Origin of the sequence: Actinomycetospora rhizophila (genome assembly GCF_042657905.1) — a bacterium.
Taxonomy (GTDB): Bacteria; Actinomycetota; Actinomycetes; order Mycobacteriales; family Pseudonocardiaceae; genus Actinomycetospora; species Actinomycetospora rhizophila.
The window spans coordinates 57672-114490 of sequence record NZ_JBHSKG010000020.1; the positions used below are offsets into that span (position 1 = coordinate 57672).

At 73.5% G+C, this 56819-nt stretch carries 54 protein-coding genes, 2 tRNA genes and 1 pseudogene (2 of these 57 cut by a window edge); 24 read left to right on the top strand and 33 right to left on the bottom strand.

Annotation, left to right across the window (positions count from 1 at the left end; translation table 11 throughout):
- The 4 genes and pseudogenes from mobF to ACFPK1_RS27660 all read left to right on the top strand — a co-directional run.
- On the top strand, positions 1-702 hold the end of the coding sequence (gene mobF, locus ACFPK1_RS27645; protein WP_378024169.1) for a MobF family relaxase. 3753 nt of this gene lie to the left of the window's left edge; only the last 702 of its 4455 coding nucleotides appear in the window; its start codon lies off the left edge, out of view; its stop codon occupies positions 700-702.
- 1048 nt (positions 703-1750) lie between these two features.
- Positions 1751-2047, top strand: a pseudogene (locus ACFPK1_RS33070) (transposase family protein); the annotation flags it as partial.
- On the top strand, positions 2035-2955 hold the full coding sequence (locus tag ACFPK1_RS27655; protein WP_378024170.1) for an ISL3 family transposase: 921 nt from the start codon (positions 2035-2037) through the stop codon (positions 2953-2955). The pseudogene ACFPK1_RS33070 and the gene ACFPK1_RS27655, both read left to right, overlap by 13 nt.
- A 592-nt stretch (positions 2956-3547) precedes the next feature.
- Positions 3548-3817 (top strand): hypothetical protein, encoded by a 270-nt coding sequence (locus ACFPK1_RS27660; protein WP_378024171.1) that lies wholly within the window; start codon positions 3548-3550, stop codon positions 3815-3817.
- Positions 3818-4532: 715 nt separating this feature from the next.
- On the opposite strand, the gene ACFPK1_RS27665 is transcribed toward ACFPK1_RS27660, so the two are convergent.
- Both ACFPK1_RS27665 and ACFPK1_RS27670 read right to left on the bottom strand, forming a co-directional pair.
- Positions 4533-5639, bottom strand: coding sequence for a hypothetical protein (locus ACFPK1_RS27665; RefSeq protein WP_378024172.1), 1107 nt, complete (start codon positions 5637-5639; stop codon positions 4533-4535).
- Positions 5636-6181, bottom strand: a complete 546-nt coding sequence (locus ACFPK1_RS27670; protein WP_378024173.1) for a hypothetical protein — start codon at positions 6179-6181, stop codon at positions 5636-5638. The genes ACFPK1_RS27665 and ACFPK1_RS27670 overlap by 4 nt, the downstream gene beginning before the upstream one ends.
- A gap of 665 nt (positions 6182-6846) precedes the next feature.
- Here ACFPK1_RS27670 and ACFPK1_RS27675 point away from each other — a divergent pair.
- On the top strand, positions 6847-9153 hold the full coding sequence (locus ACFPK1_RS27675) for an nSTAND3 domain-containing NTPase (RefSeq protein WP_378024174.1): 2307 nt from the start codon (positions 6847-6849) through the stop codon (positions 9151-9153).
- Between the two features lie 598 nt (positions 9154-9751).
- On the opposite strand, the gene ACFPK1_RS27680 is transcribed toward ACFPK1_RS27675, so the two are convergent.
- Positions 9752-10093: a histone-like nucleoid-structuring protein Lsr2 gene (locus tag ACFPK1_RS27680; RefSeq protein WP_378024175.1), complete on the bottom strand. Its 342-nt coding sequence runs from the start codon at positions 10091-10093 to the stop codon at positions 9752-9754.
- Between the two features lie 638 nt (positions 10094-10731).
- On the opposite strand from ACFPK1_RS27680, the gene xth reads away from it, so the two are divergent.
- Entirely contained in the window at positions 10732-11448 is a 717-nt protein-coding gene (gene xth, locus ACFPK1_RS27685) for an exodeoxyribonuclease III (protein WP_378024176.1), read from the top strand.
- Between the two features lie 378 nt (positions 11449-11826).
- Here xth and ACFPK1_RS27690 read toward each other — a convergent pair whose 3' ends face one another.
- The 5 genes from ACFPK1_RS27690 to ACFPK1_RS27710 all read right to left on the bottom strand — a co-directional run bounded on the left by ACFPK1_RS27690 (position 11827) and on the right by ACFPK1_RS27710 (position 14672).
- Complete coding sequence (locus tag ACFPK1_RS27690; protein WP_378024177.1) at positions 11827-13053, bottom strand: tyrosine-type recombinase/integrase; 1227 nt, start codon at positions 13051-13053, stop codon at positions 11827-11829.
- A 91-nt stretch (positions 13054-13144) separates the two neighbouring features.
- A tRNA-Lys gene (locus ACFPK1_RS27695) sits at positions 13145-13217 on the bottom strand.
- A 62-nt stretch (positions 13218-13279) separates the two neighbouring features.
- Positions 13280-13352, bottom strand: a tRNA-His gene (locus ACFPK1_RS27700).
- A gap of 43 nt (positions 13353-13395) precedes the next feature.
- Complete coding sequence (locus ACFPK1_RS27705) at positions 13396-14526, bottom strand: AI-2E family transporter (protein ID WP_378024178.1); 1131 nt, start codon at positions 14524-14526, stop codon at positions 13396-13398.
- Positions 14523-14672: a hypothetical protein gene (locus tag ACFPK1_RS27710; protein ID WP_378024179.1), complete on the bottom strand. Its 150-nt coding sequence runs from the start codon at positions 14670-14672 to the stop codon at positions 14523-14525. Before ACFPK1_RS27710 ends, ACFPK1_RS27705 begins: the two co-directional genes overlap by 4 nt.
- Before the next feature lie 184 nt (positions 14673-14856).
- On the opposite strand from ACFPK1_RS27710, the gene ACFPK1_RS27715 reads away from it, so the two are divergent.
- The gene (locus tag ACFPK1_RS27715; RefSeq protein WP_378024180.1) at positions 14857-15102 is read left to right on the top strand and encodes a LapA family protein; all 246 of its coding nucleotides are present in this window, start codon (positions 14857-14859) and stop codon (positions 15100-15102) included.
- Positions 15103-15109: 7 nt separating this feature from the next.
- On the opposite strand, the gene ACFPK1_RS27720 is transcribed toward ACFPK1_RS27715, so the two are convergent.
- The 7 genes from ACFPK1_RS27720 to ACFPK1_RS27750 all read right to left on the bottom strand — a co-directional run bounded on the left by ACFPK1_RS27720 (position 15110) and on the right by ACFPK1_RS27750 (position 22156).
- Positions 15110-15496 carry a cupin domain-containing protein gene (locus ACFPK1_RS27720; protein ID WP_378024181.1) on the bottom strand — a complete coding sequence of 129 codons (387 nt, stop codon included), beginning with the start codon at positions 15494-15496 and terminating at the stop codon, positions 15110-15112.
- A gap of 97 nt (positions 15497-15593) precedes the next feature.
- On the bottom strand, positions 15594-16268 hold the full coding sequence (gene orn, locus ACFPK1_RS27725) for an oligoribonuclease (RefSeq protein ID WP_378024182.1): 675 nt from the start codon (positions 16266-16268) through the stop codon (positions 15594-15596).
- 11 nt (positions 16269-16279) lie between these two features.
- A complete protein-coding gene (locus tag ACFPK1_RS27730; RefSeq protein WP_378024183.1) occupies positions 16280-17755 on the bottom strand; it encodes a PH domain-containing protein in 1476 nt (491 codons plus the stop codon).
- Positions 17752-18258: a PH domain-containing protein gene (locus ACFPK1_RS27735; protein WP_378024184.1), complete on the bottom strand. Its 507-nt coding sequence runs from the start codon at positions 18256-18258 to the stop codon at positions 17752-17754. Before ACFPK1_RS27735 ends, ACFPK1_RS27730 begins: the two co-directional genes overlap by 4 nt.
- A gap of 19 nt (positions 18259-18277) precedes the next feature.
- The gene (locus ACFPK1_RS27740) at positions 18278-19903 is read right to left on the bottom strand and encodes an AMP-binding protein (RefSeq protein WP_378024185.1); all 1626 of its coding nucleotides are present in this window, start codon (positions 19901-19903) and stop codon (positions 18278-18280) included.
- Complete coding sequence (locus ACFPK1_RS27745) at positions 19900-21921, bottom strand: SDR family oxidoreductase (protein ID WP_378024186.1); 2022 nt, start codon at positions 21919-21921, stop codon at positions 19900-19902. Before ACFPK1_RS27745 ends, ACFPK1_RS27740 begins: the two co-directional genes overlap by 4 nt.
- A gap of 46 nt (positions 21922-21967) precedes the next feature.
- Positions 21968-22156: a hypothetical protein gene (locus ACFPK1_RS27750; RefSeq protein WP_378024187.1), complete on the bottom strand. Its 189-nt coding sequence runs from the start codon at positions 22154-22156 to the stop codon at positions 21968-21970.
- A 31-nt stretch (positions 22157-22187) separates the two neighbouring features.
- Here ACFPK1_RS27750 and ligD point away from each other — a divergent pair, with 31 nt between their 5' ends.
- Entirely contained in the window at positions 22188-23180 is a 993-nt protein-coding gene (ligD, locus tag ACFPK1_RS27755) for a non-homologous end-joining DNA ligase (protein WP_378024188.1), read from the top strand.
- Positions 23177-23803, top strand: coding sequence for a CDP-alcohol phosphatidyltransferase family protein (locus ACFPK1_RS27760; RefSeq protein WP_378024189.1), 627 nt, complete (start codon positions 23177-23179; stop codon positions 23801-23803). Before ligD ends, ACFPK1_RS27760 begins: the two co-directional genes overlap by 4 nt.
- 45 nt (positions 23804-23848) lie before the next feature.
- Here the strand turns inward: ACFPK1_RS27760 and ACFPK1_RS27765 are convergent, their stop codons facing one another.
- The 9 genes from ACFPK1_RS27765 to ACFPK1_RS27805 all read right to left on the bottom strand — a co-directional run bounded on the left by ACFPK1_RS27765 (position 23849) and on the right by ACFPK1_RS27805 (position 32520).
- Entirely contained in the window at positions 23849-25339 is a 1491-nt protein-coding gene (locus ACFPK1_RS27765; RefSeq protein WP_378024190.1) for a phytoene desaturase family protein, read from the bottom strand.
- Positions 25336-26427, bottom strand: coding sequence for a glycosyltransferase family 2 protein (locus tag ACFPK1_RS27770; RefSeq protein ID WP_378024191.1), 1092 nt, complete (start codon positions 26425-26427; stop codon positions 25336-25338). The genes ACFPK1_RS27765 and ACFPK1_RS27770 overlap by 4 nt, the downstream gene beginning before the upstream one ends.
- A complete protein-coding gene (locus ACFPK1_RS27775; protein ID WP_378024192.1) occupies positions 26424-27263 on the bottom strand; it encodes a carotenoid biosynthesis protein in 840 nt (279 codons plus the stop codon). Before ACFPK1_RS27775 ends, ACFPK1_RS27770 begins: the two co-directional genes overlap by 4 nt.
- A complete protein-coding gene (locus tag ACFPK1_RS27780; protein ID WP_378024193.1) occupies positions 27260-28150 on the bottom strand; it encodes a YhjD/YihY/BrkB family envelope integrity protein in 891 nt (296 codons plus the stop codon). The genes ACFPK1_RS27775 and ACFPK1_RS27780 overlap by 4 nt, the downstream gene beginning before the upstream one ends.
- A gap of 126 nt (positions 28151-28276) precedes the next feature.
- Entirely contained in the window at positions 28277-29137 is an 861-nt protein-coding gene (locus tag ACFPK1_RS27785; protein WP_378024194.1) for a DUF1206 domain-containing protein, read from the bottom strand.
- A gap of 52 nt (positions 29138-29189) precedes the next feature.
- Positions 29190-29999 (bottom strand): DUF2127 domain-containing protein, encoded by an 810-nt coding sequence (locus ACFPK1_RS27790; RefSeq protein ID WP_378024195.1) that lies wholly within the window; start codon positions 29997-29999, stop codon positions 29190-29192.
- Between the two features lie 11 nt (positions 30000-30010).
- Positions 30011-30952, bottom strand: a complete 942-nt coding sequence (locus ACFPK1_RS27795; RefSeq protein WP_378024196.1) for a glycosyltransferase family 9 protein — start codon at positions 30950-30952, stop codon at positions 30011-30013.
- Between the two features lie 19 nt (positions 30953-30971).
- Complete coding sequence (locus ACFPK1_RS27800; RefSeq protein ID WP_208114441.1) at positions 30972-31709, bottom strand: SigB/SigF/SigG family RNA polymerase sigma factor; 738 nt, start codon at positions 31707-31709, stop codon at positions 30972-30974.
- 274 nt (positions 31710-31983) lie between these two features.
- Positions 31984-32520 (bottom strand): ATP-binding protein, encoded by a 537-nt coding sequence (locus ACFPK1_RS27805; protein WP_378024197.1) that lies wholly within the window; start codon positions 32518-32520, stop codon positions 31984-31986.
- 171 nt (positions 32521-32691) lie between these two features.
- Between ACFPK1_RS27805 and ACFPK1_RS27810 the strand changes: the two genes are divergently transcribed.
- The 7 genes from ACFPK1_RS27810 (at position 32692) to ACFPK1_RS27840 (ending at position 39460) form a co-directional block, all read left to right on the top strand.
- Complete coding sequence (locus ACFPK1_RS27810) at positions 32692-33225, top strand: D-glycero-alpha-D-manno-heptose-1,7-bisphosphate 7-phosphatase (protein ID WP_378024198.1); 534 nt, start codon at positions 32692-32694, stop codon at positions 33223-33225.
- 35 nt (positions 33226-33260) lie between these two features.
- Entirely contained in the window at positions 33261-34289 is a 1029-nt protein-coding gene (locus ACFPK1_RS27815; protein ID WP_378024199.1) for a glycosyltransferase family 9 protein, read from the top strand.
- A 60-nt stretch (positions 34290-34349) separates the two neighbouring features.
- Positions 34350-35378 (top strand): glycosyltransferase, encoded by a 1029-nt coding sequence (locus tag ACFPK1_RS27820; protein WP_378024233.1) that lies wholly within the window; start codon positions 34350-34352, stop codon positions 35376-35378.
- 134 nt (positions 35379-35512) lie between these two features.
- Positions 35513-36754, top strand: coding sequence for a glycosyltransferase (locus tag ACFPK1_RS27825; protein WP_378024200.1), 1242 nt, complete (start codon positions 35513-35515; stop codon positions 36752-36754).
- The gene (locus ACFPK1_RS27830; RefSeq protein ID WP_378024201.1) at positions 36751-37374 is read left to right on the top strand and encodes a D-sedoheptulose-7-phosphate isomerase; all 624 of its coding nucleotides are present in this window, start codon (positions 36751-36753) and stop codon (positions 37372-37374) included. The genes ACFPK1_RS27825 and ACFPK1_RS27830 overlap by 4 nt, the downstream gene beginning before the upstream one ends.
- The gene (locus ACFPK1_RS27835) at positions 37371-38777 is read left to right on the top strand and encodes a PfkB family carbohydrate kinase (protein WP_378024202.1); all 1407 of its coding nucleotides are present in this window, start codon (positions 37371-37373) and stop codon (positions 38775-38777) included. The genes ACFPK1_RS27830 and ACFPK1_RS27835 overlap by 4 nt, the downstream gene beginning before the upstream one ends.
- Complete coding sequence (locus ACFPK1_RS27840) at positions 38774-39460, top strand: SDR family oxidoreductase (protein ID WP_378024203.1); 687 nt, start codon at positions 38774-38776, stop codon at positions 39458-39460. Before ACFPK1_RS27835 ends, ACFPK1_RS27840 begins: the two co-directional genes overlap by 4 nt.
- A gap of 8 nt (positions 39461-39468) precedes the next feature.
- Here the strand turns inward: ACFPK1_RS27840 and ACFPK1_RS27845 are convergent, their stop codons facing one another.
- The gene (locus ACFPK1_RS27845) at positions 39469-39837 is read right to left on the bottom strand and encodes an STAS domain-containing protein (RefSeq protein WP_378024204.1); all 369 of its coding nucleotides are present in this window, start codon (positions 39835-39837) and stop codon (positions 39469-39471) included.
- A gap of 146 nt (positions 39838-39983) precedes the next feature.
- On the opposite strand from ACFPK1_RS27845, the gene rfaE2 reads away from it, so the two are divergent.
- The 3 genes from rfaE2 to ACFPK1_RS27860 all read left to right on the top strand — a co-directional run bounded on the left by rfaE2 (position 39984) and on the right by ACFPK1_RS27860 (position 43381).
- On the top strand, positions 39984-41507 hold the full coding sequence (gene rfaE2, locus ACFPK1_RS27850) for a D-glycero-beta-D-manno-heptose 1-phosphate adenylyltransferase (protein WP_378024205.1): 1524 nt from the start codon (positions 39984-39986) through the stop codon (positions 41505-41507).
- Positions 41500-42330: a glycosyltransferase family 2 protein gene (locus ACFPK1_RS27855; protein WP_378024206.1), complete on the top strand. Its 831-nt coding sequence runs from the start codon at positions 41500-41502 to the stop codon at positions 42328-42330. Before rfaE2 ends, ACFPK1_RS27855 begins: the two co-directional genes overlap by 8 nt.
- 85 nt (positions 42331-42415) lie before the next feature.
- Positions 42416-43381, top strand: a complete 966-nt coding sequence (locus ACFPK1_RS27860) for a hypothetical protein (protein WP_378024207.1) — start codon at positions 42416-42418, stop codon at positions 43379-43381.
- Here ACFPK1_RS27860 and ACFPK1_RS27865 read toward each other — a convergent pair.
- The 3 genes from ACFPK1_RS27865 to ACFPK1_RS27875 all read right to left on the bottom strand — a co-directional run bounded on the left by ACFPK1_RS27865 (position 43376) and on the right by ACFPK1_RS27875 (position 47488).
- Positions 43376-45331: a 4-alpha-glucanotransferase gene (locus ACFPK1_RS27865; protein ID WP_378024208.1), complete on the bottom strand. Its 1956-nt coding sequence runs from the start codon at positions 45329-45331 to the stop codon at positions 43376-43378. The genes ACFPK1_RS27860 and ACFPK1_RS27865 overlap by 6 nt on opposite strands.
- A 49-nt stretch (positions 45332-45380) precedes the next feature.
- Positions 45381-45746, bottom strand: coding sequence for a hypothetical protein (locus tag ACFPK1_RS27870; RefSeq protein ID WP_378024209.1), 366 nt, complete (start codon positions 45744-45746; stop codon positions 45381-45383).
- Positions 45747-45808: 62 nt separating this feature from the next.
- Complete coding sequence (locus ACFPK1_RS27875) at positions 45809-47488, bottom strand: RecQ family ATP-dependent DNA helicase (RefSeq protein WP_378024210.1); 1680 nt, start codon at positions 47486-47488, stop codon at positions 45809-45811.
- A gap of 73 nt (positions 47489-47561) precedes the next feature.
- Here ACFPK1_RS27875 and ACFPK1_RS27880 point away from each other — a divergent pair, with 73 nt between their 5' ends.
- The gene (locus tag ACFPK1_RS27880; protein ID WP_378024211.1) at positions 47562-48650 is read left to right on the top strand and encodes a DNA topoisomerase IB; all 1089 of its coding nucleotides are present in this window, start codon (positions 47562-47564) and stop codon (positions 48648-48650) included.
- 5 nt (positions 48651-48655) lie between these two features.
- Here the strand turns inward: ACFPK1_RS27880 and ACFPK1_RS27885 are convergent, their stop codons facing one another.
- On the bottom strand, positions 48656-49432 hold the full coding sequence (locus ACFPK1_RS27885) for an ATP-binding protein (RefSeq protein WP_378024212.1): 777 nt from the start codon (positions 49430-49432) through the stop codon (positions 48656-48658).
- 106 nt (positions 49433-49538) lie between these two features.
- On the opposite strand from ACFPK1_RS27885, the gene ACFPK1_RS27890 reads away from it, so the two are divergent.
- Positions 49539-50015 carry a bacterial proteasome activator family protein gene (locus ACFPK1_RS27890; protein ID WP_378024213.1) on the top strand — a complete coding sequence of 159 codons (477 nt, stop codon included), beginning with the start codon at positions 49539-49541 and terminating at the stop codon, positions 50013-50015.
- 4 nt (positions 50016-50019) lie between these two features.
- Here ACFPK1_RS27890 and ACFPK1_RS27895 read toward each other — a convergent pair whose 3' ends face one another.
- Positions 50020-50331, bottom strand: a complete 312-nt coding sequence (locus ACFPK1_RS27895; protein ID WP_378024214.1) for a WhiB family transcriptional regulator — start codon at positions 50329-50331, stop codon at positions 50020-50022.
- A gap of 304 nt (positions 50332-50635) precedes the next feature.
- On the opposite strand from ACFPK1_RS27895, the gene ACFPK1_RS27900 reads away from it, so the two are divergent.
- The 3 genes from ACFPK1_RS27900 (at position 50636) to ACFPK1_RS27910 (ending at position 52428) form a co-directional block, all read left to right on the top strand.
- Positions 50636-51001 carry an anti-sigma factor antagonist gene (locus tag ACFPK1_RS27900; RefSeq protein WP_274192486.1) on the top strand — a complete coding sequence of 122 codons (366 nt, stop codon included), beginning with the start codon at positions 50636-50638 and terminating at the stop codon, positions 50999-51001.
- A 93-nt stretch (positions 51002-51094) separates the two neighbouring features.
- The gene (locus ACFPK1_RS27905) at positions 51095-51550 is read left to right on the top strand and encodes an ATP-binding protein (RefSeq protein ID WP_378024215.1); all 456 of its coding nucleotides are present in this window, start codon (positions 51095-51097) and stop codon (positions 51548-51550) included.
- A 140-nt stretch (positions 51551-51690) separates the two neighbouring features.
- Positions 51691-52428: an RNA polymerase sigma factor SigF gene (locus ACFPK1_RS27910; protein ID WP_378024234.1), complete on the top strand. Its 738-nt coding sequence runs from the start codon at positions 51691-51693 to the stop codon at positions 52426-52428.
- 78 nt (positions 52429-52506) lie between these two features.
- On the opposite strand, the gene ACFPK1_RS27915 is transcribed toward ACFPK1_RS27910, so the two are convergent.
- From ACFPK1_RS27915 to selA, 3 genes are all read right to left on the bottom strand, one after another.
- Complete coding sequence (locus ACFPK1_RS27915; RefSeq protein WP_378024216.1) at positions 52507-53763, bottom strand: cytochrome P450; 1257 nt, start codon at positions 53761-53763, stop codon at positions 52507-52509.
- Positions 53764-53889: 126 nt separating this feature from the next.
- On the bottom strand, positions 53890-55680 hold the full coding sequence (selB, locus tag ACFPK1_RS27920; RefSeq protein WP_378024217.1) for a selenocysteine-specific translation elongation factor: 1791 nt from the start codon (positions 55678-55680) through the stop codon (positions 53890-53892).
- Positions 55677-56819 carry the 3' portion of an L-seryl-tRNA(Sec) selenium transferase gene (gene selA / locus ACFPK1_RS27925; protein WP_378024218.1) on the bottom strand. 144 nt of this gene lie beyond the right edge of the window, so 1143 of the gene's 1287 nt are visible here — the last part of the coding sequence; its start codon lies off the right edge, out of view; it ends in the stop codon at positions 55677-55679. Before selA ends, selB begins: the two co-directional genes overlap by 4 nt.

Sequence of the window (56819 nt, forward strand, 5' to 3'; positions counted from 1 at the left end):
GAACAGGCCCGCCTGCGCGAGGCGGCGGATGCTATCGAGGCGCTCGCAGGCACGCTGACAGCTCGCGCTAGTGAGCTTGCCGAGCTCGACGACGCGCGCTCGCGCTGGCTCGCGCATACCGCCGGGACTCGTGCGGCCGCGGAACGCGCGAAGGCCGAGCTCGCCGCCCGCCACGCCGACGACATCGCCCCCGAGCCCGAGGTCACCGCCGAGGAGTGGTTGACGACGCACCGTCGGGCCATCGCAGACGAGGACACCCACCGAGAGGTGACCGACGCTGACGTCACCGACCGCCCTGCAGACATCGACGACGTCGACTTGGGCAAGGCCGAACGGCAGCAGCCCGAGGCAAGCGAGGTTCTGGACGACGAGCCAGTCACCGACGAGCAGCAGGGTACTCACGCCCAGCCCGAGCTCGACATCCGCGAGATCGCTGAAGCGGAGCCGCGCCAAGTGGCCGAGGACAATGTCCGGGTCCCAACCGCCGACGAGACGTCAGCCTCCATGGAGCGCGCCAACCGAGCCCTCGCCGAGATGCGGTCCCGTGAGGAGATGGACGCGCGCGAGGCGGAGCAGCACCGTGCCGGCCAGCTCGCTGAGTGGAGGGCCCGCGACAAGACTGACGACCAAGCCGCCGAGCTGGGCACTGAAGACGGTGCCGACCACGATGACGTCGACGAGCTCGATCAGGACGAGTTGTGATCGGTCATGTCACCGTGGACGGGCGCCGGAAGCTCTAGTGGGGGCGGACCTTGCGCCCGCCAAGCCCACCGCAACGTCGCTCGCACTCCGTCACACCACCCTGGGCGAGCAGCAAGGTCCGGACGCCGCTGCTCGAGGGTTTGCGCCGCGAGGTACTCCTCCTCGATCAGCTCCTCGTAGGCGAGGACCCGCCTCCTCGTTGCTGGCGAGCGAACGAGGCCGCCACCACGCGAGGTTCGCAGCGGCACCGTCGCCATCCAGCGACACGTCAACGCGACGGCACCGACGTACCAGTCAGTGATTCCCTTGCGGCCCTGCTCCGCGTCCCGGGCGCTCGCTGCCTGCCAGAGCGCTAGGAAGGCCTGCCGAGGAACGCGAACGTTTCCCGCTGGGATCCGAGTGACATCCGACAGCGTGACCTGCACTTGCCCAGGTTGACACTCTCGGCCGACCGGCGCGAGCCTCGCCCAAAGCTCCTTCTCCTCGCAGGCGTCGGCGAGGACTGTCGAGACATTGCGGGACCGAGCGCCTGGGTTCTCGACGTCGACCCCCCCAAGCAACGGCTCGTGTCCACCTCGTGAAGGGCTGTCCCCGCGACGGCGTGCTACTCGCCACAATCGCCCGATCGCCCAGGATTCGCCGAATGCTGCGTCCGTGATGGTCGGCGTTCTGCTCTGTCGTGGAGGCCTCCTTCACGGAGCAAGTGCGGCCCGTCGAGCAACTCGCTCTCGGACGGCTAGACGCGACTCGGGAGAGCCATCGGCACCGCCCTGCGTTGCGCCAAATCGAGCACCGGCTTTCCAGGCTCTTCGTCATTGAGCGTGGAGGGCTGACGGGGACACGATCTTCAGCCTCGGCCTGATCATGGGCCTGGGGCCTCGCTCTTCGTGGTGCATGGACACTTCGGAGGGAGGCCCCAGGTGGGCATGGATGCTACTCGCGCGCGCGATCTGGGGGCGGTGGTCCTCAGTCTTGAGGGGTTTCGTCTGGTCGCGCGGTCGACGAGCATGACGGTGAGCTCGAGCTGGCCGTGGAGACCACGAACGACATGGTCGGCTGTCCCGGTTGCGGTGCGGTCGCGACCGCGCACGGACGCCGCCCGGTGCGGGTGCGCGATCTGCCCGTGGGCGGCCGCCCGACGACGCTGATCTGGCTCAAGCGGCTCTGGCGGTGCCGCCACGAGCGCTGCGAGACCCGCACCTGGTCGGAGACCACCAGTGACGAGATCCCGCCGCGGGCCTCGGTGAGCACCCGCGCGGCCCAGGAGGCGTGCCGCCGGGTCGGTGCGGCCGGTGAGTCGGTCGCTGCGGTGGCTCTCGATCTCGGTCTCGGGTGGGGGACGGTAATGCGCGCCGTGGCCTGCCACGGCACCCCGCTGGTCGACGACCCAGCCCGGCTCGAGGGCGTGCCGCGCTCGGGGTCGACGAGACGGCCTACCTGGCCGCCACCGCCAGCCATGGCACCGTGTTCGCGACCGGGCTGGTCGACCTCACCCGTCCGAGCGGGTCGCCGGCGCGGCTGCTCGACGTTGTGCCTGGTCGCAGCGGTGTCGTGCTCTCGGCGTGGCTGCGCGAGCGCGAGCTCGGCTGGCGCGCCGGGGTCCGCGTGGCCGCGTTGGACCCCTTTCGCGGGTACGCCTCGGCGCTGCGCGCGCAGCTACCGCACGCGGTCCGCGTCCTCGACGCGTTCCACGTCGTGCGGCTCGGGTTCGACGCGGTCGACCAGGTCCGCCGCCGGGTCCAGCAGGAGACCCTCGGGCACCGTGGCCGGGCCGGCGACCCGCTCTACGGCATCCGACGGGTGCTGCGCCGCGGCCACGACCACCACAGCGACACGTCCTGGACCCGGCTGCTGCACGGCCTGGACCTCGGCGACCCCGACGGCGAAGTCGCCGCCGCGTGGATCGCGGCTCAGGAGCTGCGGCTGCTTTACCGCCACACCAACCCCGCCCGCGCCGCGGCGGCGTTCTACCGCTGGCTGAGCTTCTGCGCCGACTCCGAAGTGCCCGAGCTGCACCGGCTGGCCCGCACCCTGGACTCCTGGCGCGATGAGCTGCTGGCCCGCTCCACCGTGGCCGGCGTGTCCAACGGGCCCACCGAGGCGGTCAACCTGCTGCTCAAGAAGGTGAAGCGGGTCGGGCACGGCTTCCGCAACTTCGCCAACTACCGGCTGCGACTACTGCTGCACTGCGGTGTCAACTGGCAGACTCCTCCGACCACCGCGTTGAGAGGCCGCCTCCACGCTTCATGGTGAAGGGCCGCTTTCCAGGGGTCGCGAGCTCCAGCCAGTGGCGATCCACGTCCGACGACCAACACCGGAAGACCTCAGCTCGACCGAGGTGCTGCGGCCGCGGCCCGCGCTAGCCGCCGCTGTCGACTGCACGACGAGCCTGCTCGCTGAGGCCTGAAACCGCGCCGGCACCGCGGCCGCCCGATCAAGCCCGGCCGCTATACGACCCCTGGGTGCGGGTAGCGGACGCAGTCGCTCGACAACGAATGCCCCCACCTCGCCCGATGTCCCGGCTGCGGCTTGATCGTCCCTGCGCCCGCCTGGCCGAACGCCAGGCGATCGTTCTTGAGATCGGCATGGCGGTCGTCCTGACGTCGTGCGGTTTACCAGCCTGGCACTGGCATCATGGCACCATCGAGGAACCGCGGCGCGCGACCGAGTGCAGTTCCGGGTGTCGGGCACTGACTGCGCCATCACGCCGAGCCGCTAGGGAACAAGTTGACCGAGAACCAGGGACCACGCTGCGGCGACCCGCGCACCCGACGCGGACGCCGACGTCAACCCGCGGGGCGGTCTGTATCGTCGACCCAACACCCCCGGACCGCCGGTGGCACGCGTGACCTACGACGAGGACCGCTACTACCGCGACCACCCAGAGCGGATCGATTCGGAGACCGCGGTCGGATACGTCTACGCCGTCCCGCCGGGCATCACACTTTCCGAGGGCGACCTCGTGATCCTCGTGGAGTTCGTCGACGAGGACGAGGAGGACGAGGAGGACGACGACACCGTCGCGGTCGTCCTTGGACTCGGATACGGCCCGAACACCTGGCGCGGATCGCTCTCCCCGATCATCCGCCGCGCCCGCACCGCTCGTCGGGACTGATCGACACGAGCTCGAAGCCCTTGTCCCGCTTGCGCCGGGACGAGAGCTTGTCGTGTATCTACCGGCGCGGGCACGGCCTGTAAGTCACCTCGAGGTAGGCGAGCTCGGCGGCCAGGGCGCAGACCAGGTTCACGGCCCCTGTTCCCTGGCCCACTCCTGGGCCGCCTGGATGACCGATGCGCTTTAGTGGTGAGCGTGCCGCTAGCGGCACTGCGTGCTTGCGTTTGTGCTGGCGTCTCGGCTTCGCGATGGTTAAGCTTCACGCGCGCCCACCGGCTCACGTCCCCGGCCGCCGACCTCGCGCACCCGCCCTGTGCCCGCCTCCACGTCTCGTCCACATTGATAGCCCCACAGGGCTCGCTGTCGATTATCGACCTCAAGGCCGCCGCGATTCCTTTAGCGGAACCGTGAAGGTCGGCCGCCACTTGGATATAGCCGCGGCTTGCAACGCCCAACCCTAACCGGCTCGTATGTCGAGTAAAATCCTTCGTTGCAATCCGCCGTGTCAGGGTGGGCGACGTATATATGGGTCCAGCCACGTCCTAGATCGCTGTCGATATTGCCGCAGTTTGACGGGCTGTGGAGGCGGCCCTGCTCGCCTACCGCCCGATAGGTCTTCCTCCCTCTTGGGGGGCCGGTCGCAGCGCGAAGACGCGCTGTAACTGGCGCCGCGGGCGAGGCGCTACCGGTGCAGTTAACCTCGAGGGTGAGCCTACTATCTCCTTGACCAGCGATCAGCTCGCCGCGGTATCCCGGTCCAGTCGTCGTCGAAGTACCGACCTTCGATCACGTCGAGAAAGACAAGCGCTCCTTCCTCGTCGAAGTCGAACTCTCCATTGACGATGAGCTTTGCGGCTTCTTCGTCGTCACCAATAACCTCTTGATACCGCTCCGTTGTTAGGGCGGCTTCGCTAGCCAGTTCGTCTAGGCGTGCTCCCAGCGCGTAAAGACGAACGGCTATCGACTGCCGGCGCTGGCCGAGGGCTAAGAGTGCGCTCTGGCTCTGCCCGGACAGAGGAAGAGTCTCCTCAATTCGCTCTGCGGCGGCGGACACGTAAGCTGGGACCTCAGTCATGGCAAGCCCGACATCATTGAAGAGGTTCTTCATCGTCGAGGCGGAGAAGCCGGCGATCCGGTCCGCCTTTATAATCGCGTCAATCTGATCGTCGTAGACGAAAGACGGAGCGTTCTGAACCCTCTTTAGGGTCTCGCTGTACTGACACCAGCGGCGTCCGGGGTGAAAGACCTGGCGGGGGTTTGTCTTCCGAACGAACGCTACCCACGTTCCGTCGGACTGCTGCCAGCAGACTGCATAAAGAAGAATCCGCATGTCGTCGAATTCCGGCCGCGTCAGCTTGTGCAACTGATCGGGGCGACGCAGGCTAGTGACGAGTGTCGACTCTTCCGCCTCGCTAGCTCCCTCTTGCTCGGCGGACCCTTGGCCCTCCGGCTTTAGTCCGCGGGAGGGGTTCACCCTTGCAGGTCCCGAGCCAACGGTACCGGGGTCACTTCTGGAGGGTTTGGCGGGTGAATCGAGAGCCGGACCGTTCCTGTCTGGTAGAGCATGGACGGCTAGGTCGAAATGCTCCTCGCCTCCTTCAAGTTCGGCGTTGGGCTCGTAAGGCCTACTCCGCGTCGTCAGGGCCAACTGGCGAGCTTGATCGCACACAACCCGCAAGTCGTCGAACAAGTCCTCGTGGAGGTCGAGCCGATAGCACTCAATCTTTCGCCCGCGGCGGCGACCCAGCACAAGGAAAGGGTCGCCTGTTAACTCGACATCGTTCCATCCTTCTGGATCGGTTGCGTTGATCGGCTCAGTCAATTGGGTTCCCCCTCATACATGTCGGTTACAACGATCACATCGAGGAAGTTTGACACGAGGACGGAATCGCCCGACCGAATCCGATGCCGGGACACCACGATGGCGTCCTGCCCATCAAGTGACGCTTTGGCTAGTCGATATCCGTATAGATATAGGGTAGGATTAATAAGCGCGAGGTCGGTCTTGACGTAGACCATGAGCGCCACGACGAAGTAGAGCCCAACAGCGACCCAATCGCCGCCATTCCCGGGCAGATTGCCGAGGAATGGAAGCAGGTACGTCGCCAGGTAGCCAGAGACTGCTTGCCCGGCGTCAGAGACGTTCTCCACCTCGACCCAATGTTTCGACCTCCTCTTCGCGCCGCGCACCAAGCGGTAGCCGTCGACCAGTCCCCAAGCGCCTATCGCGGCGAAGACCGCGGCCGTTACAAGCGCTTCCTGGGAGACGAACCGAGCGGCGAACATCAACGCGAGTGCCGAGTATGACACCACGAATAGTCGCGCTCGCGACACCGTCTCGCCAGCAGCGCGCGACCCGCTCATACTGGGTACTCTAACGGCGCGGTCCGACAGCGGTGCCCGGTTCGCGCCGACGAGGACCTTCTAGACGCCTGCAAGCCAGCCCTGCTCGGGCGGCCGCGGAGCTGGCACGCCTGTACGTTCGGCGACCGACGCGGACACGCCCAGCCGCATCGGGGTCGAGCGTAGACGAGACCTAGCCGATCTCGTGCCCTCGATCTTCGGCGACCTACGCTCGATCCGTAACAGTCGACATCGTTCTCTTGCTGCCGCAACTCGTCCTGTTCCATCAACAGTCTTCCTGGACGCACCGCTTCCTCTAGAACGCGTGTGCTACTCGACTGGCGGTCGGACTCGAAGTCGCCTACACGAGGAACGCCTCGAGCTCTCCGCTTGGACTCGCAATCCCCGGATCGATCCATCTGGCTGGGGTTGGGCCGCGCTGAGCTGCTCCACCTCGTGCTCGCGACTCTGACTCCGCCTTATCGAGGTCGGGCGACTCGCACAGCGTCAACCCTGCACAGTCGCAACTGAAGCTGTGGGCATCGATCCAAGATCGTTGGTCTCCGCCGGAGCTGGCAGGCGAAGGCTCGGCAGCCGCGGAGATTCGGCCCTTCGCTACGTAGCGTGCAGCGCCGGATACAGGAAAGGGATTGCGACGTCGTCGACCCTGGCTCTAGCCTACAGATATGGACGTTTCAGAATTGGCGAAGCTAACGGATTACGAGTTTGAGGTCTTATGTAAAGACGTCTTCGAGCAAGAGCTTGGCGTTCGGCTGGAGATTTTCGGACGAGGTCGAGACGACGGCATCGATCTCAGGCACGCGACTGTTTCTGGCGGACAAGGGATTGTAATTCAATGCAAGCATTGGGCAGGAAGTGGCGCTACTGCATTGTTACGTCACTTCCGTAAGGAAGAGGCCGAGAAGGTGAAGCGCCTTAATCCCGACCGCTACATTGTCGCAACATCGGCGGCTCTAACCCCGTACATCAAGGCCGAACTACTTACGATGTTGCATCCCTACCTACAAGAATCGTCCGACATCTGGGGCGCGAACGAGATCGCGCATTTCCTTGAGTCGCATCAAGAACTGATTCGCAAGCACATACGATTGTGGCTGACGAGTTCGTCGATTCTTAGAGAAGTGATGCAAGCGTCTGTTAACAATCGTACTTCGATGCTAGTGGGCGAGATTCGCGAGACAATCCGCTCGTACGTCCCAACGCCCTTCCACCGTGAAGCCGAGGCGATCCTTGAGGACAAGCGGTGGTGTCTTATAACCGGCGCTCCCGGGACAGGCAAGACTACACTTGCACGGGCTTTGGCAGCCAGCTACTTGGCTGATGGATACGATCTAATCGACGCCAGCTATGATCCTGCGGACGTGGACCGCGCATGGCAGGAAGGCGCGAAGCAAGTGTTTTACATGGACGACTTCTTTGGGCATACGTATCTTGACTCTTCGCGAGCTGGATACCTGGGACGGGCTTTACCTGTAGCCTTGAGGCGAATCTCACGCGGCAAAGACAAGATTCTTATACTGACAAGCCGCGATTATATTACCGCCGAAGCTCTTAAGTATGAAGCTCTCAAGTTCTCTGGCTTTCATCTGTCGCCATGCCGCATCGACATTAGTGAACTGTCGCAAGAGACAAAAGCCACAATCCTCTACAACGCCGTGTACTTTTCCAATCTGTCACCTCGGCAACGGCACGAGTTCTCAGTCATGGCTAAATGTATGGCTGTCATCGCGCACCCGAATTTCAATCCTCGGCTGATCGAGCATGGCTTGCGCGAAGTCGACCAATTAGCGCCCAGGCGAAGTGCGCACCGAGCTGTACTTGCAAATTTAGATAATCCCGAAAAACTTTGGCGAAGCCTTGTTGAAGAGGTTTTAGAGGAGGATGACATAGCTCTCCTGCTGTCCATATACGGGCTGGGCGGCAACGTGGATGTTGGAGCCGTGCAGCAAGCCTGGCGTGGCCTTATCGAGTCAGCCAGCTTGCGGGATCGCAGCAGATTCAAGGCTTCTTTCAGAATGCTCGAAAATACAATGATCAGAGAGTGGTCAGGCCTCAGTGGTCTTACTGTGAGTTACGTAAATCCGTCGGTCGAAGATTTCCTGACCCAATACGTGAAGCAGGACCCGCAGCTGATCATCAGACTCCTCAAGGCGCCAGTTCGATTGTTCCAGCTGCGGCGACTACTTGATCTTGCCACCGGTCCGCTGGCAGTTGATCTCAAGGAGCTAGCGAGCAGTGCAGACGCTCCCTTGGTTCGTTCTACGAGGCAATTGCTGGATTCTCAGAAGAGTGGAGATGCTGCGCTCTCAGCTGTAGAGCGGTGCTACATTGGCATGCAGGTTGCAAACCTGGCAGATAGCTATGATCTTACTGAAGAAGCTGTGGCCCAATTGTACTCCGACGAACTCGGCGAGAGCACGGCGCACCTAGACGAAATCGGCTTGACCAGCTTGCTCATGAGCAGCAAGTTCGATATAGCTCACACGGCTGCTGAAGAAAACCTATACCAAGATGATGGCCACATCTATATTGGAGACCTCGAGGAGGCTGAAGCGGATTGGTCACGCACGGTCGATCCAGACGATTTCGTCGATTATCATTGGGATAGGTTGCTGGAAGCTGAGTACCATTTCGAGGAGCGGGTCAACCAGGGCGAGACCGACAGTAACACTGAACTCATCGGAGTTCGTCGCCTTCTCGACCAAGTATGCGAAGGCTACATCCGCCAATTCGGTAGTGGAAAGCCGGTCTACGCCAACGTACGCAACCTAGAGAAGGTCTTGGACCGTGCGAACGATCGAAAACTGACACCCGCAGGATTGAGCGACGCCCGGATCTACCTTGAAGAGTTTGAGCGGGCGTGGCTTCCGCCGAAGGTTGATAGAGAGCACTTGCCGGTAAGTGACGCGACGTCGCAGCCGTCACTGGAGGTGATTGAAGTCATGTTCACCCTCTTTCGGGACTTGTCGTAAGAGTACGCCTGATGATCTTGGTGCAGATTGCGATGTGCGGCCCTGCGACGACGCGCGTCGCTCGGGCGCACTCTCACCATCGCGACGTTCGGCGACCTCACCCATCGGTTCCTGAGCGCTCGGCACCTCAACGGCCCCGTGCGGCTGCGGTTGGGTGCCCTCGGGATGTCTGTGGCACGGGCCCAAGACGACGCACTGCCCGGCTGGGACGAGCTCGTCGGGCATCTTGAGACCCCCTGGAACTCTCCACTCGCCAACGACATCGAGGTCACCGTCGCCGCCACCCTCTAGTGGTGGTGAGCCAGGCCCTTCGCGGCACCGCCTCCGCGTTCGGATAGAAGCCGGCGATCGGAGCCGCAGGTGACCTCGGCACTGTCGGGACACAGCGACCACGAGTACACCGGTTGCGCTGGCTGGATCACGATCACCGCGGCAACCACCTTCAAGAGATGGGTGGCGGTCCCGGTCGCTAGCAAGGACGGCGCAGCTGACAGGATCAGCGACAAGGAGCACCCTCGGCCTGTCCAGATGCCGGCAGGGCGAAGGGCTTCCGAAGCCGAGGGCGCGGGAGTGCCTACCTGTGAGCGGCGTCGTAAGCCTAGACGACGTTGTTCGGCAGACGGCCACGGTCACTGACCGCCCAGCCCTCAGTCATGGCCCAGTCCCGTAAGGCCTTCATTGCCTCCTTGCTGCGGCCGACGACGCCCTGCCCCGATGAGCTCCTCGAAGAGCTGGAGCGAGAGCGCCCATCCGTGGAGCGCCGGCGACCGATGCGCCGAGCGGCGGAGATGTAGGGACCGAAGACCTCCCGCAGCTGCTTGGCGTTCTCGTCGTTCAGGTCGATCTCGTGGGTGACGCCGCCGAGAGCATACTCAATTGTCTCATTTGCTTCTGTGTCGTCCCGTTCGTCAACGAGAGAGACGACCGTCCTCTGTGCCATGCCACCGGATTTTCCGGGCAACGGTCAGGAAGTCAACTGGAAACGCACACCAACTCGTTTGTGAAGCACTAGAACTTGACGGCCGAGTTTGACAGTCCTGGATCTACCGGCGGGGGATCGTCGGATACTGAACAGATGCAGATCGAATAGCCCTTGTCGAGTTTCCGCCGACGACTGCAGCAAGGGGCACGCCTGCAGTCGACAGCAGCTCGTTGGGCGCAGCGAGCTCGCCGGGTTTCGGTCCAGTGGGCGCATGGAGACCGCGTGCGTCTGCCCGCTAGCCAGCGACGACCCGCAGCCCGCCGGCCTGGGGATCAAGCGGACCCGGTCCGCCCCCGGCCTCGGCCTGGAGCCGGCCGGATAGCGTGGCCTGATGGCGGTGTTCGAGCTGGTCTTGGTTGTGGTGAGGGTGGGGCGATCCGGTCGCCGCGCACCTCCCGCAGGCAGACGTGGGTGCCGCCGATCGCGGTGATCGTCTACGGCGTGCACCAGCCGTTGCAGTGGAACATCGGCAGCGTCCACAGGTAGACGCTCGACGGGTCGTGGTACGAGTGCACGAGGGCGCACCGACGAGGTGAAGATCGCGACCTACAACGTCAACGGCGTCAACGGGCGGCTGCCGGTCCTGCTCGAGTGGCTTGCCGAAGCCGGGCCTGACGTCGTGTGCCCTGCAAGAGCTGAAGGCGCCGCGGGCGAAGTTTCCCGCGGCCGCCATTCGCGACGCCGGGTACGAGGCCGTCTGGCTGGGACAGAAGAGCTGGAACGGGGTCGCGATTCTGGCTCGCGGCCAGTCGCCGGTGGAGACCCGCCGTGGTCTGCCGGGCGAGCCCGATCCGGGGCAGTCGCGCTACATCGAGGCGGCGGTGAACGGCATCGTGATCGGCTGCCTCTACCTGCCCAACGGCAACCCGGCTCCCGGTCCCAAGTTCGACGACAAGCTGGCCTGGTTCGAGGCGTTGATCGGCTACGCGGCGAGCCTGCTCGCGAGCGGTGTTCCGGTCGTCCTGGCCGGCGACTACAACGTGATGCCGACCGACCTCGACGTCCACAGGCCGCAGCGCTGGGTCGACGACGCCCTGTTCCGCCCCGAGGTGCGCGACGCGTTCCACCGGCTCGCCGCTCAGGGTTGGACGGACGGGCTGCGGACGCTGCACCCGGGCGAGCGGATCTACACCTTCTGGGACTACTTCCGCAACGCGTTCGGGCGCGACGCGGGCCTGCGCATCGATCACTTGATGCTCAGTCCGGCCGTCGCGGCCCGGCTCGTCGCCTCCGGCGTCGACCGCGGCGTCCGCGCCAAGGAGAAGACCAGCGACCACGCGCCGACCTGGATCAAACTAACCGCCTCGCTATAGTGCGCCACCGCGTCGCGCGCTGCGACGGACCTAGCGAGTGGCCGACCCTGGTCGGCAAGCACCTGCGCGGAGCGCTCGAGGCCGGGGATCGAGCAGTGACCCGGTCAACATGGTCGTTGTCGCGCCATCGTCGTCCGGGACGTTCTCTCTCGCCAGCCGCCAAGTGTCACGGGGGAGGCCCACGCTCTTGATCTCGGGTCAAGATCCTGGTTCGTGGTGCGGGTCGTGGTGCGAACTACAAGATACGACCGGCTCGTGGGGCCTTCAGAGACACGTGAATGAGAACAAAGGCGCTGGTAGGAGCCCTGCGACACGACCTCACGCGTTCTTACAAGCCGTTGCTCGGAGAGTGCCGTCTTATCGGACTGTGGTTGCGCCTCAGGCAACCAGGGCCGCATCGAGGAGGACGGCGGCGTCGGCGTGGAGCTCGCCACGGCTCACGTAGGTGTTCTTCAGGAAGTCGGCCTGGCCCATGAGGTCGGCCTTCATACGGTCGGTCAAGCTGATCTCGTCGTCGAGGATGGTGGCGTAGGTGCGTCGCCAGGTGTGCGGAGTCATCCAGCCCAGGCCCACCTCCTCGCGTACGGAGCGCAGAGTACGCCGCACGTTCGATGGCCAGCGGTAGGTGATGCGGCCGTCGCGGCCGGCCGCTGGGAACAGCGGCCACCCGTCCTCGCCCGGCTGCGCCAGACGTTCGCGGAGAAAGTCGGCGGCGAACCGGGGGAGCGGGATGACGCGGAGGGCGGCTTCGCTCTTGCCGTCGTGGCGGACGAGGCCCTTGCCTTTCACCCACGTCACGTTGCCGGCAATGGCGACCACCGGGACGCGCAGCGGGCCGTCTTGTCCGCGAACCGGCACCCCGTCGAGGTTCACATCGAGCCGGCGGACCGCCAGTGCCTCGCCAATGCGGAGGCCTGTGCCGAGGGAGAAGCGCACGAGGTCCGGCAGCTCCGCCGCCCGAGCAACCCGCTGCAGACGCCGGACTCGATCGTCGTCGGAGTCCTGGTCGAACCAGTCGAGCAGGGCCTGGCGCTCGTCGACGGTCAGGCCTCGGGGCTTCTTCTTGGCGAGGCCCTTGGGCTGCTCGATACGGTCGAGCTCGCGCACGGGGTTGGCCGGCAACGCCTCGTGAAGCACGCCGATCTGGAGGACACCGCTGACGATCGAGCGCAGCGTGCGGCGGGTGGAGGGCGCGTAGCGGGACTCGAGGGCCTCCAGGAACGCGTCGAGGCGCGCGACGGTGCACTCGCGTAGCTGGAGCGCGCCCAGGGCGGGAAGGACCGTGCGGTTGAGGTGGTAGGCGTACAGCGCGTGGGTCGAGTCCTCGCGCTTGCGGTCCACCTTCGCGAGATAGAGCTCGGCTGCCTCTCGGAAGCGAGATGCGGGAGTCAGGCCGCCAGCACTCCCGGCCTTACCTCGCTGCCGCTGCTGGATGAGTTCGTGCAGGGCGGCCTTCGCGGCGGTCTTCGACGGCCCGTGCTTGCGGAGGCGGCGGGTCACGCCGTCGTGGTCGCGGAAGCGGCAGCGCGCGACCCAGGAGCCGGGCTCTTCCTCGGCGACGGAGATGGTCCCGGGGGTGCCGAGCGGGAGGGGCGGACGGGCCATGTGGAGCGCCTCCAGCGGAGTTTGCGGCCCGTAAACGGACCGTCGATCTCCGAGAGACAAGCACCGCAGGCCCGACACCTGCAACTTTGGGTGCGCCGTCAGGGACTCGAACCCCGAACCCAGTGATTAAGAGTCACTTGCTCTGCCCATTGAGCTAACGGCGCGTGATCAGAACCCTAGCAAAGCTTGGGGACCGATCCGACAGCGGGTGCCCCGCTGCCGTCCGGGTGAGTGACGGGACTTGAACCCGCGACACCTGGGATCACAACCCAGTGCTCTGCCAACTGAGCTACACCCACCATGGCACACCCGCCGGGTCTCCCCGGCGAGCCGTCAACAAGCCTACAAGCCGGGCGCGAGGCGGTTGCGACCGGGATCGGCGTCCGTCTCGGCCGGCGCCGGCTCCTCGTCGGCGCTGGTCGGAGGCGTCCCGCGCCGCTCGGCCATCGCCTGCCGGATCACCACCTTGCCGGCGGCGGTCAGGGGGAGCGCGGTGATCGCGCCGAGCAGCCCGCCGGAGAACCCGCCCACGAGGACCGCGACGAACGCCGCGACGGGCGAGAGCTCGATGGCCTTGGAGAACACGCGCGGCGCGACGAGGTAGTTCTCGACGCCCTGGTAGACGATGAAGAACACCAGCGTCGCGACGGCCAGCCCGACGCTGACCGACAGCGCCGCGAGGATCCCGACCAGCGAGGCGAGCGTCGCCCCGATCTGGGGGATCGCGTCGAGCACGGCGACGACGATGCCGAGCAGCGCCGGGTAGGGCACGCCGGCGACCAGGAAGAACAGGAACGACACGACCCCGGCGATCCCCGAGACGACCAGCTGTCCCGACACGTACCCGCCGATCCGCCCCAGCGCCTGGTCGGCGGTGGCGATCCGGTCCTCGCGGACCAGCATCCGGTCGATGCCCGCGCGGATGCGGGGCATCGCCAGCGCGAAGTACACGAGCAGCACGAGCACGGTGACCGCCGAGAACACGCCGCCGAACACCGCCCCGAGGACGCCGAAGACCGTCGTCACCGAGGTGGCGATGACAGGTCCGAGGGTGCTGAGCGTCTGCTGGAGCTGGTCGTGGCTCGCGGGGTCATCGAGCGCCTGGCCGAGCGAGGTGCCGTCGCCACCGCTGCGTTGCGACAGCTGGGCGAGCAGCTGCGGCAGCTGCTCGGTGAGCGCCCCGATCTCGTGCGCCGCCGGCACGACGAGCACCGCCGCGAGCCCCGCGCCGATCAGCAGCAGGACCAGGACCACCAGGACGAGCGCCAGGCCGCGGCGCAGGCCCTTCGCGACGCACCAGCGGATCGCGGGCTCGAGGCCGGTGGCGAGGAAGAACCCGACGAACACCAGCAGCAGCGCCCCGCGCGCGGCGTACACCGCCAGGGCGACGAGCAGGACGACGAGGACGGTGGCGGTGATCGCCGCGACGTCCCACAGGGGAACCCGGCGCGGTCCGGGGAGCGGCTCGCTCATCGGATCTCCCCGCCGCGCGGCGCGGGGACACCGCGCAGGGACCTCGCCCGGAGGCCGAGGCCCTGCCGGCGGGCCGGGACGCCGTACCGGTGGGCGTCATCGACGATCGTGCCGTCCGAGCGCAGCTCGTGGCGGTCGGGGCTCATCGGGCACTCCTGTCGTCGGGGCGGCCCTCGTCGGGGACACCGTGCCCGCGCCGGGGCGCGCCCATGCGCCACGGACGAGTCGATCGGCGTGGTTCCGCCCCTCGTTCATCCCCGACGCATGAGGCCCGCGCGCGCCCGCACCGGGAGTCTCACCGGAGACCGCAGCCCGCCGGAGGTCCGCGCCATGACCGACACCCCGCCCCGCAACGCCACCCGAGCCCCGGGTAGGACGACGCCCTGGTACCGCGCGCGCTGGTTCCTGCCGGTGGTGCTCGCCGTGCTGGCGATCGTCTTCATCCTCGAGAACCGCGACCTGGTGACGATCCGCCTGCTCATCCCGGTCGTCGTGATGCCGCAGTGGGCCGCGCTGACGATCACGCTGATCATCGGTCTCGTCATCGGGCTGATGCTGCGGCGCCGGCGGCGGTGAGGGCGGCTCACGCGGCCCTGTCCTCGCCGAAGCGGTAGACGACGTCGGCGAAGCCCGTGGTCGGGAACACGAACAGGATGCGTGCGGCTCCGCCGACGGCGCGCACCTCGTGCTCGACGTCGGAGGGCAGGCGCACGACCGCGCCCTGCCCGACCCGCACCTCGTCGCCGTCGAGCGTCACGGCCGCCTCGCCCTCGAGGACGTAGTACAGCTCGGGCGCCTCGTAGCGGTGCCGGCCGAGCCAGCCGTCGCCGTCGAGGGTCATGACCCCGGTGGTGACCGTGCCGGGAAACGGGTCCGCGCCGTCGGTGAGGAGCACCCACCGCAGGCGGCCGCGGACGGGGTCGTCCCACGTCTCCCAGACCTGGTCGGCGGCGGTCGTGACGAGGGACATGGGGCCTCCCAGCGGGGCGGGCGACGGGGCGCCGCCCTCGCTGGCTCGAGGCGGATACCGACGGGGTGGCCGGTCCGGCTCGGTGCCGAAACGCGCGCTACGCCCCCGGCGGGGGTGCCTGACCGCCGGCGGGGCCCTTCTCCGTGGCCTCCGCGGCGTTGACACCGGCGCGGTCGTCGGCGACCACCGACGACGCCGCGGCCTGGGCCTCCTCGCTGCTCGGGCCCGGCATCGGCACGAACGCCGTGCGCCGGTAGTACTCGAGCTCGCGGATCGACTCGCGGACGTCGGCGAGCGCGCGGTGGGCGAGGCCCTTCTCCGGCTGCGCGTAGTAGATGCGCGGGTACCAGCGCCGGCACAGCTCCTTGATCGAGCTGACGTCGACCATCCGGTAGTGCAGGTAGCCGTCGAGCTCGGGCATGTCGCGGGCGATGAAGCCGCGGTCGGTGGCGATCGAGTTGCCGCACAGCGGCGCCGAGCGGCCCTCGGGGACGTGCTCGCGGATGTAGTCGAGGACGAGCTTCTCGGCCTCCTCCATCGTCACCGTCGAGCGGCGCACCTCGTCGGTGAGGCCCGACTTCGCGTGCATGTCGCGCACGACGTCCGGCATCGCGTCGAGGGACGCGTCGGGGGCATGGATGACGACGTCGACGCCCTCGCCGAAGGGGACGAGGTCCGCGTCGGTCACCAGGGCCGCGATCTCGATCAGCGCGTCGTGGCGCAGGTCGAGCCCGGTCATCTCGCAGTCGATCCACACCAGACGCGCGTTCACGGGGTCCGACCCTAACGCCGCACGAGTCGCCCGGCCGTCCCACCGTCGATCACGAAGGGTGCCAGCAGCCCCGGCGTGAGGTCGTCGACCAGCTCGAGCGCGCGGGCGACGCCGACGTCGAGCACCTCGTAGCGGCCCCGCCCGGCCGCGGTGACGGCGTGCAGGGTGACCAGCCCCGTGCGGCGCTGCGTGAGGCTCTGCTCCAGCCGCCAGCCGATCACCCCGCCGCGGCGCAGCACGACGGTGCGGCGCACCCACGCGCCCTGGCGGGCGACGAGGTACCCGCGGGTGAGCGTGTGCCCCAGCGAGCGGATGCGGTCGAGGGCGAGGAGTGCGGCCCCGAGGAGCAGGACGGGCACGACGACGCCGTCGGCGGGGGCCTGGGGGAGCGCGAGCAGGACGACGGCGACGACGAGCGCGGGGACGAGCGCCCGGGTCACCCGGCGCACGACCGCGGCGCGGGGGTGGCGCACCAGCGGGGTGCGCGTGGCCTCGTCCTCGCCGATCCCCAGCACGCCGGCCGCCACCCGGTGGGCCTCGCGGCGGGGCATGGCGGGCCCGACGGCGCCGACGTGCTCGCCGGACCCGTCGGAGTGCAGCCCGGTGGTCAGCGCGAGCGGGCGCGCGCCCCGCCCGAGGCGCAGCAGCAGCGGCTCGTCGACCTCGACCCCGCGCACGCGGCGGCCCTCCAGCGAGAGCGTCCGGCGCGTGAGCAGCCCGCGGCGCACGACGAGCCCGCCGTCGTCGGCCCGCGTGAGCCGGTAGCCCCACCAGCCCTCGACGAACACCACGGCCGCGCCGAGCACCGCGGTCACGACCAGCGCCGCCGCGCCCAGCCAGATCGGCGCACGCCCGGCGGTCTCCTCGAGGACCTGCCGGCCGGGCCGGAACGAGAACTCCTCGGCCAGGCGCAGCAGGCCGAACCAGACCGCGCCGACCACCGCGAGCGCCGAGAACGTCAACGGGGCGAACCGGACCCACGACCAGCGCAGACGCGCCAGCAGGGGCGACGGCGGCGCGCCCTCCACTGCCTCGCCGAGCAGCAGCGCCCGCAGGCGCTCGGCCTCCCCGCGGCCCACCGCGTCGAGGGTCAGCTCGGCGTCGTCGCCGCCCTCGCGCCGCCCCGTGCCGACGCGCACCACGGCGAGCCCGAACAGGCGGTGCGCCGGGTTGGCGGTGAGGTCGGCGGTGCGGATGCGGTCGCGGTGCACGGCGTGGTGGTGGCGGCGCAGCAGGCCGGTGCGCAGCTCCACCCGGTCGGCGCCGATGCGGTAGGTCGTCGTGAACCAGCGCGAGATCCCGTAGGCGAGCACCGCCGCGGCGAGCGCGAGCCCGCCCCAGAGCCGCCAGCGGTCGTCGGAGGTACCGCCGGTGATCGCGATGACCAGCAGCACCGGCACGAGCTTGGCCAGGTCGACCACGGGGTGCACCACGAGCATGCGGCGGTCGAGGCGCTGCCAGTCGGGGCCGGTGACGGACGCGCTCATGTCGCGTCGCCACCGAGGTGCTCGGTGGCCCGGGTGAGCCGGTCGGCGAGGGCGACGGCGTCGTCGGCGCGCAGCCCGTCGATCGTCAGCGCACCGGACGAGGACGCCGTCGTCACCGTCACCGACGACAGGCCCAGCAGGCGCTGCAGCGGGCCGCGGTCGGTGTCGACGGTCTGGACGCGCGAGATCGGCGCGATCCGCCACTCCAGGCGCAGCCAGCCCGAGAGCGTGTGCACCGCGTCGTCGGTGATCTCCCAGCGGTGCAGGGCGAAGCGCCAGCGGGGCACGACGAGCAGGTGCACGACGCCGAGCACGACCGTGAGCACGCCGGTGACCCCCATCAGCCGGCCGAAGTCGGGGAAGAACCAGGCGACCCCGGCCTGCGGGACCAGCGCCACGAGCGTGCCGAGCGCCGAGCGCAGCGCCCACCAGAGCTTCGCGCGCGGGCTCACGCGATGCGCCGGCGTGCGCAGGCGGGGCTCGCCCGTCTCCGGCGTCGTCACCCGACCAGTCTGCCGAACATCAGGAGGCCGAGGAGCCGAGCTCCTTCTTGAGGATCTTCCCGGTGTTGTTGCGCGGCAGCTCGTCGAGGAACTCGACGTCGCGCGGCGAGGCGAAGCGCGCCAGGTGGTTCTTCACGTGGTCGCGCACGCCGTCGGCGTCGACCGACGCGCCCGGCTCGAGCACGAGGTAGGCCGCGAGGCGCTGGCCGTACTCCTCGTCGTCGACGCCGACGACCGCGGCCTCCTTGACGCCCTCCATGTCGGCGAGCAGGCCCTCGACCTCGCCGGCGTGGATGTTCTCGCCGCCCGAGACGATCATGTCGTCGGCGCGGCCGGAGATGAACAGCAGGCCGTGGCGGTCGAAGTGCCCGAGGTCGCCGGTGCCGAGCATGTCGTCGACGACCTCGGTCTCGCCCCGCCCGCCGGTGTAGCCGGTGAAGAGCATGTCGTTGCCGACGAAGATGCGCCCGGTCTCGCCGGCGGGGAGCTCCCGGTCGTCGTCACCCAGGATCTTCACCGTCGTGCCGACCGGCGGCCGGCCCGCGGTGCCGGGCTCCGAGCGCAGCTCCTCGGGCCGGGCGATCGAGGCCCACGAGACCTCGGTGGAGCCGTAGAGCATGTAGAGCTTGTCGCCGAAGGTCTCGAGGAACTCGGTGACCTTCGCGGGCGGCATCGCCGACCCGGTGGCGGTGACGGTGGCCAGCGCCGAGGTGTCGTAGCGGGCCTTGACCTCGTCGTCGAGCTCGAGGATGCGCTGCAGCATCACCGGCACCGCGAACATCGAGGTGCACCGGTGCTGCGCGAGCTGGGCCAGCGCGTCCTCGGGGTCGTACTTGCGGCGCAGGATCAGCGTCGACCCCATGAGCGAGCCGATCTGGAACGCCGCGAACCCCCAGGTGTGGAACAGCGGCGCGGAGACCAGGGCGGGCTCCCGGGCGGTCAGCGGGATGCGCGAGAGGATCGCGTTGACCACGCCGATGCCGTTGGGGGAGGGGCGCTCGGCGCCCTTCGGGGTCCCGGTGGTGCCCGAGGTCAGCACGATCGTCTTGCCCACCGGCGGCTTGGTCGGCAGCGCCTGCGAGCCGTCGGCGCCGATGAGGCCCTCGAGCGTGTCGTCGCCCCAGCACCCGACGCCCTCGGTCCAGGCGTGGATCCGCTTGACCTCGGCGGGGACCTCCTCGAGCCGGTCGGCGAGGTCGGAGTCGACGACGATCGTCGTGATCTCCTGCTCCTCGGCGACGGCCTTCATCTGCGCCGGCGAGAGCCCGGTGTTGAGCAGGACGACGTCCGCGCCGACCTTGCTGACCGCGAGGATCGTCTCGATGGGCCCGCGGTGGTTGCGGCAGAGCACCGCGACGCGGCTGCCGGGCCCGACGCGGCGGTCGGCCAGGGCGCGGGCGAGCCGGTCGGTGCGCTCGTGGATCTCGCGGAACGTCACGGTGCCGCGGTCGTCGACGATCGCGACGCGGTCGGGGTGGCGCCAGCGCCCGACGACGAACGCGGTGGTCGGCGTGAACCCGTAGCGGTAGAGCGCCGTCGGGAACAGCGCGGCCCGGTGCGGTGCCACCGGGGCGATGACGCCCGCTCCGGTCAGCAGCCGCAGCCCGGTCGCGAGCTCGGTGGGGGTGCCGAACGGGGTCTTCACCAGTGCACTCCAGGGAGAAGTCGGGCCATGGCCTGGGCGCCGCGCGACAGCGGGCCGGTGTCCAGCGTGCGCGCATCGTCGCGGTTCGGATGGTCACTACCCTCACGCGCCGCCGCCGACTCCGGGAAGACGCGGTAGGCGACGTGCATGACGGCGTCCTTGAGCTGCGGGGTGAGGGCGCCGGCGACCGCGCCGAAGGTGCCGAGCAGGGTGCCGACGTGCTTGGGGCGGTCGACCAGGGCGCGCATGACCTTGTCCGCCGCCTCCTCGGGGGAGTCGGTGGGGAAGGCGTCGTAGATGCGCGTCGGGGCGATCATCGGCGTGCGCACCAGCGGCATGTGCACGGTGGTGAACGTGACGCCCTCGCCGAGTACCTCGGTGGCGACGATGCCCGCCCACGCGTCGAGCGCGGCCTTGCTCGCGACGTAGGCGGAGAAGCGCGGCGGGCCGGTCTGCACGCCGATCGAGGAGATGTCGACGACGTGCCCGAACCGGCGCTCGAGCATGTGCGGCAGCAGCGCGAGCGTCAGCCGCACCGCGCCGAAGTAGTTGATCGCCATCGTGCGCTCGAAGTCGTGGAAGCGCTCCACCTCGAGGCGCACGCCGCGGCGGATCGAGCGCCCGGCGTTGTTCACCAGCATGTCGATGCCGGTGTCGGGGCCGGAGTGGTCGTTGATCATGGCCTTGACCAGCGCCTCCACCGACTCGCCGTCGGTGATGTCGCACGAGTACACCCAGGCCTGGCCGCCGTCGCGCTCGATCTGGGCCTTGACCTCCTCGAGCTCCTCGGTGCGCCGCGCCACGAGCAGCGGCACCCCGCCGGCCCGGGCGACCTTGTACGCGGTCTCGCGCCCGATCCCCGACGAGGCGCCGGTGATGACCACGCGGCGGCCCTGCAGCGCGCCGCCCTCGCGGGGACGGCGGTGGCGGTTGGGGTCCAGGTGCTCACGCCAGTACCCGACGAGCACGGGCGCGTAGTCGCCGATCTCCGGGCTCGCGAGGCCGGAGCCGGCCAGCGCCTGCGCGGTCCTCTCGGCGGTGAAGTGCGTCGGGAACGTGAGGTGCGGGAGGACCTCGGGCGGGATGTCGAGCTCGGCCAGCCCGATGTCGCGGGCCGCGGCCAGGGCGGGGACGGTGGACGCGGCGTCGGCGGCCTTCTTGACCAGGCTCCCGACGGCGTCGGGGATCGTGGCCTGCACCTGCGGGGCGCCCAGCGGGCCTGCGAGGGCGTTGTAGACCTCGGAAAGCGGCTGCGGGCGCGGGTGCACGAGGTGGAACGCGCGGCGGTCGAGGCCGGGCCGGTGCACGAGGTGGACCATCGCGTCGGCGACGAAGTCGACCGGCACGACGTTGGTGGCGCCGAGCTCGGGGATGGCGAAGCGCAGGGCGGCCGGCAGGCGGCCGAGCAGCGAGATGGCCGTGAGCAGGTAGTACGGGCCGTCGGCCTTGTCGATCTCGCCGGTCCGCGAGTCGCCGACCACCACCGCGGGGCGGTAGACGCGCCACGGGACGGTCGACTCCTCGCGCACGATGCGCTCGGCCTCGTACTTGGTGCGGTGGTAGGGGTTGGCGAAGCGCTGCCCGACGTCGAGGTCGTCCTCGGTGAAGGTGCCCTCGTGCTCCCCGGCGACGGCGACGCTGGACACGTGGTGCAGGCAGGTGGCGCCGATGCGGGCGGCCAGCTCGGTGATCCCGCGGGTGCCGTCGACGTTGGCGCCGTGGTTGGTGGCCTCGTCGGCGGTGATGTCGTAGACCGCGCCGAGGTGCAGGACGTGGTCGACGCGCCCGGTCAGCCCGTCGACCTCGGCGTCGTGCAGGCCCAGGCGGGGCCGGGTGAGGTCGCCGACGACCGGCACCACCTTGTCGTGGCCGTCGACGTCGGCGAGGCGGCGCAGCAGCCGGTCGCGCGAGCCCTCGCGCACCAGGCCGTAGACCGCCTCGCAGTCGTCGCGGGCGAGCAGGCGCGTCAGCACCATGCGTCCCAAGAACCCGGTACCGCCCGTCACCAGATACCGCATGGCGCAGGATCGTGGCACAAGGCGGCCGAGGTCGCCTACCGGCGGGTCACCTCTCCGGATCCGTCATCTCGTCGACCTGCTCCTCGACGTCGTCGCCGGCGGCCTTCACCTGGTCGGTGGTCTTCTGCTCGCCGGCCTTCGCCGGGTCCAGACCCTCGACCAGCGCCTCCTCGTCGTTGTACTCGGCGACGTAGCGCTGCTCGATGTTCGCCGCGTCCTCGCGCTGCTCGCTCATGCCGACCGACGGTAGGGGGTAGGAAGGCGGGGTGCCGGACGACGTGTGGGACCTCCCCGCCGAGCAGCAGCGCGCGCTGCGCAAGGCCGACGGCGTCGGGTTCCGGACGCCGATGCTCGCGACGCTGTCGAAGGAGCATCCGCCGGGGGCCGGATGGGTGTTCGAGCGCAAGCTCGACGGGGTCCGCGTCATCGCCACGCGCGAGCGGGGCGGGACGCCGCGGCTGTGGTCGCGCAACCAGAAGCCGATGGACGCGAGCTACCCGGAGATCGTCGAGGCGCTCGCCGAGCACGGACCGGCGCAGTTCGTGCTCGACGGGGAGATCACCGCCGCCGACGGGACGTTCTCGAGCCTCCAGGCTCGCATGCACCTGCAGGACCCGAACCGGGCGCGGCGCACCGGCGTCGAGGTCGAGGCGCACCTGTTCGACCTGCTCGTGCTCGACGCGATCGACGTGACGCGCCTGCCGCAGTCGACGCGGCACCGGATCCTCGACGCGGTGGTGACGTTCTCGGCGCCGCTGTTCCGGTCGCCCGCGCTGTCCGGCGACCCGTCGGACCTGCTCGCCGAGGCGTGCGCGGGCGGCTGGGAGGGGCTGATCGCCAAGCGCAGCGACGCCCCGTACGTGGTCGGCGGGCGCAGCCGCGACTGGCTCAAGCTCAAGTGCGTCCGCGACCAGGAGTTCGTCATCGGCGGCTGGACCGACCCGAGCGGGTCGCGGCGCGGGCTGGGGGCGCTGCTGGTCGGCTACTGGGCCGCGGGGGAGCTGCGCTACGCCGGGAAGGTCGGGACGGGGTACGACGCGGCGGCGCTGACGATGCTGCGGGACCGTCTCGATCCCTTGGCGGTCGACGAGTCGCCGTTCGTCGACGCCGTGCGGGAGAAGGGTCAGCACTGGGTGCGCCCGGAGCTCGTGTGCGCGGTGGGGTTCGGCGAGTGGACCACCGACGGCCGGCTGCGCCACCCGCGCTACCAGGGGCTGCGGGAGGACAAGGACCCCGCCGACGTCGTGCGGGAGCAGTGACCACGTTCCCCGGTTTCCTGGCGCGGTGGTCGGCGGCGCACGGCGGGATCGAGCCGCGGGGGCCGGTCCTGGCGTGGCTGCGGGTGGTGTTCGTGATCGTGCGCCCGCTGGCGGCCCGGCGGGTTCCGCCGTGGGTGCTGACGGCGCTGTCGTGCCTGTGCGGGGTGGCGGTGCCGCTGTGGGTGCTGGGCGGGTTGCCGCTGGTCGGCGCCGTGTTCGCGGTCCTGTGCGCCCTGCTCGACGGGCTGGACGGGGCGGTCGCGGTGCTCACGGACACGGCGACGGCGTGGGGCCGGGTGCTCGACCCGCTCGTCGACCGCGTCGGCGACGTGGCGTTCCTCGTGGCGCTGGTGCTGGCGGGCGCGCCGGGGTGGCTCGCGGTCGGGGTGGGGACGCTGACGCTGCTCCAGGAGTCGGTGCGCGCCTCGGCGCGCCTGCCCGACGTGGGCGTGGTGAGCGTGTGGGAGCGGCCGTCCCGGGTGATCGTCACCGCGCTGGGGCTGCTGGGGACGGTCGTCTCGCCGGCGTTGCCGGTGGCGACGATCGCGGTGGCGATCGCGGCGGTGCTCGCGGTGGTGGGCTTCGTCCAGGTCGTGGTGACCGTCTTCCGGCGGCTGCGCTGATCGGCCCATGTGAGCGAAATTCGGGGCTATAGCCCCGAATTTCGCTCACATACTCCGTCCGGCCTCCGCGATCAGGCGGGCGGTGATCTCGGCGGAGAGGGCGACGAGGGGGAGGCCGCCGCCGGGGTGGGCGGAGCCGCCGACGAGGTAGAGCCCGGCGACCGGCGCGCGGTTGGCCGGGCGCAGGAACGCCGCGAGCGCGCCGTCCGACGACGTCCCGTAGATGCTGCCGCCGGGTGACAGCGTCTCGCGCTCCAGGTCGGCGGGGGTGCGCACGACGCGGTGGCGGATGCGGTCGCGGACGTCGACGCCCCGCTGCGCCATGACCGCGAGGATGCGGTCGGCATAGTGCTCCGCCCGCCCCGGGGCGTCCCAGTCCACGCCGCCGCGGGGATCGTGGCGCGGCGCGGTGACCAGCACGAACCACGTCTCGCTGTCCTCGCCCGGGCGCAGCGCCGGGTCGTCGGGCGCGTGCACGTACACCGCCGGCGAGGCCGCCGGTGGCCCGCCGCGGTAGGCGTCGAACTCCGCGTCGTACGCCGCGCGCGTCGGGGGGAAGAGCACGCGGTGGTGCGGGGACGTGGGATCGCGCCCCGCGAGCCCGAGCAGCATCACGAAGCCCGAGGACGAGGGCGTCGTCCGTGCGAGACGCCACGCCGTGGCCCGGTGCGGGAGCAGCCCGCCCGGCCCGTAGACCGTCGTCGCGTCGGCGTTCGCGACCACGACGTCGGCGTCGAGTCGCTCCCCGGACGCGAGCCGCACCCCGCGCACCCGGTCGTCGGCCTCGATCCGGCTCACCCGCGCACCCGTCCGCATCGTCACCCCGAGGGCGCGGCAGCGGTCGGCCACGGCCTCGGCGAGGCGGCGCAGCCCGCCGCGCACGTACCAGGACCCGAACTCCTGCTCCACGTACGGCACGACCGCCAGGGCCGCCGGCGCGCGGCGTGGGTCGGAGCCGGAGTAGGTCGCGTAGCGGTCGAGCAGCATGCCCAGGCGCTCGTCGCGCAGGTGGCGCGCGCCGACCCCGCGCAGGCTGCGCCAGGGCGCGACGGCGCGCAGGTCGCGCACGCGCAGCGAGAGCCGCGCGAGCCCGGCGGGCGAGACCGGGGACTCCAGGAAGTGCTCGTGCGTCGCGTGCCAGACCCGTTCGGCGTGGGCCATGAACGCCGCCCACTGGTCGCCCGCCCCGCCGCCGAGTGCGTTGTCGAGCGCCCCCGCGACGTCACGACGATCGCCGGGCAGGTCGAGCAGCGTCCCGTCCCCGAAGCGGTACCGGGCGGCGACGGCGAGCGGCTCCAGGTCGAGCACCTCGCGCAGCGGCGCGCCGGTGTCGGCGAACAGCCGCTCGAGCACCGGGGGCATGGTCACCAGCGAGGGCCCGGTGTCGAAGCGGTGGCCGCCGACCTCGACCGTCCCGAGCTTGCCGCCGACCCGCTCGGCCTGCTCGAGCACGCTCACCGCGTGCCCGTCGGCCGCGAGCCGCGCCGCGACCGCCAGCCCGCCGAGCCCCGCGCCGACGACGACGGCGCGGCTCATGCCGCCGCGGGCGTCACGGGCCGGCCCCGCCAGCGCAGGGTGCCCGCGCGCCGCGCCCGCCAGGAGTCGGCGGTGAGCCCCGCCAGCGCGAGCACCGCGACCGGGTGGGCGAGCGCGTCGGCGACCCGGGCGCCGGTGCGCCGGGCCGCGAGCGCCCGGCTGGCCACGCCCGCGAGGTAGCCGGCGAGCCCGACCCGCGAGCCGCCCAGCGCCGCGACCGCGGGCACCACGTGCACGAGCCCGAGCAGCGCGAGCACCGCCGCGGCGCGCGGCCGGGTGCCGAACGCCGCCCACAGCGACTTCGTGTAGCCCGCGCGCAGCTCCGCCGCACCCCGGTACATGCGGCAGCTCGCGACGCCGGTGCCGTCCGCGACGACCCCGTGGAAGCCCCGGGCCTTGACGGCGCGGAGCAGGGCGATGTCGTCGAGCACGGCGGCGGGCGGGTGGCCGCCGGCGGCCCGGTAGGCGTGGGCGTCGACGGCGAGCAGCTGCCCGTTCGCGGCGGTGAGCGTGGGCCGGGGCGAGCGCTCGGCGATCCCGAGCGGCAGCGTCGCGAGCCACGACCAGGCGAGCAGCGGCTGCACCAGCCGCTCGGCGGGCGAGACGGCGACCTGGCGGGGGTGCGGGCAGACGAGGTCGAGGCCGCTGCGGCGCAGCAGGTCGACGGTGGCGGCGAGGCCGTGCGGGGCGACGCGGACGTCGGCGTCGACGAAGACGAGCACGTCGGCGCGGGTGGCGTCGGCGAGCTGCGCGCACGCCCACGGCTTGGCGAGCCGGTCCGGCGGCGGCGGGATGCCGTCGAGCACGCGGGCCCCGGCGGCGCGGGCGCGGGCGGCCGTCGCGTCGGTGGAGCCGTCGTCGAGCACGAGGATCTCGGCCGGGACGGGCCAGCGCTCCACCGCGGCGCGCAGCGCGCGCACGCACCCGCCGATCTGCTCCTCCTCGTCGCGCGCGGGGACCAGCACGGCCACGCGGTCGCGCGGCGGGGCGGCGGCGGGGTCGGGGACGCGCAGGCGGCGCAGGTTGTCGACGGTGAGCGCCAGCGAGGCGCCGGCGAGGGCCGACCCGAGTCCGACCAGGAGCTTCACGCCGCGACCCGGTCCGCGGCGCGGCGGGACCCGGCGCCGCTGCCGTGGCGGCGCAGCACGACGATCAGCGGCACGCCGACCAGCCCCATGAGCACCCCGCCGACCAGCGCGACCGACGGGCGCCCGAAGAACACGGCGGCGGCCATCGTCGAGGACAGGAACGTCCAGAGCCACAGCGTGAGGGGCAGGCGGTCGTCGGTGGACGGGTCGGCGGGCATGACGCGGTCGAGCGCGGCGACCATGACCAGCGCGACGAGCAGCCAGCCGACGAAGTTCGAGATCGGGATGCCGGGCACGCCGGGCAGCGCGGGCGTGGGGTCCAGCCAGTACCAGTTCCCGGCGTCGACCATCTGCGGGTCGAGGAAGACGTCCCAGCTCGCCAGCGCCCACGCGCCGAGCACGGTCGTCGTGCCCCGGCCCCGGCCGAGCGCGGTGGCGAGCCGCCGCCCGACGACCAGCGCGGGGTAGGACATCATCGTCCAGGCCGCGGGCACGACCAGCGGGACGCCGAGCAGGGACAGCCCCAAGGCGTCGGTGTAGCGGTACTCGCCGAACGGCAGGCCGGTGGCCAGCCCGACGGCCTCGATCACCAGCCCGCCGCCGCCCGCGACGACGACCAGCCCGACCGCCGCGCCGGGCCCGCGGGTGAGCAGCGCGTGGCTCACCGACGCCAGCGCGAACAGCGCGACCGAGACGACGGTCAGCGTCGGGGTCCCGCCGCCGGTCAGCGGGAACGCGATCTGCACGGCCACCGCGCCGGCCCCGAGCAGCCAGGGCACGAGGTGGCGGCGGGGGAGGCCGGTGACGTAGGTGCGGACGGGGGCGAGCGCGGTCATCGTCCGGCTCCCGCGAGGGTCTTCGCGGGCGCGCCGGTCGCGGCGGGCGAGTCCGCGGTGCGCCACCGCCGGTCGAGCGCGTCGGTGGTCGCCCAGCCCACCAGCAGCAGGACGTGCAGCACGAAGAGCCACAGGGCGACCGCGACCGTCGCGCCGACGATGTCGAGCCCGCCGAACGGGATGCCGAGGTCGATCGGCAGCGCGAGGAACAGCAGGAAGCCCTGCAGGAAGCCGGCGACCACCGCGGCGGTGCCGAACGCGCCGAGCAGGGTGGCGGGCCATCCGAGGCGGCCGGGCGCGACGACGCGGAAGCCCCAGGCGATGACGACGCCGAGCGCGACGAACGAGACGTGGAAGGCGACGACGATCCACCCGAGGGTGCCGCCGACGCCCCCGGCGCGGGCGAGGTCGCCGAGCAGCGGGGCGCTCGTGAACACGCCGAGCGCGAGCACGGGGACGGCGAGCACCAGCGGCAGCAGCGCGAGCCGGGCGCGCCAGCCGGTGAAGCGGTCGTGGCGCGGCGCGAGGCGCAGGCACGCGCGGCGCAGGCCCTCGCCGTAGAAGGTCGCGGGCAGGATGGTGACGAGCGCGCCCCAGGGGCCGAGGTCCAGTCCGGCACGGACGAGGGCGTCCCACACCGGGTGCGCGCCCATCTCCGGCGGCACGAGCAGGCGCAGGTCGGCGAGGTGGGCGGCGACCGTCGCCGGCGAGCTGATCAGCGCGGCGCCCCACACGGCGAGCAGCAGCCAGGGGACGACCCCGAGCCCGGCGAAGTAGGTCAGGCCGGCCGCGACGGCGGCGAGGTCGCGCCCGCGCAGGGTCTCCGCGACGCTCGCGACCAGGCTCCGGACGACGGCCGGCGCGCGGAGGGACAACGGGTGGGGCACGCCGCGGGCGTACCCCGCCCTGCTCGCCCACAACCGATCCCGGCGGGGGTCACGGCCGGGGTTGGACCGTCCGGCCCATGTGAGCGAACTTCGGGGCTATTGCCCCGAAGTTCGCTCACATGGAGCTCACGGGTGGCGCGCGTACGCGTCCACGAGGCAGTAGAGGCCGTAGGCGGCGAAGCCGACGCCGGCGATCGCCAGCGCCATCGTCCCCAGGGTGTGCTCGGCGAGGGCGCGCAGCGCGACGTCGAGGCCCCCCACCTGGGCCGGGTCGTCGTCGGCGACGGCCTCGAGCGCCAGCACCCCGATCGCGCCGAAGACCACCGCCCGGGTCATGTTCCCGATCCCGCCGAGCCACCGGGCGGCCAGGCGCAGCCGCGGCGTGAGCTTCTCGGGGACGAGGTCGCCGAGGAAGGTCGCCGCGATCCCGGTGAACGCCGTGGAGATCGCGGTGACGAGGACGACGATCGCGGCGACGAGCACCAGCAGGCGCCCGCCCGGCAGGGCGAACGCCTCGTGGGCGACCACCTGGAGCTCCGAGGCGTTCTCGCTGGGAGAGACGGTGACGCGCACGGCGAAGTAGGCGACGCCGCCCACGCCGAGGGCCTTCGCGAACGCCCCGATGCGCTTGCGCCACCGCAGGCCCCGCTCGTCGACCCAGCGGAAGCCGACCGCGCACGCCCGCAGCTGCCAGACCGCGAACGTCACCAGGCACACCGTCGCCAGGGCCAGCAGGGAGCGGCCGGCGACACCGCCGTGGGCGACGATCGCGACCGCGCCGCGCTGGTCGACCGGCGAGCGCTCTCCCGACATCGCGATCGCGACGGCGAGCCAGCCCAGGAGCAGGTGGACGACGCCGTACGCGCCGAGCCCGAGACGGCCCAGCACCTCCGACCAGTGGCCGGGGGCGTCGTGCTCGTCGCGGTGCCAGTCGGCGTCGGGAGCGCCGGGCAGACCGCGGGGGGCGCCGACCGGCGGAGACGTCACGAGACCGGTCTATACCCGCAGGGCCGCGAGATCACCGGGATGTGACGAGTCTTCAGCGCGCGGTCAGCCGATCGGTGCCCGGGCCGGCGCGCTCGACCGCGGGCCAGCCGGTGTCCTGGGCCCGCTCGGCATCCTCGGCCTGCCCGCCGCCGCGCAGCCCGAACAGCCGCTTGGCGACGAGCAGGTAGGCGACGACGGCGAGGTTGACCACCAGCGCGGCGACCTTCGTCGGCGTCGGCCCGTGGGTGAGCTCCCAGACCTCGGGCACGAGCAGCACGGAGGTGGCGACGAAGGTCAGGTACTCCGCCCAGCGGCGGGCGTACCAGAGCCCGACGGCCTCGACCGCCTCGAGCACCGCGTAGGCCAGGACGGCGAGCGCGAGCCGGTAGAGGGTGGCGTCGGGGACGGCGAAGGCGCGCTCCACCTCGACGAGCAGCGTCGGGCCGCCGTGCCCGACCGGGCCGCCCAGCGCGCCCTGGAGCACCGCGACGATCTGCCCGGCGGTCGGGCCCCACGCCTCGCGATAGGCGGCGAAGAGCAGCACGGCGGTGCCGAACAGGGTGAGCCCGATGACGTGCAGGGCCCGGTCGAGGGCGATGAGGCGCAGCACGAAACGGTCGCGCAGCGGACGCCCGCGCAGCGGCACCTCGATCTCGTCGGGGCCGGGCACGGTGTCGCGGGTCGGCGCCGCGGGCGCCGGACCGGGCTTCCAGGCGTCACAGCGGAGGCAGCGGTACCAGCGCAGCCCGTCGGCGTCCTGGCGCACCACCAGCGCGTCCCGGGCACGAACCGTGGCCGCGTCGGTGCCGACGAGCGCGTGCCCGTGCAGCGAGCAGCCCAGGAGCTCGTAGCGCAGCCTCACGCGGCGCGATGCTAGGCGGGGACGATGCCGTGCGGGGAGGGGAGCGCGGCGAGCACGTCCTCCGGGGTGACGGCGAGCAGCGCGGGGTCCGGGTCGTCGGCGAAGCGCTCGCCGCGGCGCACGGTGTCGTCGACCAGGACGACGTGCGGGCCCCCGGGCGGCGGGCCCCACTGGGTCGCCGGGACGGGCCCGAACAGCGTCACCGAGGGCGTCCCGAACGCGGTGGCGACGTGGCTGATGCCGGTGTCCCCGGCGATCACGAGCGACGCGGCGGCGACGAGGTCGAGCAGGCCGGCGAGATCGGTGCGCCCGCCGAGGTCGGCGTCGGCCGGCAGGCCGGCGCGCGCGACGACCTCGGCGGTCAGGCGCGCCTCGTCGGCCCCGCCGGTGACGACCACCGCGTGGCCCTGGGCCTGGAGCACCGCCGCGCACACCGCGAACCGCGCGGCAGGCCAGCGTTTCGACCCGTACGCGGCGCCGGGGTGCACGACGACCGGCCCGCCGGGCACGGCGCGCCGCCCGGGGAGGTGCAGGTCGTCGGGGTCGGCGTCGGCGGCGAGCCCCGCGTGGACGAGCAGGTCGCACCACCGCCGGCGTTCGGGGCGGGCGGGGTCGTCGGTCCACGCCGGACCCTCCCAGCCCGGTGCGGCGTGCCCGATCCGGCGCCGCGGGGCGAGCGCCTCCAACCGCGCGTGGCTCTCCGGCCCCTTCCCGTGGAGGTTGACGGCGACGTCCGGGGCATGTGAGCGAAATTCACGGCTATCACCGGGAATTCCGCTCACATGGGTGTCGACCGCGGAGATCAGGGACACCACCGGAGCCAGGGCCGCCGGGGCGACGAGGACGATCTCGTGGTCCGGGAGCGCGCGGCGCAGCAGGCGCAGCGCGGGCACCGCGACGAGCAGGTCGCCGAGGCCGAGGTCGCGCAGGACGACGGCGGTCGGCGGGCTCACCGCGGGATCACCGCCGAGCTCACCGCGCGTCGCCGAGACCCTCGCGCAGCTGGACGAGCGTCTTCGCGAGCAGGCGGGAGACGTGCATCTGCGAGATGCCGACCTGCTCGGCGATCTGCGACTGGGTCATGTTGCCGAAGAAGCGCAGCTTGATGATCGTGCGCTCGCGCTGCGGGAGCTTCTCGAGCAGCGGGGCGAGCGACTGCTGGTACTCGACCTGCTCGAGCGCCGCGTCCGCCTCGCCCAGCAGGTCGGACACGGTGCCGGAGTCCGGGTCGTCCACGAGCATCTCGTCGAGCGACCCGCTGCGGTAGGCGTTCGACGCCTCGAGGGCCTCGAGCACCTCCTCCTTGCCGATGTCGAGGTGCTCGGCGAGCTCGGCGGCGTTCGGCGCGCGGCCCAGCGTCTGCGACATCTGGGACATCGCCGCCGACAGCGTGACGTTGAGGTCCTTGAGCCGGCGCGGCACGCGCATCGACCACGCCTGGTCGCGGAAGTGCCGGCGCACCTCGCCGGTGATCGTGGGCACCGCGTAGGACAGGAAGTCGGTGCCGCGCTCCGGGTCGTAGCGGTCGACGGCGTTGATCAGCCCGAGGGTCGCGACCTGCTCGAGGTCCTCCTCGGGCTCGCCGCGCCGCGAGAACCGCCGCGCGATGTGCTGGGCCACCGGCAGGTGCCCGCGCACCAGCTCGTCGCGCAGCCGCAGCCGCTCCGGCGAGCCCTTCTCGAGCGCGGCGTGCTCGGCGAGCTTGGGCATGAGGTGGTCGTACTCGCCGCGCGAGCCCGAGCGGTTGCCGTTGCGCCGGCCGTTGCCGCCCTGGTCCTGCTGGTCGGACCGTCGATCGTTCTGCTGGTCGGCCTGCTGCTGGCCGTCGGTCCGCGCCTCGGCACCCTGCGCGGCCTGGGCACCGGTCGCGCCGGCGGTGTCGGTCATGGCGTGGATCGGGCTCACATCCGTGGAGTCGGGGGAGGAGGACGAGGAGTCGCGGGTGCCGGCCTGCGCGCCGGTGGACGCCGGTGTCATGGGCGCGTCACGGCCCCACGGACCGCGGCCTGTGATCGGCCAGCAGGGCCACCGCGGCCGGCTCGCCGGCGGTCTCCCCGGTGCCCGTGTCGGGCAGCACGTCCTCGAGGGGGACCTCGGTGGTGCGTTCCACGATCACCCGCAGCGCCAGGCGGTGCGGCTCGCCGGCGCTCGACGGCGCCTCGGCGAGCACGCGGACGTCGTCTGCGAGGACGGAGAGCACGCGCCACGCGAACGTGTCGGTCGGCAGCGCGGTGGGCCCGGTCGTGAGGACCGAGGCGGTCATGGTGATCCGCTCGTCGTCGACGGCGAACGTGACGGTGAGCTTGGTGCCGGGGCGGGCGAGCGCGGCCAGACAGGTGCACGCCTCGTCCACGGCGAGTCGGAGGTCGTCGACCGAGTCGAGGGGGAACTCGGCGCGAGCGGCGAGGTCGCCGGCGACGGTGCGCACGGTGACGAGCGCCTCCGGCACGGGCAGGACGCGCACTTCGACGTCACGCGGCGCACCCGGTGCCCGGTCCTCGGGCGGCTGGGGGCGGATCAACGGGGTTCCTCCTGGTCGGTCTCGCCCGGGTGGGCGTCGGACGGACCGGCGAGGTTCCGGTCTCCCGGCGTGTACCCGGGGCCCTAGCCCACAAACCGACGCCCAGGTCGGGTGGGTGACACCCGTGGTGTGGCTCGCGGGCGGGCCGTCCCCGTGGTGTGCTGCCTCGCCGTGAGCGTCCGACCCCGTGCGGTGCTGTTCGACCGTGACGGCACCCTCGTCGTCGACGTCCCCTACAACGGCGACCCCGCCGCCGTCCGCCCGATGCCCTCCGCGGCCGCCGCGCTGGACCGTGTGCGCGCGGCCGGCGTGCCCGTCGGGGTGGTCTCCAACCAGTCCGGGATCGCGCGCGGGCTGCTCGACGCCGGGCAGGTGGGCGCCGTCAACGCCCGGGTCGACGAGCTGCTCGGCCCGTTCGCGGTGTGGCGCTGGTGCCCGCACGGCGCCGACGACGGCTGCGCCTGCCGCAAGCCCGCGCCGGGGATGGTGCTCGACGCGGCCGCCGGCCTCGGGGTGGCGCCGGACGAGGTCGCGGTGATCGGCGACATCGCCGCCGACGTCGGGGCCGCCGACGCCGCCGGGGCGCGCGCGGTGCTCGTGCCGACCGCGGCGACCCGCCGCGAGGAGGTCGAGGACGCGCGGGCGCGCGGACGTCTCGCCGACGACCTGCTCGGCGCGGTCGAGCTCCTCGGGTTCGCGCCGTGATCACCGGTCGAGCTCCGCGAGCACGCCGCGTCCTGGTGGTCCGCCTCGACAGCGACGGCGACGTGCTGCTCGCCGGGCCCGCGGTGCGCGCGGTCGCCGCCGGCGCGGACGAGGTCGTCGCCGTCGTCGGGCCCCGCGGGCGGCAGGCGGCCGGGCTGCTGCCGGGCGTCGACGCCGTGGCGGTGTGGCGCTGCCCCTGGGTGGACGCCGAGCCGCCGCCGGTCACCCCCGCGGACACCGCGGCGACCGTCGCGATGCTCGCGGCCCTCGAGGCCGACGAGGCGGTGATCCTGACCTCGTTCCACCAGTCCCCGCTGCCGACCGCCCTGGTGCTGCGCCTCGCCGGCGTCCCGCGGATCGCCGCGGCGTCGGTCGACTACCCCGGCAGCCTGCTCGACGTCCGGCTGCGCCCCGGCGAGGACCTCCCCGAGGACCTCCCCGAGCCCGAGCGCGCGCTGGCGATCGCCGGGCGCGCGGGCTACGCGCTGCCCCCGGGTGACGACGGGCGCCTCGCCGTCACCGTCGACGCCGCCGCGCGCCGTGAGGCGGCCGAGGCCCTCGCCGCCCACGACGTCGCGGGCGACTACGTCGTCGTCCATCCCGGCGCCTCGGTCCCGGCGCGGGCGTGGTCGCCGCACCGGGCCGCGGAGGGCGTCGCGGCCCTCGCGGGCGCTGGGCACCGCGTGCTCGTGACCGGCTCGCCGGGCGAGGCGGCGCTCACCGCGGAGGTCGCCGGGCACGACGGGGTGGATCTCGGCGGGCGGACCGGGTTCGGCGCGCTCGCGGCCGTGCTGGCCGGGGCGCGCGCGGTCGTGGTGGGCAACACAGGACCGGCCCACCTGGCCGCCGCGGTGGGTGTGCCGGTGGTCTCCCTGTTCGCCCCCGTCGTTCCCCCGGAACGGTGGGCTCCTTACGGAGTGCGACGGATTCTGCTCGGTGATCAGGATGCTCCGTGCCGCGGCACGCGGGCCAGGAACTGCCCCGTCCCTGGTCATCCGTGCCTCGACCACATCCGGGGTGCCGAGGTCGTCGACGCGGTCGCCACTCTGATCAACGCAGAGTAGTAGTTCGGTGGACGGCGTTTATGGGGTCCACTCGGTACCAATACCTCGCCGGTGACCATCCTGTCCCCGTCCGCCCCGGCGCGGACCGTGCTGCACTGGCACGTGCACGGCTCCTGGACCACCGCGTTCGTCCAGGGTCGGCACACGTGCCTGCTGCCGGTGCTGCCCGAGGGCGGACCGTGGGGCGGGGGGCGGCCGGCGGCCTGGGACTGGCCCGCCCGCGCCGAGGAGGCCACCCCGGAGCAGCTGCGCGACCGCGCCGACGAGATCGACGCCGTCGTGCTGCAGCGCCCCGAGGAGATCGAGCTCACCGAGCGCTGGACCGGACGGCGCCCGGGGGTCGACCTGCCCGCGGTGTTCGTGGAGCACAACACGCCGAAGGGCGACGTGCCGTCGTCGGTGCACCCTTTGGCCGACCGCGACGACATCCCCGTCGTGCACGTCACGCACTTCAACGCGCTGATGTGGGACACGGGGCGCGCGCCGGTCCACGTCGTCGAGCACGGCGTGCTCGACCCCGGCGACCGCTACACCGGGGAGCTGGACCGCGCCGCGGTCGTCGTCAACGAGCCGGTGCGGCGCGGTCGCGTCACCGGCACCGACCTGTTGCCCGGCTTCGCCGACACCGTCGGTCTCGACGTCTACGGGATCGGCAGCGAGCGCCTCGGCGAGGCCGTCACCCACCCCGGCGTCGCGATCGGCGGCGACCTGCCCCAGGACCGGCTGCACACGGAGATGGCGCGCCACCGCGTCTACCTCCACCCGGTGCGCTGGACCTCCCTGGGCCTGTCGCTCATCGAGGCGATGATGCTCGGGATGCCGGTGGTCGCGCTGGCCACCACGGAAGCCGCGGTCGACGTCCCGGCCGCGGCCGGCGTCGTCGCCACGGATCTGCGGGTCCTCCACGAGGGCCTGCGCACCTACCGCGACGACCCGGGGCTCGCCCGCGAGGCGGGCGCCGCTGCCCGGGCCTCGGCGCTGGCCCGGCACGGCGTGGACCGCTTCACCGACGACTGGGAGCGGTTGCTCGGCGACCTGATCGACGGCACCGCCGCCCGAGATCCCCTGGGGTTGGCCCCAGCGGTCTGAAACCCCGGCGGGGTGAGCGGGACCGGTCCAGACAAGGGCCGGACCCGGACCCCGCACGTCCCGTGGCGTGCCCCCGGCCCGCCCTCTCGATCGAAGGACCCGGCGCGCCTCCGCGCGCCGAGGGAGGAGTGCGGATGCGGATCGCGATGGTGTCCGAGCACGCGAGCCCGCTCGCCGCGTCGAGCGGCCTCGGTGGCGCCGACGCCGGCGGCCAGAACGTCGCCGTGCGCGCGCTGGCGCTGGCCCTGGCCGACGCCGGCCACGAGATCGTCGTGCACACGCGGCGGGCCGACCCGGCCGTGCCGCGCCGGGTGGCCATGGCGCCCGGGGTGACCGTCGACCACGTCGACGCCGGCCCGGCGCGCGAGCTGCCCAAGGACGACCTCGTCGACCACATGGACGCGTTCTCCGCCGACCTCGCCGCCTGCTGGGCCGACGAGACCCCCGACGTCGTGCACGCCCACTTCTGGATGTCCGGCCTCGCCGCCCTGCCCGCCGCCCGCGCGCTGCGCGTGCCGGTCGTGCAGACCTTCCACGCCCTCGGCTCGGTGAAGCGCCGCCACCAGGGCGCCGACGACACGAGCCCCGCCCGCCGCGTCGCGGTCGAGAGCGACCTCGGCGCGTCGGTCGACCGGGTGCTCGCCACCTGCCACGAGGAGGTCGACGAGCTCGTCGCCCTCGGGGTGCCGGCCGAGCGCACCACCGTCGTGCCGTGCGGGGTGGACGTCGCGCACTTCACACCCGGTGCGCGGGGAACGGACGACGTCTTCCGCGTGGTGTCGGTGAGCCGGCTCGTGCCGCGCAAGGGCGTCGACACCGTCATCGCCGCGCTGGCGCGCCTGCCGCGCGACAGCGAGCTCGTCGTCGCGGGCGGTCCGCGGCCCGAGCGGCTCGACGACGACCCGGAGGTGGCGCGCCTGCGGGCCCTGGCCCGCACGGTCGGGGTCGCCGACCGGGTGCACTTCCTGGGCGCCGTCGGCCACGACGCGCTGCCCGCGCTCTACCGCTCCGCCGACGCCGTGGCCTGCGTGCCCGCCTACGAACCGTTCGGCCTCGTGCCGCTCGAGGCGATGGCGTGCGGACGCCCGGTCGTGGCGGCCGCGGTCGGCGGGCTCGCCGACACCGTCGTCGACGGCGTCACCGGCCACCACGTGCCCGCGGGCGACCCGGGCGCGGTGGCCGCCGCGCTCGAGCGGCTGCGCGCCGACCCGCGCGCCGCCCGCCGCTGCGGGCGCGCCGGGCGCCGGCGCGCCGAGACCGAGTACGGCTGGGACCGCGTGGCCGCCGCGCACGAGCGGGTGTACGGCGAGGTCGTCCTGGGCCGAGCCGCCGTGCCGGCCCTGTCCACCGCCCTGACGACGGGGAGCCCCGCATGAGTCACGAGATCGTCAGCCACGAGATCGTCAGGCGCCACCTCGGCGGGCTGCGGGGCACCCTCGAGGGCCTCGCCGGGGAGTCCGCGCGCCTCGAGCGCTGGGGAGTCGAGCTCGCCACCCGCCTGCGCCACGGCTCGCGGCTGCTCGCCGCGGGCAACGGCGGCAGCGCCGCGGAGGCCCAGCACCTCACCGCCGAGCTCGTCGGGCGCTACCGCGGGGAGCGCGAGCCGCTCTCGGCGATCGCGCTGCACGCCGACACCTCGGCGATCACCGCGCTGGGCAACGACTACGGCTACGACGAGGTCTTCGCCCGCCAGGTGCGCGCCCACGGGCGTCCCGGCGACGTCCTGGTGCTGCTCTCCACGAGCGGGCGCAGCCCCAACCTCGTCGCCGCCGCCGAGGCCGGGCGCGCGCTCGGGCTGACGGTCTGGGCGCTGACCGGGCCGGGCCCCAACCCGCTCGCCACCGCGGCGAGCGAGGCGCTGTGCCTGCCCGGCGAGGCGCCGTCGGTGCAGGAGGCGCACCTGGTGACCGTGCACCTGTTGTGCGAGGTCGTCGACCGGGTGCTCGCACCGGCGCCGCGGGGCGTCGCCGGGGATGTCGAGGAGCTCGTGCCGTGAGCCCCCGCACGCGCGCCTCGATCGTGGTGGTCGGCGACTGCCTGCGCGACGTCGACATCGTCGGCGCCGTGGAGCGGCTGTGCCCGGACGCCCCCGCGCCGGTGCTCGCGGCCGCCGACCGGCGCGAACGGCCCGGGGGCGCGGGGCTGACCGCCCTGCTCGCCGCCCGGAGCACGCCGCGCCCGGTGCGGCTGGTGACCGCGCTCGGCGCCGACGCCGACGCGATGCGCTCGCTGCTGAGCGGCGTCGACGTGGTGGCCGTGTCCGCGGAGGGCACGACCCCGACCAAGACCCGGATGCTCGCCGACGACCGCGTGTTGCTGCGGGTGGACGACGGGGGACTGTCGCCGGGCGCGGCCGGCCAGGAGGTCGCCGACGCGATCGCCGGCGCCGGCGTGGTGCTGGTGTCGGACTACGGGCGCGGGATGACCGCCGACCCGGTGGTCCGCGACGCGCTGACGGAGGCGGCGGCACGCGTGCCGGTCGTCTGGGACCCGCACCCGAACGGCGCCCCGCCCGTCCCCGGCGCCACGGTGGTCACCCCGAACATGAGCGAGGCGCGTTCCTACGTGAGCGAACTTCGGGGCTATAGCACCGAAGTTCGCTCACGAGGGTTCCCGCACGAGCCCGCCGCGCTCGGCGACGCGTTGCGCGAGCACTGGGGCGTCGACGCCGTCGCCGTCACCGCCGGGCGCGATGGCGCGGTCCTGCGCAGCGCGACCGGCACCTCGGTCACCCCCGCTCAGCCCGCGACCGGCGGCGACCCCTGCGGCGCCGGCGACCGCTTCGCCGCGAGCGTCGTGGTCGCCCTCGCCGAGGGCGCGGCCGTCGACGACGCCGTGCGCCGGGGTGTCGCCGACGCGGCCGCGTTCGTCGCCGCCGGCGGGGCCGCCGGGCTCGACTCCGAGGAGCCGGCGCCGGAGCCGGAGCCCGACGTCGTCGCCGCCGCCCGCGCCCGCGGCGCCACCGTCGTCGCGACCGGCGGCTGTTTCGACCTCCTGCACGCCGGGCACGCCCGGACCCTGGCCGCCGCACGGCGGCTCGCCGGCGAGGACGGCGTGCTGGTGGTCTGCCTGAACTCCGACGCCTCGGTCCGCCGGCTCAAGGGCCCCGACCGACCCGTGGTCGCCGAGGCCGACCGCGCCGAGATGCTCGCCGCGCTCGCGTCCGTCGACGCCGTCGAGGTGTTCGACGAGGACGACCCGCGCGCCGTGCTCGACCGTCTGCGCCCCGACGTGTGGGTCAAGGGCGGCGACTACGCCACCGACGAACTGCTCGAGACCCCGCTGGTGCGCAGCTGGGGCGGCGAGGTCGTCGCCGTCCCGTACCACGCCGGCCGCTCCTCGACCCGGCTGCTCGCCCGTCTCGACAACGACCCCATCCCTGCGGGAGGAACACCATGACCAACCCCGGCACCGTCCTCGTCACCGGCGGCTCCTCCGGCCTCGGGGCCGCCGTGGCCGACGCCGTCGTCGCCGCGGGCGGCACCCCCGTCGTGCTCGACCTCAAGGCGCCCGACGCCGGGCACGCCTTCATCGAGGTCGACCTCGCCGACGCCCGCGCCGCCGAGGCCGCCGTGGTCCGCGCGAGCCAGGAGATCGGCGGGCTCGACGCCGTCGTCACCGCCGCCGGCATCGACCGCTGCGGCCGGCTCGTCGACGTCGACGCCGACGAGTGGGACCGCGTGATCGCGGTGAACCTGCTCGGCACCGCCGCCGTCGTCCGCGCGGCCCTGCCCGAGCTCGAGGAGCGCCGCGGCAAGGTCGTCACCGTCTCCTCGACGCTCGGGGTCAAGGCGGTGTCCGACGCGACCGCCTACTGCGCGTCGAAGTTCGGCGTCGTCGGTTTCACCCGCGCGCTCGCCGCCGAGACCGCCGGGCGGGTCGGCGTGACGCTGCTGATCCCCGGCGGCATGTGGACCCACTTCTTCGACGACCGCCCCGACCAGTACAAGCCGGGCGCCGACGCCAAGCTCAACGACCCGGCGCAGACCGCCGACGCCGTGCTCTACGCGCTGACCCGCCCGGCGGGCAGCGAGGTGCGCGAGCTCGTGGCGACCTCGTCGGAGGAGGGCTCGTACCCGTGACCGGGGGCTCAGCGCAGGTCGGCGGCCGCCGCGTCCGCGTCGGGGTAGGTGTCGAACAGCTCGGTCAGGCCGGTGAGGGAGAGCGCCCGCCCGGCGGTGCGCGGCACGCCGGCCAGACGCAGCTCGCCCTCCCGGGAGATCGCGGCCTCACGCTCGGCGATGAGCAGCGCCAGCCCCGCCGAGCCCATGAACTCGACGCCGGACAGGTCCAGCACCACGTGCCGGGCGCCGGCCTCGACCTGGGCGCGGATCGCGGTGCGCAGCGGCGACGCGGTGGCCGTGTCGACGTCGCCGACCGGACGCACGACGGCCACCTCCGGGCTCACCAGGCTCGCGGAGACGCCGATGGTGTCGGGCGTGGGCTGGTCGTCGGCCATCTCGTCGGCTCCCGGAACGGGCGGGTCACCCCGTCGGTGACAGAACGAAGGGCGACAGTACCGACGCCGCCCTGCCAGCGCCGCTCGGCGGGAACGCGTGCCGCCGACCGCACCCGTGCGGGTTCCCCCGGAAGGACGGATCGTTGATGGCCGCGCCCGAGATCGAGCGCCCCACGGCCGCCGAGGCCCCCCTCGACGCGGCGCCGCTCGCCGCCGACCTGCCCGCGCGCCTCGCGGCGTCGGCCCCGCGCGTGGTCGTGCTCGGCGACGCCGTGCTCGACCAGTGGCTGACCGGCCCGTCGCGGCGCCTGTCGCGCGAGGCCCCGGTGCCGGTGGTCGAGGTCGACCACACCCGCGGCTCGCCCGGTGCGGCCGCCAACACCGCCGCCAACCTCGCCGCGCTCGGCGCGCGCACCGAGCTCGTGTCGGTGCTCGGCGACGACGCCGACGCCGCGATCGTGCGCGAGCTGCTCACCGGCCACGGCGTCGGCATCGACGGCGTCGTCACCGACCCCACGCGCCCGACCGCGGCCAAGCGCCGCGTGCTCGCCGACGACGCGCTGGTCGCCCGCTTCGACACAAGGTCACGCCTCCCGCTGGACGCGCCGGCGCGCGAGGCCCTGCACGCCGCGCTGCGCCGGGTGGTCGACGGCGCCGACGCGGTCGTCGTCTGCGACTACGACGGCGGCGCGCTCGACGGCGCCGCCGACCTGCTCGGCGAGCTGCTCGGCGCGCCCGGGCAGCGGACCTGCCGGCTCGTCGTCGACGCCCACGACCCCGCGCGCTGGGCCGCGGCGCGTCCCGACGTCGTCACCCCCAACGCCGGCGAGGTGGCGCGGCTTCTGGGCCGCGAGCTCGGCGGGCCCGACCGGGTGGCCGCCGCCGAGGCCGCGGGCCCCGAGCTGCGCGAGCGCTCCGGGGCCGGCGCCGTCGTCGTCACCCTCGACCGGGACGGCGCGCTGCTGCTGCCCGCCGACCGCGACGCCCCCGCGCACCGGACGTTCGCCCGCCCGGCGCCGGAGGCCAACACCTGCGGCGCGGGCGACACCTTCACCGCCGCGCTGGTGCTCGCGCTCGCCGCGGGCACCCCGGCCGCCACCGCCGTCGAGCTGGCCCAGGCGGCCGCCGACGTCGTCGTGGGCCGGCCCGGGACCTCGGTGTGCGGCACCGGCGAGCTCGCCGAGCGCGTCGCCGCCGCGGAGGGCCCGCTGCTCGACGCCGCGTCGCTGGCCGCGATCGTCGACGAGCAGCGTGTCGCGGGCCGGCGGGTGGTGTTCACCAACGGCTGCTTCGACGTGGTGCACCGCGGGCACGTCGCCTCGCTCAACCAGGCCAAGCGCCTCGGCGACGTGCTGATCGTGGCGCTGAACTCCGACGACTCGGTCGCGCGGCTCAAGGGGCCGTCGCGGCCGGTGAACTCCCTCGCCGACCGGGCGGCAGTGATCGGGGCGCTGAGCTGCGTCGACCACGTCACCGTGTTCGACGCCGACACCCCCGCCGAGCTGCTCGACCTGCTCAAGCCCGACGTGTACGCCAAGGGCGGCGACTACACCCCCGAGATGCTGCGCGAGTCGGCGACGGTCGGCGCGTACGGCGGGCGCGTCGTCATCCTCGACTACCTGCCGGACAAGTCGACGAGCGCGATCGTGGAGCGGATCCGCGGTGGCTGACGTCGACGTGCTGGTGCCGACGCGCGGACGGCCCGTCGAGCTGGCGACCACGCTGGCCGGGCTCGCGGCCCAGACCGGCGTCGACTTCTCGGTGACGATCTCCGACCAGTCCGACGGCGACCCCTCGTGGGAGACGCCGTCGGCGTGGACGGTGGTCCGCTGGCTGCGCCGCCGCGGCGTCGAGGTCGCCCTGCGCCGCCACCTCCCGCCGCGCGGGATGGCCGAGCAGCGCGCGTTCCTGCTGTCGTGCGCGTCGGCGCCCGCGGTGCTCTACCTCGACGACGACGTGTGGCTCGAGCCCGGCGCCCTCGCGCGCCTGCACCGGGCGCTGGGGGAGCTGCGCTGCGGGATGGTCGGCGCGGCGATGCAGGCGCTCGGGCACGCCGAGGACCGGCGCCCGCACGAGGTGACGTCCTTCGAGCCCTGGTCGGGTCCGGTGGTGCCGGAGACGCTGGTCAAGGACGGCCCGGGCTGGGACCGCTGGCGTTTGCACAACGCGGCGAACGGGCTGCACCTGGCGGAGTCGGTGGGGGTGGACGGGCCCGGGTCCCCGGTGCCCCCGCCCGAGACCTGGGTGGCCTACAAGGTGGCCTGGGTGGCGGGGTGCGTGCTGTTCGACCGCGCTCGCCTGCTCGAGGCGGGCGGGTTCGAGTTCTGGCGCGACGTGCCCCCGGACGCGCACGGCGAGGACGTGTACTCCCAGCAGCAGGTGATGGCCCGGTCCGGCGCGGCGGGCATCCTGCCCGGCGGCGCGTACCACCAGGAATCCCCGACGGCCCTCCCCGACCGCGGCATCTCCGCCGTCGACGCCCTCCCCACGTGAGCGAACTTCGGGGCTATAGCCCCGAAGTTCGCTCACATACCCCGGGCGATGGAGCCGGACGGGGTCGGCCTGCGTCGAACGCCGTATGGACGACTTCGACGATTGGCGGCGGATGCTGGAGGCCCAGCACCGCATCGTGACGCGGGCGCAACTGCTCGCTCGCGGCTTCACCGACGACGGTATCCGCGCCCAGGTCCACGCCCGGCGGTGGCAGCGGGTGCACGAGGGGGTCTACGCGCTCTTCTCCGGACCGTTGCCGGTGGAGGCGCGACGGGTGGCGGCGCTCCTCGCGTGCCGCGGTGGGGCCGTGCTCAGCCACGAGACGGCCGGCGAGCTGCACGGCTTCGTCCCGTCCGACCCGGCGCGCCGGATCCACGTCACCGTCCGGTACGGCTGCTCGGCGGTCCGCCTCGACGGGGTCAAGGTGCACCGATCCCGCGCCTTCGCCCACATCGCGGACCACGGCTCCGAGCCGCCGCGCACGACCCGCGTCCACACCGTGCTCGACCTCGCGCTCGCGGCGCCGGACGCGGAGGAGGCGACGCGGCTGGCGCACCGGTACGCGCTCGGCGCGGGCGTCCACCCGCTCGCTCTCGAGCGTGCGGTGGAGCTCCGTCGTCCGCCACGGCATCGCCGTGCCATCGAGGACGCGGTGGCGCTCCTGCGCGACGGGGTGCTGTCCGAGCTGGAACGCCGCTATCTCGTCGACGTCGAGCAGGCCCACGGACTCCCGGTCGGCCGCAGGCAGGCGCCGGTGCTCGTGGACGGCGTGCGGCGCTACGAGGACATCGCCTACGACCTGCCGGGCGGGCGGGTGATCGCGCGCCTCGACGGGTTCGGCACGCACCGCGACCGGCGCACGGCCCTCGTCGACCGACGGCGCACCGTCGTCGCCGCGGTCGCCGGAGAGGTGTCCGTGCCCTACGGGTGGGAGGAGGTCACGAGGTTCCCGTGCCGCACCACCCGCGAGGTGGAAGCACTGCTCCACGCCCACGGTTGGGCGGACGAGGTGCAGCCGTGCGGCCTCTGTGAGCGAACTTCGGGGCTATAGGCCCGAAGTTCGCTCACGTAGGGCGCGGGCGACGGCGAGGGTGCGGGGGTCGGTGAGGAGGTCGTCGAGGGGCTGGGAGAGCGGGATGCGCCAGTTCGGGTAGGCGTCGACCGTCCCCGGCAGGTTCGGTTGCCGCACGTCTCCCAGGACGTCGGTGAACGCCGCCAGCACGATCCGTGAGCGGGCCGTCGCGAGCAGCCGGTGCATCGCGAGGATCACGTCGTCGGGGTCCGAGGACGCGTCCACCCCGAACCCCTCGCCCGCGAGCAGCTCCAGCAGCTCGGAGCGGTCGCGCGCCGCCGCCGCCCGCGCCTCGTCCACGTCGTCGAGCAGCCCCGCCTCGGCGCGCGCCCGCACGTGCTCGTCGGTGAGGAACCCCGCGGCCGTCGGCAGGTCGTGCGTCGAGATGCTCGCCAGCGTGTCCGGGTGCCACTGCCGCGGCGGCAGCAGCGCCCCGTCGGGTGAGCGCTGGAACCACAGCACCGCGCACCCCAGCATCCCGTGCTCGGCGAGCCCCTCGGTGACCTCCGGCTCGACGGTGCCCAGGTCCTCGCCGACCACGACCGCGCCGGCTCGCGACGCCTCGATCGCCACCACCGCGAGCATCGCCCGCGCGTCGTAGTGCACGTACGCGCCCTCGCGCGCGCCGCGGCCCGGCGGGATCCACCACAGCCGCCAGAGCCCCGCGACGTGGTCGACGCGCAGCCCGTCGGCGTGGCGCAGCACCGCGCGGATCATCGAGCGCAGCGGCGCGTACCCCGAGCGGGCGAGGGCGTCGGGGCGCCACGGCGGCAGCGCCCAGTCCTGGCCCTGCTGGTTGAAGTCGTCGGGCGGCGCGCCGACCGAGACCCCCGGCGCCAGCGCGTCCGCGAGCGTCCACGCGTCCGCCCCGCCCGCCGAGCACCCGACGGCCAGGTCGGCGATCAGCCCGACCGCCATGCCTCCGGTCGCCTCGTGCGCCGCGGCCAGCTGGGCGTCGGCGAGCTGGAGGCACCACGCGTGGAACAGCACGCGGTCCGCCAGCTCGCGGCGCGCGTCGGCCACACCGGAGTCCCCGACGTGCCGCAGCCCGGCCGGCCAGGTGTGCAGGTCGCTGCCGTGCCGCTCGGCCAGCGCGTACCAGGTCGCGACGTCGCGCAGCTCCGGTTCCAGCGCGTCGACGTCGGTGGGCGCCCCGGGGTCGTAGGGCCGCAGCATCTCCAGCGCCGCCCGCTTCGCCGCCCAGACCGCGTCGTGGTCGACGAGCTCGCCCGACGGCGGCCGCAGGGCCTCCACCTCGGAGCGCACGGCCGTCGGGGCAGAGCCATAGGCAGCGGTGTCCGCCACCCGCACGTACAGCGGGTGCAGGAACCGCCGGCTCGACGGCGAGTACGGCGACGACTCGACCTCGGGCGACAGCGCGAGGGCGTGCAGCGGGTTGACCAGCAGCGCGCCCGCGCCCTGCTCGGAGCGGGTGCGCTCCAGCAGCACGGCCAGGTCGCCGTAGTCGCCGCACCCCCACGACTGCTCCGAGCGCACCGCGTAGAGCTGCACCATCCAGCCCCATGTCGGCGGCGGCGCCGGCAGCCGCGACGGTGCGACGATCAGCGTGACGTCCTGCCCGCGGCAGGCCAGTCGGTGGTAGCCGACGGGCAGGTCGGACGGCACCGACGACACCGACAGCTCGCGGCCGTCCTCGAGGACCAGGGAACCGGGCCCGGGCAGGGGTCGCGACGACCCCTCGTCGACCACCACCGTCGCCGGCAGCGCCTCCGGGTCGGCCGAACGGATCGCGTCCAGCGCGGACGCCAGGGCCTCGGGGGTGGTCGCGTCGACGTCGAGGGCCGTCAGGACGTCGAGGACGACGCCGCGGTCGAGCTCGACCTCGCGCTCGTCGGCGTCGCGGTAGCGCACCGCCACGCCGTGGGCTGTGGCGAGCTCGGCGAGCTCGGGCTCGACGGGCTCGGGCACCGGCGTCTCCCAACGATCGATGAAGGGTCAGGGCGGGACGCGCAGGATGTCAGGCCGAGGGCCGACGGCGCGGGGCGGGCGGCGGCTCCTCGGCGCCGGCCGACCGCCGGCGGGCGCGCGCGGCCACGTCGTCGGCGACGGAGCCGGCGGCGGTGCCGGGACGACGGACGCGGGCCAGGGCGGTGACCGCGCTCTCCGCGAGCCCGGCGAGGGCGGCCACGGGCCGCGTGCTCCATCCGCGCGCGAGCAGCGCCGCGGCCAGCTCCCGGGCGGCGCCGGGGTCGCTGCGGGCCCGGCGCACGAGGGCGCGCAGGTCGGCCGGTGGCGGGGGCGGCGCCCCGTCGAGGGCGGCGGGCAGCGTGTCGGGCGCGGCGGCCGGCGGGGCCAGGGGAGAAGTGCTGGGTTCGCGGAGCACGGTCACCTTTCGTGGGAGTCGTCATCGGGATCGGCTCGCCGCCCCCTCACGAAACGTGACGCTCACGCGGGCGCGAGCAGCTGTTTCTCCCGGACCACGGGCAGCGACAGGGTGCGGTAGCCGCCCTCGTCGAACAGGACCACGACCGACTCCTCCGCGACGGTCGTGACCGTGCCCTGGCCCCACTGGCCGTGCCGGACGGCCTCGCCGGGCGTCGGGTCGCCGTGCTGCGCGCCCTCCCGGTTCCCGGGGTCGCCGGGGTGCCCCGCGTCGCAGTGGTCGCAGGAGCCGCACGGCTCGTCGCGCGGCTCCCCGAGCGCCTCGAGCAGCGTCCGGCGCCGGCACCCCGTGGCCTCGGCGTAGCGGCGCACCAGCTCGACCTTGCTCTGCTCGCGCTCCCGGCGGCGCGCGATCAGCGCGGCGCCCCGCTCGGCGAGGTCGCCGACGTCGTCGCACGCGATGACGTCGCCCGGCGCGAGGCGCCGCCCCGGCAGCCGGCTGACCGCGCCCAGCGCGACCAGCGCCGGCACCGCGCGGGCGAGCCCGGCCTTCGACACGCCGGCCGGCTCGGCGAGCTCGTCCTGCGCGACGCCGTCGGGGTGGCGGCACACCGCGGTGAGCACCGTGGTCAGCGCGCCCCGGCCCGGGTCCCGCCCGGAGGCGAACAGCCGGGGGCGCGCGAGGTCCTGCGGCCGGTGGAACAGCACGGCCCGTGCGGGCTGCCCGTCGCGCCCGGCCCGGCCGATCTCCTGGTGGTAGGCGTCGATCGAGGTCGGGGTGTCCCCGTGCACCACCCAGCGGACGTCGGGCTTGTCGATGCCCATGCCGAACGCGCTGGTCGCGACGACGACGGGCACCTCGCCGCCCATGAACGCGTCCTGCACGCGGGCGCGCTCCCCGGCCTTCATCCCGCCGTCGTAGGCCTCGGCGGCGACGCCGGCCTCGCGCAGCCGGTCGCGGACGAGCGTGGTGTGCGCGCGGGTCGTCACGTAGACGATGCCGGCGCCCTCGAGTCCGGCCACCTCGTCCACCACCCGCTCCCACTTCGCCTCCTCGTCGTGCACGAGGTGGGCGGTGAGGTGGATGTGCGGGCGGTCCGGGTCGCGCACCACCACGCACGCGTCGGGCACCCCGAGCAGCTCGAGGATCTCCGCGCGGGCCGGGACCGACGCGGTGGCGGTGAGCGCCAGCACGCGCGGGCGGCCCAGGCGGCGGCGCGCGACGGCGAGGCCCAGGTAGTCGGGGCGGAAGTCCGGGCCCCAGTCGCAGACGCAGTGCGCCTCGTCCACCGCGAGCAGGGTCGGCGACCCCGCGGCGAGGGCGTCCAGCACGTCCTCGCGGGCCAGCTGCTCGGGCGAGGTCACCAGCACCTCGATCTCGCCGGCGGAGAAGCGCCGCAGCACCCCGTCCCGGGAGACCGTCGAGTTCAGCACCTCGGCGCGGACGCCGGCGTCGACGAGGTGGGCGACCTGGTCGCGGTGCAGCGACAGGGTCGGGGACACCACGACCGTCGGGCCGCCCAGCACCATCCCCGTGACGGCGTACACCGCGGTCTTGCCCGCGGCCGGCGGCAGCACGGCGAGGCAGTCGTCCACGAGCGCGCCGAGCACCGCCTCGCGCTGCCCGTCGCCCAGGTCCGCGCCCTCGCCGAGGACGCGGGTGACGGCCGCCCCGACGGCGTCCAGGGTCGGACGGGAGACGGGGCCACAGGGACCGAGGAGATCCGCAGAGGAGTCGGGCACCGGCCGGTGGTAGCCGAAGCACCCCCACCACAAACGGCGTTCGCAGGGACGGGGAGGGGGGTAAGCCCGGCCGGTGGATCTGGTGCACGTGGAGCCGTACGGACCCGGGATCGGCCGGCGTCGTCGCGGCAAGGGGTGGAGCTACTTCGACCGCGAGACCGGCGCGACGGTGACCGACCTCGCGCACATCGAGCGCATCCGCAAGATCGTCGTGCCGCCCGCGTGGGAGGACGTCTGGATCTGCGCGGACCCGGCCGGGCACATCCAGGCCGTGGGCACCGACGCGGCCGGACGCCGCCAGTACCGCTACCACGAGGCGTGGACGCGGCAGCGCGACCAGGAGAAGTTCCACCGCGTCACGCGGCTCGGCCACGTCATCGGCGACGCCCGCACCGAGATCGCGGCGCGGCTCGCCCGGGGCCGCGGACTCGGGCGCGACCGGGTCCTGGCCGGCGCGGTATGGATGCTCGACCTCGGGGTGTTCCGCGTCGGCGGCGAGGAGTACGCCAGCGACGACTCGCCCGGCGACGCGTCGTTCGGCCTCGCCACCCTGCGCCGCGAGCACGCGATCGCGCGCCGCGACGGCGGGGTCGAGTTCCGCTACACCGCGAAGTCCGGCGTCCCGCGCCGCGTCACGCTCCACGACGAGCACGTCCACGCCCTGGTCACCTCGCTCAAGCGCCGCCGCGGCGGCGGCGAGGACCTGCTGGCCTTCCGCCGCGGCGGGCGCGGCGGCGACCGCGGGCCCTGGCACGACGTCACCGCGCAGGACGTCAACGACGCCGTGCGCGAGTACATCGGCGACGAGTTCACCGCGAAGGACCTGCGGACGTGGAACGCCGGCGTGCAGGCCGCGGTCGCCCTCGCCGGCGAGTGCGACGACACCGGGATCCCGCCGCGCGCGCAGCGCAAGCAGCGCAGCGCCGTCACCCGCACGATGAAGGCGGTCTCCGAGCAGCTCGGCAACACCCCGGCGGTGTGCAAGCGCTCCTACGTCGACCCGGTGCTGGTCACCCACTTCGAGAACGGCCGCACGATCGCCGACGCGGTGCGGGAGGCGAGCGGCCGGGAGGACCAGGCGATGCGCCTGCACATCGAGCGCGCGGTCCTGGCGCTACTCGACCAGCGTGACCCGGCGCTCCCGGGCGAGGCCGCGGCGTAGGACGGTCAGACCGTCGCCATCTCCGCCCAGACGGTCTTGCCGTCGCGGTGGGCCTCGACGCCCCACGTCGTGGCGACGGCGGCCACCATCGCCAGGCCCCGCCCGCGCGGCGACGTCGGCTCGGGCAGGCGGACCTCGGGCAGCGGCGCGGAGTCGAAGTCGCGCACGGTGAGCCGCAGCGCGTGCGCGGTGCGCTCGACCTCGACCACCGATGCGCTCGCCGCGTGCTCGACGGCGTTGGTGACGAGCTCGGTGACGACGATCTCGGCGGCCTCGCGTGCGTCCTCGTCCACCGCCCAGCTGTGGCAGACGCGCCGGACGTGCTGGCGGGCGTCGCCGGGGGCCCGCGGGTCGACACCGAAGTGCCACCACCCGCGGACCAGGTCCGGCCGGTCGTCGAGATGGGCGAGGGCGGTGGCCACGTCGGGGTGCACGGGGACGCGCTCGGCGACGCGGGAGCTCACGAGCAGCGCCGCCGTCGTCATGTCGGGCGCGGCGACGGCCAGGCGCACGTCGGGCCACTCACCGGCGCGCGCGGCGGCCTCGGTGAACGCGTGGACGGCGCCGGAGTGCGTCAGCTCGATCCGGGAGACGTCGGCGACCACCGCCCCGTACCGGTGCAGGAGAGCGCCGAGGCGGTCGACGAGGGGATGCGCGGTGGTCTCGGACAGGGGCCCGGAGAGCCCGACCACCACCGGGGGGCCGGTCCCCCGATCCTGCGGTCCCGCGCCGGTCCCGCCGTCCCCCGTGTTCTCGAGGGGCAGCTCGATCCTTGTGTCCACGACTCACCTCGGGCCCCTGGTACCCCCGCCCCCCAGGGGCCATGCACCCGACCGCACGCGCGTCGCCGGACGAGCCGGGCGGTCGCCGGGACGCCATGATGGGCGCATGAGCGATCAGGACGAACGGCCCTCGTCCGCACTGGCCGCGGCGGCGGCGTCGGGTGCCGGGGAGGGCGCGGGGACCGGCGACCTGGTGGCCTCACCGGGCGCGGTCATGCGGGTGGCCGGGATGATCGGCAAGCTCGTCGAGGAGGTCCGGGCGGCGCCGCTGGACGAGGCCGGGCGCTCACGGCTCGCGGACATCCACGAGCGCTCGATCCGGGAGCTGGAGCAGGGGCTCGCGCCGGAACTGCGCGACGAGCTGCGGCGCATCACGCTGCCGTTCTCGTCGGAGGCGACGCCGTCGCAGGCCGAGCTGCGGATCGCCCAGGCCCAGCTGCTGGGGTGGCTCGAGGGGCTCTTCCACGGCATCCAGAGCGCCGTGCTCGCGCAGCAGATGGCCGCCCGGGGGCAGCTCGAGCAGATGCGTCAGGGGAGGGGCCGTCCCGCGCCGAGCGGGGACGGCGGCGGCCAATACCTGTGAGGTGTCAGCGGGCCTCGTAGACGACGGTGCCGGTCTCGCGGCCGGTGGTGCGCAGCGCGACGCGGCGCTCGTCCTCGGTGAGGCCGCCCCAGACGCCGTAGGGCTCGCGGGTCGCCAGGGCGTGGCGGCGGCACGGCTCGATGACGGGGCAGGCGGCGCACACCTTCTTGGCCTCGGCCGCGCGGTGCTCGCGGCGGGGGCCGCGCTCGCCGTCCGGGTGGAAGAAGAAGCTCGAGTCCATCCCGCGGCACGATCCGTGGAGCTGCCAGTCCCACTCGTCGATGATGGGGCCGGGCAGGAGTCGGATGTCGGCCATGGCGGTCCTCCCAGTCGGTGCATCCGGCCGGGGGGGGGATTGCTTTCCCCGGAAATCGGAGTGACGACGGCGGTATCCCCGGCCTCCCGAGACCGCAAACACCCCTGATCGGCCCAGTGCGCCGCTCGATCGTGGGTGCCCGGCCGCGGTCGGCGGGTGTGATGCGTCGCCCGTGCCGTGAACGGGTGCCCACGGGGGGTGACGAGTAGGCTCATCGGCACGGCAAGTACGTTGCCGGGGGATCGACGAGGAGTGCTCGGACGCACCGGGCGCACCCGACATGACCGGAGGGGGACCAGACGCCGTGGCCACCGATGACGACCTCACCGCTGAGGACCCGCTCGGCGTCGATGTGCAGCGGTCGAACGGCGCGTCGGTGATCCGGCTGGCCGGCGAGATCGACATGCTGACGACGCCGGCGCTGCGCGCGAAGGTGAACGAAGAGCTCCAGGGCAAGCCCACGGTGCTCGTGCTCGACATGCTCTCGGTCGAGTTCCTCGGGTCGAGCGGCCTCGCGCTGCTCGTCGAGGCCCTCGACGAGAGCCGCAACCGCGACGTGGCGCTGCGCCTCGTGGCGAACTCGCGGCCGGTGAGCCGGCCGCTGCAGGCCACCGGCCTGACCGACCTGTTCGCGCTCTACCCGTCGGTCGAGGCCGCACTGGCCGGATGACCGACGCGGGGCCCTGCCGTCCGCGTGGCCTGCGCCGATACGGTGGCACCGCCACCGTCCTCCTCACCTGCCGCGAAACGGAGATCAGCAGCCGTGCAGACGCCGGAACCGCAGCAGCGTGATCGCTCGTCCACCGCCACCGATCCGGGTGACGGCTCGGGCGGCCTCGCCGAGACCCCGACGCCCGTCGAGGTCCGGGTGCACGCCGACCCCGCGCTGATCCCGTCGGTGCGCGCCGTGGCGGCCGATCTCGCCGCGCGTGCCGACTTCGACCTCGACGCCGTGTCCGACCTGCGGATGGCGGTCGACGAGGCCTGCTCGGCCCTGGTGCCGCTCGCCCGCGAGGGCGGTCAGCTGCGCTGCGGGTTCGCCATGGCCGAGGGCCGCATCGACGTCATCTGCCGGGTGCCGGTGACGGGCGAGGCCGCCCTGCGCCAGGACACCTTCGGGTGGCGGGTCCTGACCACGCTCACCGACGACGCGCAGGTGCTCGACGCCGACCCGGACTGGCTCGGCATCCACCTGCGCAAGCAACGGCTCAACCCGTGACGGAGCCGGCGCGCGCGCTGTCGGACGCCGCCGAGGACTCGCAGGACACGCCACCGCAGACCACGTCGGACACGGCGCAGGAGTCGACGCGGGGCTCGAAAGGGTCCCGCAACGAGGACTCGTACGACCACCTCGTCCCGATGCTCACCGAGCACGCGGGGCTGGCGGCCGACGACCCGCGCCGCGAGGTCCTGCGCGACCGCCTCGTCGAGGGCTACCTGCCCCTGGCCCGGCACATCGCGCGCCGCTTCTCCCAGCGCGGCGAACCGCAGGAGGACCTCGAGCAGGTCGCGACCGTCGGCCTCATCCACGCCGTCGACCGGTTCTCCCCGGAGCGCGGCTCGGACTTCCTCTCGTACGCGGTGCCGACCATCACCGGCGAGGTCCGGCGCTACTTCCGCGACAAGGCGTGGTCGACGCGCGTGCCGCGCCGGCTCAAGGACCTGCGCCTGGCCATCGGCTCGGCGATGCCCCACCTCTCGCAGGAGCTGAACCGCGCGCCCACCGCCGGCGAGCTCGCCGAGCACCTCCAGCGCAGCCGCGAGGAGGTGCTGGAGGCCCTCGAGGCCGCCAACGCGTACCGGTCCAGCTCGCTCGACGACATGCTCGTCGACGACCCGTCGAGCGGGCGCCTCGCCGACGTCCTGGGCTCCGCCGACGCCGAGCTCGAGCAGGTCGAGCACCGCGAGACCGTCCAGCCCGCGCTGCGCAAGCTCCCCGAGCGCGAGCGCACGATCGTCATGCTGCGCTTCTTCGGCGGCATGACGCAGACCCAGATCGCGGAACGCGTGGGCGTGTCGCAGATGCACGTCTCGCGCCTGCTCACCCGCACCCTCGCGACCCTGCGCGCCGACCTCTCCGACCCCCCGACGCCCTAGCCGGCTGACGCACGGGGTGGGTCAGCGTGGCGGCCACGCTGGCGTTCAACGTGCGGAAAGCCCCCACGATCACTCGGCTCACACGGCGACGGGCAGGCGCTGGTAGCTGCGCAGCAGCAGCGAGCGCCGGCGCACCGCCCCCGCCTCCCGGTGCAGCGTCGGCATCCGCTCGGCGAGCACCGCCAGCGCGACCCGCGCCTCGAGCCGGGCCAGCGGCGCGCCCACGCAGTAGTGGATGCCGCCCGAGAACGCGAGGTGCTCGCCGCGCGTCGGGCGGTCGAGGTCGAACACGTCGGGGTCGGTGTGCACCGCGGGGTCCCGGCCGGCCGCGCCCAGCATGGCCATGACGACGGTGTCCGGCGCGACGTCGCGCTCGCCGAGGCGCACGGTCTCGTGGGGCGTCCGCGCGGTGAACTGGATCGGCGCGTCGAAGCGCAGGCTCTCCTCGACGGCGTCGGCGCTGCGCCCGGGCTCGGCGACGAGCTGCGCCCAGGGCTCACGGGCGTCGGTCATCGCCGCGACGGCGTTCGACAGCAGGGTGCTCGTCGTCTCGAACCCCGCGAGCAGCAGCAGCGCCGCGAGGCTGATCGTCTCCTCGACGTCGGCGTCCTGCGCGGCGAGGTGGCTGATCAGGTCGTCGGCGGGGTCGTGGCGCCGTTTCTCGAGCAGGTCGCCCAGCAGCCCGCGCAGCTCGACGATCGCGGCGTCGAGCCGGTGCAGCGCGCGCAGCGACCGCACGCCGCCGAGCCCGGCCCCGACGGCGCGACCCCACCGCGCGAACGACCCCGCGTCCCCGTCCGGCACGCCCAGCAGCTCGGCGATCACCGCGACGGGCAGCGGCGTGGCGACGTCGGCGACCAGGTCGAACTGCCCGCGCCGCGACGCGTCGTCGACCAGCCGCTCGATCAGCCCGGTGACCAGCGGCTCGTAGGCGTTGACGCGCGCCGGGGTGAACCAGCCGCCGACGAGGCGCCGCAGCCGCGTGTGCTCGGGCGGGTCCATCCCGAGGAACGACAGGTCGACGGGCTCGAGCAGCGGGTCGCGCCGGCCCTCGACGGCGCCGCCGAGCGAGCCGCCGCTGCGTGGCCGGACCATGAAGCGGCGGTCGCGGACCAGGTCGCGGCACAGCGCGTGGGTGGCGACGACGAGGACGCCGGTGCGGCTCGCGTACGGCTGCGCGGCCTCGCGGAGCCGGCGCTGGATGCCGGTGGGGTCGTCGATCCAGGGCCGGTAGAGCAGGCGCAGCACCGGGTCGCCGGCAAGCGCCATCGCCAGGCCGCCGGCGCGCACGACGGCCAGCCGCGCGCCGAGCGTGATGTCGCGACGGAGGTCCACGCCACGATCCTGGCGCGGACCGGGCCGGCGAGGAAGCCGCCGCGAGCCCGGTGATCGTGGCGGCTTTCCTGACGTCCAACGCCAGCGTGGCCGCCACGCTGAGACACCCCGTGCCTCAGCAACCGGCTACCGGAGCGCGTGCCGGCCCTCGTCGTCGCGGCGGGTGCGGCCCTGGCGCGCGAGGTACTCGAGCAGCGGGACGGCGACGCGGCGCGTGGTGCCCAGCGCCTGGCGCGCCTCGGACAGCGTGAACGGCGAGGGCAGGTCGGCCAGCCGGCCCACGGCGACGTCCGCCGCGTCCGGCGCGAGGTAGATCCCGTCGCCGACCTTGAGCAGCGCCCCCGCCTTGACCGCCGCGCCGAGCTCGCGGGTGCGCAGGCCCAGCTCGGCGAGCCGGTGCGCCTCGGGGGCCGCGAACGGCGCGTCCTCGAGGTCCGCGCGCACCGCCGCCACCGCCTTGCGCACGCCGTCGGGCAGGCCCCCCGCGTCGCGGGCCCGCACCCGGCCCCCGGCGGCCACCACCGACGACGCCCCGGGCTCGGCGAGCACGAGGTCGAGCAGCCGGGGGTCGGGCAGGTCGAGGGCCTGCGCGGCGGCCTTCGCGGGCAGGCCGGCGTCGAGCGGCTGCTCCTCGGTGTGCCGCGCCACGGCCTCGACCAACCGCGGGGCCAGCGACGACAGCCACGCGGGGTCCACCAACCACCCCGCCGCCGAGGGCACGTCGTCGGGCACCGAGGCCCCGAGCGCCACCAGGTCGTCGCGGCGCATCAGCCGCCGGCGCGCCAGCTCCCCGTGCGCGTCCGGCACGCCCTCGGTGGTCGCCAGCTCGCCGGCGCGGACCCGGGCCGCCCCGCGCCGGCGCAGCGACGGCGGGCGCACGTCGAGCACCGTCACCCCGCCCAGCACGCGGTGCGCGCCGGGGTCGCGCAGCAGCGCGTGGTCGCCGGGACGCAGCGGCAGCGGCTCGTGCAGGGTCAGCCGCACGAGCCGCGTGGCGCCCGGCTCGGACGGCAGCGGGCGCACGCGCGCCGCCACCGCCGCCGACCCCACGTGCAGCATGACCTGCTGCGGGAGGTCCGCGGCCACGTCCGAGCCCCGCGGCGGCCCCACCCGCACGTCGATGACGTCCCCGCGCAGCCACTTCCCGGGCGTCGTCAGCGCGTCGCCGCGCCCGATCTCGTCGAGCCCGACCCCCCGCAGGTTCAGCGCCACCCGGGCCACCGCGCACACCGGGTCGACGCTCTCGCCCAGCGCCTGCAGACCCCGCACGGTGACCGTGCGCGCGCCCAGCGCCAGCTCGTCGCCCACCCGGATCGTGCCCGCCCCCAGCGTCCCGGTGACCACGGTGCCCGCACCGCGCACGGTGAACGCGCGGTCGACCCAGAGCCGCACGTCCGCGTCGAGGTCCGGCGCCGGCAGGCCCGCGACGAGCGCGGACAGCGCCGAGCGCAGCTCCGGCAACCCGGAGCCCGTCGCCCCCGACACGCACACCGCCGGCAGCCGCCCCAGCGACGACTCGCCCAGGTGCTCCAGCGCCTCGTCCCGCGCGAGCTCGGGGTCGGCGAGGTCGCTGCGGGTGACGACGAGCAGCCCGTCGCGCACCCCGAGCGCGTCGAGGGCGTCGAGGTGCTCGGTCGACTGCGGCATCCACCCCGAGTCGGCGGCGACGACGAACATCGTCGCCGGCACCGGGCCCACGCCGGCGAGCATCTGCGTCACGAAGCGTTCATGGCCGGGGACGTCGACGAACGCCACGGGCTCCGGCAACCCGGGCAGCGTCGTCCACGCGAAGCCGAGGTCGATCGTCATGCCGCGCCGGCGCTCCTCGGCCCAGCGGTCGGGCTCCATCCCCGTCAGCGCGCGCACCAGCGTCGACTTGCCGTGGTCGACGTGCCCGGCGGTGGCGACCACCCTCACGCCAGCACCGCCCGCACCGCCGCCACCACCCGCTCGTCGGCCTCCGGCGGCACCGAGCGCAGGTCGAGCACGCAGCGGCCCTGCTCGACGCGCGCGACGACGGGGTCGGCGCCGCCCCGCAGGCGAGACGCGAGGTCGACAGGCAGTGCCACCCCCGCGCTCGGCAGCTCCACCCCGGGCGCGCCGCCCCCGCCGACCTGCGCGACGCACTCGATCGCCTCCGCCGGCGCGCCGATGCGCTCGGCGACGGACGCCGCCCGGGACCGGAGCCGATCGATCGCCATCGACAGCATCGCCCGCACCGGCGGCTCCGGCCCGCGCAGCGTCGCCTCCAGTGCGGCCAGCGTCAGCTTGTCGACGCGCAGCGCCCGCGCCAGGGAGTGGCGGCGCAGCCGGTGCACGAGGTCGGCGTCGCCGAGCAGCAGCCCGGCCTGCGGGCCCCCGAGCAGCTTGTCGCCCGATGCCGTCACCAGGTCCGCCCCGGCGCGCAGCTCGGTCGCCGCGTCGGGCTCGTCGGGCAGCAGCGGGTGCGGCGCGAGCAGCCCGGACCCGATGTCGCTCACCACCGGCACGCCGAGGCCCGCCAACGACCCCGCCGGCACGGAGGACGTGAACCCCGTGACCACGAAGTTCGACGGGTGGACCTTGAGGATCATCCCCGTGTCCGGGCCGACGGCGTCCGCGTAGTCGGCGCGGTGCACGCGGTTGGTCGTGCCGACCTCGCGCAGCCGCGCGCCGGTCGACTCGAGCAGGTCGGGCAGCCGGAACCCGTCGCCGATCTCGACCATCTCGCCGCGCGCGATGACGATCTCCCGCCCCGCGGCGAGCGCCGTCGCCGCGAGGATCAGCGCCGCCGCTCCGTTGTTGGTGACGTGCACCCCGCCCGCGTCGGGCACCGCGGCCGCCAGCGCGGACAGCGCTCCGGCGCCGCGGCGACCCCGCCCGCCGGTGGCCAGGTCCAGCTCGACGTCGGTCGTCCCCGCGGCGGACACGAGCGCGTCCTGCGCGGCCGCGGACAGCGGCGCCCGCCCGAGGTTGGTGTGCAGCAGCACCCCGGTGGCGTTGACGACCGGCCGCATGCTGGCCGCGGTCGGGGGGAGCGCGGCGACGGCCTCGTCGGCCACCGCCTCCGGCGCGAT

Excerpts from the sequence above, each read along its gene's own strand:
- ACFPK1_RS27720 (WP_378024181.1), bottom strand. The coding sequence starts at position 15,496 with ATGTCCCTCGTCACGACCGCCGCCGACCAGGTCTGGGAGACGTGGGAC.
- ACFPK1_RS27765 (WP_378024190.1), bottom strand. The coding sequence starts at position 25,339 with ATGAGCCGCGCCGTCGTCGTCGGCGCGGGGCTCGGCGGGCTGGCGGTC.
- ACFPK1_RS27670 (WP_378024173.1), bottom strand. The coding sequence starts at position 6,181 with ATGAGCGGGTCGCGCGCTGCTGGCGAGACGGTGTCGCGAGCGCGACTA.
- ACFPK1_RS27775 (WP_378024192.1), bottom strand. The coding sequence starts at position 27,263 with ATGACCGCGCTCGCCCCCGTCCGCACCTACGTCACCGGCCTCCCCCGC.
- rfaE2 (WP_378024205.1), top strand. The coding sequence starts at position 39,984 with ATGGCCGCGCCCGAGATCGAGCGCCCCACGGCCGCCGAGGCCCCCCTC.
- ACFPK1_RS27840 (WP_378024203.1), top strand. The coding sequence starts at position 38,774 with ATGACCAACCCCGGCACCGTCCTCGTCACCGGCGGCTCCTCCGGCCTC.
- ACFPK1_RS27675 (WP_378024174.1), top strand. The coding sequence starts at position 6,847 with ATGGACGTTTCAGAATTGGCGAAGCTAACGGATTACGAGTTTGAGGTC.
- ACFPK1_RS27890 (WP_378024213.1), top strand. The coding sequence starts at position 49,539 with ATGAGCGATCAGGACGAACGGCCCTCGTCCGCACTGGCCGCGGCGGCG.
- ACFPK1_RS27710 (WP_378024179.1), bottom strand. The coding sequence starts at position 14,672 with ATGAGCCCCGACCGCCACGAGCTGCGCTCGGACGGCACGATCGTCGAT.
- ACFPK1_RS27690 (WP_378024177.1), bottom strand. The coding sequence starts at position 13,053 with ATGGCCCGTCCGCCCCTCCCGCTCGGCACCCCCGGGACCATCTCCGTC.
- ACFPK1_RS27895 (WP_378024214.1), bottom strand. The coding sequence starts at position 50,331 with ATGGCCGACATCCGACTCCTGCCCGGCCCCATCATCGACGAGTGGGAC.
- ACFPK1_RS27830 (WP_378024201.1), top strand. The coding sequence starts at position 36,751 with ATGAGTCACGAGATCGTCAGCCACGAGATCGTCAGGCGCCACCTCGGC.
- ACFPK1_RS27910 (WP_378024234.1), top strand. The coding sequence starts at position 51,691 with ATGCTCACCGAGCACGCGGGGCTGGCGGCCGACGACCCGCGCCGCGAG.
- ACFPK1_RS27715 (WP_378024180.1), top strand. The coding sequence starts at position 14,857 with ATGACCGACACCCCGCCCCGCAACGCCACCCGAGCCCCGGGTAGGACG.
- ACFPK1_RS27705 (WP_378024178.1), bottom strand. The coding sequence starts at position 14,526 with ATGAGCGAGCCGCTCCCCGGACCGCGCCGGGTTCCCCTGTGGGACGTC.
- ACFPK1_RS27730 (WP_378024183.1), bottom strand. The coding sequence starts at position 17,755 with ATGAGCGCGTCCGTCACCGGCCCCGACTGGCAGCGCCTCGACCGCCGC.
- ACFPK1_RS27750 (WP_378024187.1), bottom strand. The coding sequence starts at position 22,156 with ATGAGCGAGCAGCGCGAGGACGCGGCGAACATCGAGCAGCGCTACGTC.
- ACFPK1_RS27860 (WP_378024207.1), top strand. The coding sequence starts at position 42,416 with ATGGACGACTTCGACGATTGGCGGCGGATGCTGGAGGCCCAGCACCGC.
- ACFPK1_RS27745 (WP_378024186.1), bottom strand. The coding sequence starts at position 21,921 with ATGCGGTATCTGGTGACGGGCGGTACCGGGTTCTTGGGACGCATGGTG.
- ACFPK1_RS27680 (WP_378024175.1), bottom strand. The coding sequence starts at position 10,093 with ATGGCACAGAGGACGGTCGTCTCTCTCGTTGACGAACGGGACGACACA.
- ACFPK1_RS27825 (WP_378024200.1), top strand. The coding sequence starts at position 35,513 with ATGCGGATCGCGATGGTGTCCGAGCACGCGAGCCCGCTCGCCGCGTCG.
- ACFPK1_RS27800 (WP_208114441.1), bottom strand. The coding sequence starts at position 31,709 with ATGCCCAAGCTCGCCGAGCACGCCGCGCTCGAGAAGGGCTCGCCGGAG.
- ACFPK1_RS27845 (WP_378024204.1), bottom strand. The coding sequence starts at position 39,837 with ATGGCCGACGACCAGCCCACGCCCGACACCATCGGCGTCTCCGCGAGC.